General features: G+C 71.9%; 53 protein-coding genes (1 of these 53 only partly in view). 17 read left to right on the plus strand and 36 right to left on the minus strand.

What is annotated here, in order from left to right:
* The 3 genes from BM085_RS44115 to BM085_RS00795 form a co-directional block, all read right to left on the minus strand.
* A partial coding sequence (locus tag BM085_RS44115; protein ID WP_177244906.1) for a hypothetical protein occupies positions 1-228 on the minus strand: 228 nt, incomplete at its 3' end.
* A 794-nt stretch (positions 229-1,022) separates the two neighbouring features.
* Positions 1,023-1,526, minus strand: a complete 504-nt coding sequence (gene purE / locus BM085_RS00790) for a 5-(carboxyamino)imidazole ribonucleotide mutase (protein ID WP_093885124.1) — start codon at positions 1,524-1,526, stop codon at positions 1,023-1,025.
* Positions 1,527-1,593: 67 nt separating this feature from the next.
* A complete protein-coding gene (locus BM085_RS00795; protein ID WP_093885125.1) occupies positions 1,594-2,736 on the minus strand; it encodes a 5-(carboxyamino)imidazole ribonucleotide synthase in 1,143 nt (380 codons plus the stop codon).
* Between the two features lie 454 nt (positions 2,737-3,190).
* Here BM085_RS00795 and BM085_RS00800 point away from each other — a divergent pair, with 454 nt between their 5' ends.
* Complete coding sequence (locus tag BM085_RS00800; protein WP_031170929.1) at positions 3,191-3,670, plus strand: GtrA family protein; 480 nt, start codon at positions 3,191-3,193, stop codon at positions 3,668-3,670.
* Here BM085_RS00800 and BM085_RS00805 read toward each other — a convergent pair.
* From BM085_RS00805 to BM085_RS00845, 9 genes are all read right to left on the minus strand, one after another.
* On the minus strand, positions 3,654-4,931 hold the full coding sequence (locus BM085_RS00805; protein WP_031170927.1) for an ATP-binding protein: 1,278 nt from the start codon (positions 4,929-4,931) through the stop codon (positions 3,654-3,656). The genes BM085_RS00800 and BM085_RS00805 overlap by 17 nt on opposite strands.
* A gap of 3 nt (positions 4,932-4,934) precedes the next feature.
* Complete coding sequence (locus BM085_RS00810) at positions 4,935-5,603, minus strand: response regulator transcription factor (protein WP_012888073.1); 669 nt, start codon at positions 5,601-5,603, stop codon at positions 4,935-4,937.
* A gap of 249 nt (positions 5,604-5,852) precedes the next feature.
* Entirely contained in the window at positions 5,853-6,335 is a 483-nt protein-coding gene (bfr, locus tag BM085_RS00815; protein ID WP_093885127.1) for a bacterioferritin, read from the minus strand.
* Positions 6,336-6,350: 15 nt separating this feature from the next.
* Positions 6,351-6,560 (minus strand): (2Fe-2S)-binding protein, encoded by a 210-nt coding sequence (locus BM085_RS00820; protein WP_342742840.1) that lies wholly within the window; start codon positions 6,558-6,560, stop codon positions 6,351-6,353.
* Positions 6,561-6,679: 119 nt separating this feature from the next.
* On the minus strand, positions 6,680-7,297 hold the full coding sequence (locus BM085_RS00825) for an MBL fold metallo-hydrolase (RefSeq protein WP_093885128.1): 618 nt from the start codon (positions 7,295-7,297) through the stop codon (positions 6,680-6,682).
* Entirely contained in the window at positions 7,294-8,379 is a 1,086-nt protein-coding gene (locus BM085_RS00830; protein WP_012888070.1) for an S-(hydroxymethyl)mycothiol dehydrogenase, read from the minus strand. The genes BM085_RS00825 and BM085_RS00830 overlap by 4 nt, the downstream gene beginning before the upstream one ends.
* A gap of 132 nt (positions 8,380-8,511) precedes the next feature.
* Entirely contained in the window at positions 8,512-9,504 is a 993-nt protein-coding gene (locus BM085_RS00835) for an adenylate/guanylate cyclase domain-containing protein (RefSeq protein WP_093885129.1), read from the minus strand.
* Between the two features lie 61 nt (positions 9,505-9,565).
* Positions 9,566-10,066, minus strand: coding sequence for a PH domain-containing protein (locus BM085_RS00840; RefSeq protein WP_093885130.1), 501 nt, complete (start codon positions 10,064-10,066; stop codon positions 9,566-9,568).
* Between the two features lie 33 nt (positions 10,067-10,099).
* On the minus strand, positions 10,100-10,924 hold the full coding sequence (locus BM085_RS00845; protein WP_093885131.1) for a biotin--[acetyl-CoA-carboxylase] ligase: 825 nt from the start codon (positions 10,922-10,924) through the stop codon (positions 10,100-10,102).
* 234 nt (positions 10,925-11,158) lie between these two features.
* Here BM085_RS00845 and fdhD point away from each other — a divergent pair, with 234 nt between their 5' ends.
* Positions 11,159-12,007: a formate dehydrogenase accessory sulfurtransferase FdhD gene (gene fdhD, locus BM085_RS00850; protein WP_093885132.1), complete on the plus strand. Its 849-nt coding sequence runs from the start codon at positions 11,159-11,161 to the stop codon at positions 12,005-12,007.
* A 112-nt stretch (positions 12,008-12,119) separates the two neighbouring features.
* On the opposite strand, the gene BM085_RS00855 is transcribed toward fdhD, so the two are convergent.
* The 3 genes from BM085_RS00855 to BM085_RS00865 form a co-directional block, all read right to left on the minus strand.
* A complete protein-coding gene (locus tag BM085_RS00855; protein ID WP_093885133.1) occupies positions 12,120-14,759 on the minus strand; it encodes a phosphoenolpyruvate carboxylase in 2,640 nt (879 codons plus the stop codon).
* A 65-nt stretch (positions 14,760-14,824) separates the two neighbouring features.
* Entirely contained in the window at positions 14,825-16,444 is a 1,620-nt protein-coding gene (locus BM085_RS00860; RefSeq protein WP_093885134.1) for a hypothetical protein, read from the minus strand.
* Entirely contained in the window at positions 16,420-17,199 is a 780-nt protein-coding gene (locus BM085_RS00865) for an ABC transporter ATP-binding protein (RefSeq protein ID WP_093885135.1), read from the minus strand. Before BM085_RS00865 ends, BM085_RS00860 begins: the two co-directional genes overlap by 25 nt.
* A gap of 238 nt (positions 17,200-17,437) precedes the next feature.
* Between BM085_RS00865 and BM085_RS00870 the strand changes: the two genes are divergently transcribed.
* From BM085_RS00870 to BM085_RS00890, 5 genes are all read left to right on the plus strand, one after another.
* On the plus strand, positions 17,438-19,030 hold the full coding sequence (locus BM085_RS00870; RefSeq protein ID WP_093885136.1) for an acyl-CoA carboxylase subunit beta: 1,593 nt from the start codon (positions 17,438-17,440) through the stop codon (positions 19,028-19,030).
* Positions 19,027-19,224: an acyl-CoA carboxylase subunit epsilon gene (locus BM085_RS00875; RefSeq protein ID WP_081937825.1), complete on the plus strand. Its 198-nt coding sequence runs from the start codon at positions 19,027-19,029 to the stop codon at positions 19,222-19,224. The genes BM085_RS00870 and BM085_RS00875 overlap by 4 nt, the downstream gene beginning before the upstream one ends.
* 101 nt (positions 19,225-19,325) lie before the next feature.
* Positions 19,326-20,267: an NYN domain-containing protein gene (locus BM085_RS00880; RefSeq protein ID WP_012888061.1), complete on the plus strand. Its 942-nt coding sequence runs from the start codon at positions 19,326-19,328 to the stop codon at positions 20,265-20,267.
* A 68-nt stretch (positions 20,268-20,335) separates the two neighbouring features.
* Positions 20,336-21,739 (plus strand): AlkA N-terminal domain-containing protein, encoded by a 1,404-nt coding sequence (locus tag BM085_RS00885; protein WP_093885137.1) that lies wholly within the window; start codon positions 20,336-20,338, stop codon positions 21,737-21,739.
* Complete coding sequence (locus BM085_RS00890; RefSeq protein ID WP_093885138.1) at positions 21,736-22,251, plus strand: methylated-DNA--[protein]-cysteine S-methyltransferase; 516 nt, start codon at positions 21,736-21,738, stop codon at positions 22,249-22,251. Before BM085_RS00885 ends, BM085_RS00890 begins: the two co-directional genes overlap by 4 nt.
* Positions 22,252-22,292: 41 nt before the next feature.
* On the opposite strand, the gene BM085_RS00895 is transcribed toward BM085_RS00890, so the two are convergent.
* From BM085_RS00895 to BM085_RS00950, 12 genes are all read right to left on the minus strand, one after another.
* Positions 22,293-23,216, minus strand: a complete 924-nt coding sequence (locus BM085_RS00895; RefSeq protein WP_245789045.1) for a hypothetical protein — start codon at positions 23,214-23,216, stop codon at positions 22,293-22,295.
* Positions 23,213-23,836, minus strand: coding sequence for a hypothetical protein (locus BM085_RS00900; RefSeq protein ID WP_143120753.1), 624 nt, complete (start codon positions 23,834-23,836; stop codon positions 23,213-23,215). Before BM085_RS00900 ends, BM085_RS00895 begins: the two co-directional genes overlap by 4 nt.
* 266 nt (positions 23,837-24,102) lie before the next feature.
* Positions 24,103-27,012 (minus strand): AfsR/SARP family transcriptional regulator, encoded by a 2,910-nt coding sequence (locus BM085_RS46690; RefSeq protein WP_093885141.1) that lies wholly within the window; start codon positions 27,010-27,012, stop codon positions 24,103-24,105.
* Between the two features lie 125 nt (positions 27,013-27,137).
* Positions 27,138-27,539, minus strand: coding sequence for a pilus assembly protein TadG-related protein (locus BM085_RS00910; RefSeq protein ID WP_245789047.1), 402 nt, complete (start codon positions 27,537-27,539; stop codon positions 27,138-27,140).
* Positions 27,540-27,607: 68 nt separating this feature from the next.
* A complete protein-coding gene (locus BM085_RS00915) occupies positions 27,608-28,159 on the minus strand; it encodes a TadE/TadG family type IV pilus assembly protein (RefSeq protein WP_093885143.1) in 552 nt (183 codons plus the stop codon).
* Positions 28,150-28,566 carry a TadE/TadG family type IV pilus assembly protein gene (locus BM085_RS00920; protein WP_093885358.1) on the minus strand — a complete coding sequence of 139 codons (417 nt, stop codon included), beginning with the start codon at positions 28,564-28,566 and terminating at the stop codon, positions 28,150-28,152. Before BM085_RS00920 ends, BM085_RS00915 begins: the two co-directional genes overlap by 10 nt.
* Complete coding sequence (locus BM085_RS00925; RefSeq protein WP_031170881.1) at positions 28,550-28,813, minus strand: Flp family type IVb pilin; 264 nt, start codon at positions 28,811-28,813, stop codon at positions 28,550-28,552. Before BM085_RS00925 ends, BM085_RS00920 begins: the two co-directional genes overlap by 17 nt.
* Positions 28,814-28,815: 2 nt before the next feature.
* Positions 28,816-29,751, minus strand: coding sequence for a type II secretion system F family protein (locus BM085_RS00930; protein ID WP_086578917.1), 936 nt, complete (start codon positions 29,749-29,751; stop codon positions 28,816-28,818).
* A complete protein-coding gene (locus BM085_RS00935; protein ID WP_093885144.1) occupies positions 29,744-30,631 on the minus strand; it encodes a type II secretion system F family protein in 888 nt (295 codons plus the stop codon). The genes BM085_RS00930 and BM085_RS00935 overlap by 8 nt, the downstream gene beginning before the upstream one ends.
* 46 nt (positions 30,632-30,677) lie before the next feature.
* Positions 30,678-31,979, minus strand: a complete 1,302-nt coding sequence (locus BM085_RS00940; protein WP_093885145.1) for a TadA family conjugal transfer-associated ATPase — start codon at positions 31,977-31,979, stop codon at positions 30,678-30,680.
* A complete protein-coding gene (locus tag BM085_RS00945; protein ID WP_031170874.1) occupies positions 31,976-32,731 on the minus strand; it encodes a CpaE/TadZ family protein in 756 nt (251 codons plus the stop codon). The genes BM085_RS00940 and BM085_RS00945 overlap by 4 nt, the downstream gene beginning before the upstream one ends.
* 1 nt (position 32,732) lies before the next feature.
* Complete coding sequence (locus BM085_RS00950; protein ID WP_031170872.1) at positions 32,733-33,434, minus strand: hypothetical protein; 702 nt, start codon at positions 33,432-33,434, stop codon at positions 32,733-32,735.
* Positions 33,435-33,769: 335 nt separating this feature from the next.
* Between BM085_RS00950 and BM085_RS00955 the strand changes: the two genes are divergently transcribed.
* Both BM085_RS00955 and BM085_RS00960 read left to right on the plus strand, forming a co-directional pair.
* On the plus strand, positions 33,770-34,036 hold the full coding sequence (locus tag BM085_RS00955) for a hypothetical protein (RefSeq protein WP_093885146.1): 267 nt from the start codon (positions 33,770-33,772) through the stop codon (positions 34,034-34,036).
* A 224-nt stretch (positions 34,037-34,260) separates the two neighbouring features.
* Positions 34,261-38,847 carry an FtsK/SpoIIIE domain-containing protein gene (locus BM085_RS00960; RefSeq protein ID WP_093885147.1) on the plus strand — a complete coding sequence of 1,529 codons (4,587 nt, stop codon included), beginning with the start codon at positions 34,261-34,263 and terminating at the stop codon, positions 38,845-38,847.
* A gap of 76 nt (positions 38,848-38,923) precedes the next feature.
* Here BM085_RS00960 and BM085_RS00965 read toward each other — a convergent pair whose 3' ends face one another.
* Entirely contained in the window at positions 38,924-39,196 is a 273-nt protein-coding gene (locus tag BM085_RS00965; protein WP_012888044.1) for a WXG100 family type VII secretion target, read from the minus strand.
* A 172-nt stretch (positions 39,197-39,368) separates the two neighbouring features.
* On the opposite strand from BM085_RS00965, the gene BM085_RS00970 reads away from it, so the two are divergent.
* From BM085_RS00970 to BM085_RS00980, 3 genes are all read left to right on the plus strand, one after another.
* A complete protein-coding gene (locus tag BM085_RS00970) occupies positions 39,369-40,091 on the plus strand; it encodes an SDR family NAD(P)-dependent oxidoreductase (protein ID WP_093885148.1) in 723 nt (240 codons plus the stop codon).
* A 93-nt stretch (positions 40,092-40,184) separates the two neighbouring features.
* Positions 40,185-41,930: an acetyl/propionyl/methylcrotonyl-CoA carboxylase subunit alpha gene (locus BM085_RS00975; RefSeq protein WP_093885149.1), complete on the plus strand. Its 1,746-nt coding sequence runs from the start codon at positions 40,185-40,187 to the stop codon at positions 41,928-41,930.
* A gap of 144 nt (positions 41,931-42,074) precedes the next feature.
* Positions 42,075-43,433, plus strand: coding sequence for a hypothetical protein (locus BM085_RS00980; protein ID WP_093885150.1), 1,359 nt, complete (start codon positions 42,075-42,077; stop codon positions 43,431-43,433).
* 94 nt (positions 43,434-43,527) lie between these two features.
* On the opposite strand, the gene BM085_RS00985 is transcribed toward BM085_RS00980, so the two are convergent.
* Together BM085_RS00985 and BM085_RS00995 are read right to left on the minus strand one after the other, a co-directional pair.
* Positions 43,528-44,733: an ROK family transcriptional regulator gene (locus tag BM085_RS00985; RefSeq protein WP_093885151.1), complete on the minus strand. Its 1,206-nt coding sequence runs from the start codon at positions 44,731-44,733 to the stop codon at positions 43,528-43,530.
* A gap of 380 nt (positions 44,734-45,113) precedes the next feature.
* A complete protein-coding gene (locus tag BM085_RS00995; RefSeq protein ID WP_093885153.1) occupies positions 45,114-45,530 on the minus strand; it encodes a nuclear transport factor 2 family protein in 417 nt (138 codons plus the stop codon).
* Between the two features lie 262 nt (positions 45,531-45,792).
* On the opposite strand from BM085_RS00995, the gene BM085_RS01000 reads away from it, so the two are divergent.
* Positions 45,793-47,031: a pentapeptide repeat-containing protein gene (locus tag BM085_RS01000; RefSeq protein ID WP_093885154.1), complete on the plus strand. Its 1,239-nt coding sequence runs from the start codon at positions 45,793-45,795 to the stop codon at positions 47,029-47,031.
* Here BM085_RS01000 and BM085_RS01005 read toward each other — a convergent pair.
* Positions 46,979-48,373, minus strand: coding sequence for an NAD(P)H-quinone dehydrogenase (locus tag BM085_RS01005; protein WP_093885359.1), 1,395 nt, complete (start codon positions 48,371-48,373; stop codon positions 46,979-46,981). The two genes, BM085_RS01000 and BM085_RS01005, sit on opposite strands and share 53 nt — an antisense overlap.
* Positions 48,374-48,517: 144 nt before the next feature.
* Here BM085_RS01005 and BM085_RS01010 point away from each other — a divergent pair, with 144 nt between their 5' ends.
* From BM085_RS01010 to BM085_RS01025, 4 genes are all read left to right on the plus strand, one after another.
* The gene (locus BM085_RS01010; protein ID WP_031160818.1) at positions 48,518-48,970 is read left to right on the plus strand and encodes a gamma-glutamylcyclotransferase family protein; all 453 of its coding nucleotides are present in this window, start codon (positions 48,518-48,520) and stop codon (positions 48,968-48,970) included.
* A gap of 166 nt (positions 48,971-49,136) precedes the next feature.
* Positions 49,137-49,940: a purine-nucleoside phosphorylase gene (locus BM085_RS01015; protein ID WP_093885155.1), complete on the plus strand. Its 804-nt coding sequence runs from the start codon at positions 49,137-49,139 to the stop codon at positions 49,938-49,940.
* A gap of 165 nt (positions 49,941-50,105) precedes the next feature.
* Entirely contained in the window at positions 50,106-51,749 is a 1,644-nt protein-coding gene (locus tag BM085_RS01020; RefSeq protein ID WP_093885360.1) for a phospho-sugar mutase, read from the plus strand.
* A 156-nt stretch (positions 51,750-51,905) separates the two neighbouring features.
* Positions 51,906-53,333 (plus strand): ATP-binding protein, encoded by a 1,428-nt coding sequence (locus BM085_RS01025; protein WP_093885156.1) that lies wholly within the window; start codon positions 51,906-51,908, stop codon positions 53,331-53,333.
* 48 nt (positions 53,334-53,381) lie between these two features.
* Here the strand turns inward: BM085_RS01025 and BM085_RS01030 are convergent, their stop codons facing one another.
* The 5 genes from BM085_RS01030 to BM085_RS01050 all read right to left on the minus strand — a co-directional run.
* Complete coding sequence (locus BM085_RS01030; RefSeq protein WP_093885157.1) at positions 53,382-54,059, minus strand: hypothetical protein; 678 nt, start codon at positions 54,057-54,059, stop codon at positions 53,382-53,384.
* 28 nt (positions 54,060-54,087) lie between these two features.
* Complete coding sequence (locus BM085_RS01035; RefSeq protein ID WP_093885158.1) at positions 54,088-55,167, minus strand: adenosine deaminase; 1,080 nt, start codon at positions 55,165-55,167, stop codon at positions 54,088-54,090.
* A gap of 289 nt (positions 55,168-55,456) precedes the next feature.
* Positions 55,457-55,810 (minus strand): cupin domain-containing protein, encoded by a 354-nt coding sequence (locus BM085_RS01040; RefSeq protein WP_093885159.1) that lies wholly within the window; start codon positions 55,808-55,810, stop codon positions 55,457-55,459.
* A 21-nt stretch (positions 55,811-55,831) separates the two neighbouring features.
* Positions 55,832-56,437, minus strand: a complete 606-nt coding sequence (locus BM085_RS01045) for an AMIN-like domain-containing (lipo)protein (protein WP_093885160.1) — start codon at positions 56,435-56,437, stop codon at positions 55,832-55,834.
* A gap of 226 nt (positions 56,438-56,663) precedes the next feature.
* Positions 56,664-57,671, minus strand: partial view of an MFS transporter gene (locus BM085_RS01050; protein ID WP_093885161.1) — the 3' portion only. The gene runs 444 nt beyond the window's last position; the window shows 1,008 of its 1,452 coding nt (coding positions 445-1,452); its start codon lies beyond the right edge, outside the window — the gene reads right to left on this strand; its stop codon occupies positions 56,664-56,666.

The following is a 57,671-nucleotide window of genomic DNA, read 5'->3' on the forward strand; positions in this document are numbered from 1 at the left end:
CAGCATGGCGAGCAGCAGCGGATGCTCGATCCCACTGCCCTCCTCGCCCCCCTCGCCGCGACGGGCCAGAGCCGCCAGCAGCAGCGGATGCTCGACGATGTCTTCTTCGCCCTCCTCCTGGCGGGCCGCGAGCGCGGCCAGCAGGAGTGCTTCGAGCGCCCTGCCCCCGCCTTCGCCCTCGCGCTCGGGTGCCTCGGCGGGAGCAGCGCGCTCAGCAGTCGTCGTCATAGAGTTTCCCTTTCGGATGCGGCGGTGCACACACCGGTTTCGTCAGACAAATGCGCCTTACCCATGCCCGGCAGGCCGCATTCGCGAAGAGGTATCCACCACATGATTACCGCCCCGAAGCTTTGTCGTATTCCTTCATCTCTCCGGTGCGCGTACGAAAATCGCAAAGAACAACTAAATCCCGGCGGCGGATGTTTCGTTTACGTCGAATAAAAATCGCGCACGGACCGGCGTTCAGTGGGGTCGCGTCCGAGTCGTCGCGCTACCGCACCGGCGATCTTTGAAGGCCGCCCGGCAAGGCCCGTGCCGGTCACGGCGTTCGCCACGATGAGCCCGGCGGCCTGGTCACCAGAGCAAGGAGACCGTCCGACCGGCCGGCCGGGGAGCCGAAGACGGCAGAGCGAGCAGAACGGGGTAACCGCGCCGGAGGCGAGGCTTGAGGAACATCGAAACGACATGAAATCCAAGGGGCGCGTCGCGGCCATCCGGGCAGGCGGCTGTCGGATGCCCGGTGAAAACCTCACACGTTCTTTTCTCCTCAAGCCACGGACCCGGGCGGCGAAGAACGGCCCGGGCTTCTGGCACCACCGGCACGCCCCACTGTTCCTGAGAAACCCGGACCGACCTCTTTACTTCCCGCAAAAGGCCGATCGGCAAACCGGCACATGAAGTCGCGACGATCGTTGTCCGGGGTTGTCAAGCGAACTGGCCGGTCAGCCTGCCGCCGGCTCGCCGGGCGTCTCCACCGCCGCCCGGCGGGCCCTGGAGGTCCCGCCGCTCGGAGGTCGTACGGCTCAGCCGCCGAGCCGGCCGGCCTCGGCGCGGAGCTTGGCGCCCTTGGCGTGGGCCTGCTCCTTGAGGGCCACCTGGAACTCCTCCATCTTGGCCCGCAGGCTCTCGTCGGCGGCGGCGAGGATGCGCACGGCCAGCAGGCCCGCGTTGCGGGCGCCGCCGACGGCGACGGTCGCGACCGGGACTCCGGCGGGCATCTGGACGATCGAGAGCAGGGAGTCCATGCCGTCGAGATACTTCAGCGGGACCGGGACGCCGATCACCGGCAGGGGGGTCACCGAGGCGAGCATGCCGGGCAGGTGGGCGGCTCCCCCGGCCCCCGCGATGATCACCTTGAGGCCCCGCCCGGCCGCCTGCGCGCCGTAGGCGATCATCTCCTCGGGCATGCGGTGCGCCGAGACCACGTCCGCCTCGAACGCGACGCCGAACTCGGCCAGCGCCTCGGCGGCGAGCCTCATCACCGGCCAGTCGGAGTCGCTGCCCATGACGATGCCGACGGTGGTCATGTGTTCTCCTCGTATCGCGGCCCGTGGACCGTGTTCGCAGTGCTGCCGTGCCCGCCGGTCGGGCGGCTCACGTGTAGACGCCCTCGGTGAGGTAGACGGCGGCGTGCCGGGCCCGGGCCCGGACCTCGTCCAGGTCGGTGCCGAGGGCGGTGACGTGGCCGATCTTGCGGCCGGGCCGTACTTCCTTGCCGTAGAAGTGGATCTTGATCCCCGGGTCGTGCGCCATCACGTGCTCGTAGCGGGAGAAGATGCCGGGGTCGTCGCCGCCCAGGAGGTTGGCCATCACCACGACCGGAGCGGTCAGCGAGGGCGAGCCGAGCGGGAGGTCGAGCACGGCGCGCAGGTGCTGCTCGAACTGGGAGGTGCGCGCGCCGTCGATGGTCCAGTGACCGCTGTTGTGCGGGCGCATGGCCAGCTCGTTCACCACCAGACCGGAGGCGGTGGCGAACATCTCCACCGCCAGCAGCCCGCTCACCCCCAGCTCATGGGCGATCGTCAGGGCGATCCGCTGGGCCACCGCGGCCTGCTCGGGGTCGAGTCGCGGGGCGGGGGCGAGCACCTCGACGCAGATGCCGTCGCGCTGGACGGTCTCCACGACCGGGTAGCTGACGCCCTGCCCGTGCGGCGAGCGGGCGACCAGGACGGCCAGCTCGCGCTCGAAGGGCACGAACGCCTCGGCCATCAGCGGCACCCCGCTCGCCAGGACCTCCGCCGCGTCCTCGGCGGATCGGCAGATCCAGACGCCGCGCCCGTCGTAGCCGCCGCGCACGGCCTTGAGCACGACCGGCCAGCCGTTCTCCGCGGCGAACTCCTCGACGTCGGCGGCCGTGGCGATCCGCCGCCAGGGCGGGCACGGGACGCCGATCGCGGTCAGCCGCTCGCGCATCACGGCCTTGTCCTGGGCGTGCACGAGGGCGTCGGCGCCGGGGTGTACGGCGGAGCCGTCCCCGGCCAGCGCGCGGATGTGCTCGGTGGGCACGTGCTCGTGGTCGAAGGTGAGCGCGTCACACCCCTTGGCGAAGTCACGCAGGTCCGCCAGGTCGCGGTAGTCGCCCAGGCGGACGTCGACGATCACCCGGGCGGCGCTCTCGTCCGGCGCGTTGGCTAGCACCCGCAACTCGACGCCGAGGGCGATGGCCGCCTGCTGCATCATCCGGGCCAGCTGGCCCGCTCCGATCACGCCGACGACGGGTCCGATGGGACTTGCCAAAGAAGGGCTGCTCACGGCGGTCGAGTTTACCGGGCCCCGGCCTGTGGGAGGTCAGCCGGTGGTGAGGGCGCGGGCTCACGGGGGGCGTCCTGTCCGGCGGCCCGCGCGCCGCAGCCGGCCGTCACGGACAGGCCGAGGAGCAGGGCGAGGAGTCGGCGGGGCAAGGAGTGGTCCCGTGGTCGTGGCCGTCGCGTGCGGCGATCCGTCTGACCGATCGCAGGGGACGGACTCCCCGAAGCCTCCCTGCGATCTACCGGATCAGGGTAACGTCAGATGCCCGGATTTATCCGGCAAGGCATGACATTTGTTGAAATATTATTAGCCGGCTGTTATGCACAACACCTGGTCAACCGTCGGGCGGAACCCGGGGCCACCCCGGTAACCTGGCAGAAGAATGTCCGAGGTCCTCCCGAGTGGCGGATCCAGCCAACCTGGAAAGGACCGTGCAGGAGACGTGCAGTTTCTGCGAGGCGCCTACGAACGGCTCTCCGGTCTGATCCGCGAGCTGGCGAAGTTCGGGACCATCGGGGCGATCGCCTTCGTCATCGACGTGGGCGGCCTCAACTTCCTCCAGTACGGCCTGCACTGGGGCACTCTGACCTCCAAGGTCATCGCCACGGGGGTCGCGACCACCTTCGCCTACTTCGGCAACCGCTTCTGGACCTACCGGCACCGGGAGCAGAGCGGGCTCGCGCGGGAGTATTTCCTGTTCTTCCTGCTCAACGGGGTCGCCCTGCTGATCGGGCTGCTCTGCATCGGCTTCACCCGCTACACCCTGGAGCTGACCGACCCGCTGAGCATCAACGTGGCCAACCTGATCGGCATCGGCCTGGGCACGCTGTTCCGCTTCTGGTCCTACAAGAAGTGGGTCTTCCTGGCCGCCACCGAAGAGGTGCCGAAGGAGCTCCCCGACGAGGTCACGCGGGCCCGCTGACCACCCGTTTCCTGCCGGGGTCGCCGACCTGCCGCAGGAACAGCGCGAAGGCCGCGGGGCGCGGCCGTACCAGCTCCAGGCGTCCGCCGTCGGCGGCGGCCAGCGCCCGCGCGAGGGTCAGCCCCAGCCCGGTGCCTCCCGCGCCGCTCACGTTGCGTTCGAAGACCCGGGGGGCGAGGTCCTCGGGGATGCCGTCCCCCTCGTCCGCGACCTCGACGAGGACGGACCTGTCCTTGTCGCTGGTGGTCACCGTCACCGTGCCGTCGCCGTGCTCCAGCGAGTTCTCCAGGAGGGTGGAGACCACCTGGCTGATGCCGCCGCCGGTGCCCACCGCCTGGAGGCCGCGCGTGCCGGACAGCTTGAGCTGCCGGCCGACCCGGCGGAACGCCGGACCCCATTCGATGAACTGCTGGTCCAGCAGGTCGTCGAGCTCGACCACCTCGGTCTGGGCGTGCCGCTGCCGTCTGGCGGCGGCCAGCAGCTCGTCGATCACGGCGGTGAGCCGCTCGGCCTGCACGATGGCGGCCTCGCCCTCCTCCTTGACGATGCCGGGCTCGTGCGCGGCCGCCACGATCTCCTCCAACCGCATGGTCAGCCCGGTGAGCGGCGTGCGGAGCTGGTGCGAGGCGTCGGTCGCGAACTCCCGCTCCCTGGCCAGCAGGTCGGAGATCCGGGTCGCGCTGCGGTCCAGCACCTCGGCCACCCGGTCGAGCTCCTGGATGCCGTAACGGTGCTTGCTCGGTCTGGCGTCCCCGGAGCCGAGCCGCTCAGCGATCATCGCCAGGTCGCTGAGCGGGAGCGTCAGACGGCGCGACTGCACGATGGCGAGCCCGACCGCGACCGCGAGCGCCGCCGCGGCGAGCGCCAGGATGAGCAGGAGCCACGCCCGGACCTCGCGCTCCACCTCCGTCTTGTCTCGGCTGACCGCGACGTACACCCCGTTCTCCGACTGGGCGTCCTGGGTCATCTTGTGATTCTCGGGGGGCTCGGCGCCCACCGTCGTCACCTGCGGCGGCGTCCCCTTCGCATAGATCTGGATGTAGCGGTCGGGATATTTGCGCTTGAGCTGTTCGGGATCGATGGGCTGATCCTGGATCCGGGCATACTCCACTTCCCCCAGCAGACTCTTGGCCTGGGAGGAGAGTTCCTGGGTCGCCTCTTCCTCGATCAGCCGGTTGACCGCCACACCCAGAGGGATGCCGAGCAGGAGCACCCCGATGACCGCGACGAGCAGAGTGGAGGAGAGCAGTCGACGACGCATCCCCTACTCGCGCTCGAACCGGAAGCCGACCCCTCGGACCGTCGTGATGTAACGGGGCTTGGCGGCGTCGTCACCCAGCTTGCGGCGCAGCCACGAGATGTGCATGTCCAGAGTCTTGGTGGAGCCCCACCAGTTGGTGTCCCACACCTCGCGCATGATCTGCTCGCGGGTGACCACCTTGCCGGCGTCGCGGACGAGGACGCGCAGCAGGTCGAACTCCTTGGTCGTCAGGTGCAGCTCCTTGTCGCCCATCCACGCGCGACGGGAGTCGGCGTCGATGCGCACGCCCTGCACCACGGGCGTCTCGGACGTGCCGCGCCGCAGGAGGGCGCGGACCCGAGCCAGGAGCTCCGCCAGGCGGAACGGTTTGGTGACGTAGTCGTCGGCCCCGGCGTCGAGGCCCACCACGGTGTCCACCTCGTCGACACGGGCTGTGAGGATGAGCACGGGCGTGCCGTGCCCTTCCGCGCGGATACGCCGGGCTACCTCGAGACCGTCCATCTCGGGTAGGCCCAGGTCAAGAACTATCAAGTCGATGCCACCCGACAGAGCCCGCTCCAGGGCCTGCGGGCCGTCGGGGCTCACCTCGACTTGGTAGCCCTCGCGGCGCAGTGCACGCGCCAGCGGTTCGGAGATCGAGGTGTCATCCTCGGCGAGAAGTACACAGGTCATGTTGCGATCGTAGGACCTTAGGCGATCGTTTCCCGGCTGCAGCGCGCGGTTTGACTCGTCATTGACCTATCCATTGACCTGGGCAAACACTGATAAATCCCGGATAGTCGTCCCGCAACGGTTCAGGGCCGCGGGGTACGACTCCCGCCTCGTAAGAGCCTGGAAAGGACAGGCTCACCAATGACCTCACCGACAAAGCAGAACACGCCCGTCCGTAAGGGATGCGGCGGGCGTGTTCGGGCGATCGGCTCAGGAAGCCGACGGCGGCTCGGCGTAGCGAGCCAGGTAGAGCTGCTCGCCGAGGCTCTCGATGAGCCCCAGCTCGGTCTCCAGGTAGTCGATGTGGTGCTCCTCGTCTTCGAGGATCTCCTCGAAGATGCGGGCCGAGGTGGTGTCGCCCTTCTCCCGCATCAGGATGATGGCGGGCCGCAGCCGCGTGACGACCTCAAGCTCGACATCCAGGTCGGCGCGGAGCTGCTCCTGGACGGTCTGGCCGATGTGCAGGATGCCCAGCTTCTGATAATTGGGCAGGCCCTCGAGGAAAAGGATGCGGTCGGTCAGCTTCTCCGCGTGGCGCATCTCGTCGAAGGACTCTTCGCGGGTGTACTTCGCAAGCCTGGTGTAACCCCAGTTCTCCTGCATCTTGGAGTGCAGGAAATACTGGTTGATCGCTGTCAGCTCGGCCGTGAGCTGTTCGTTGAGCAGTTCGATGATTTTCTTGTCGCCCTGCATGACGGGCTCCTCGTGCTACGCGGTCGGCAACAAATCTTCAGACCGCTTCAGGATTGCACAGATCTTGCGCACGCAAGAAGCGCAATCGCCCCCGGCGCCGGTGATGTCGCGGACCTGGCGCGCGCTCTTCGCACCGCCCGCGATGCAGTCATGCACCTCGTTCTCGGTAACCGCGCGGCAGACACATACATACATGGCGGGGGAGGAGCCTCTCTCATGGAGCATCGCGTAGGTAAGGCACACCTAATCTAGCTCATTCGGTAAGGCTTGCCTATGTGTGGTGGGACACACAAGGCCGGCTCCCCCGCCACCTCATTGAGGACCGGGCGACGTCATAGCGGCTGTCAGTGCCCTCTGAGCAGCCACTCCTCCAGGTGTGGCGCCTCCGCGCCGATCGTGGTGGAGTCGCCGTGACCGGTGTGCACGGCCGTCTCCCCCGGCAGGGTCAGCAGGCGCCCGCGGATCGAGTCGATGATCGTCTCGAAGGAGGAGAAGGACCTGCCCGTCGCGCCGGGGCCGCCCTTGAACAGCGTGTCGCCGGTGAAGACCGCCCCGATCTCCGGCGCGTGCAGGCAGACCGCGCCCGGCGCGTGGCCGGGCGTGTGCAGCGCGGTCAGCTCGACCCCGCCCGCCGAGATCACCTGGCCGTCCCGCAGCGGCGTGTACGGCATGTCGCCGTAGACCATCTCCCACAGGACCTGGTCGGCCGGGTGCAGCAGGATCGGCGCGCCCACCCGCGCGGCGAGGTCGGCCGCGGCGTTGATGTGGTCGTTGTGCCCGTGGGTGCAGACGATCGCCCTGACCTCACGGCCGCCGATCCCGGCGACGATGGCGTCGGCGTCGTGCGCGGCGTCGATGACGACGACCTCGCTGTCGGAGCCGACCAGCCAGACGTTGTTGTCGACCTCCCACGTCCCGCCGTCCAGCGAGAACGTCCCCGAGGTGACGACCTTGCCGATCACAGGACCACCACCGAACGGAGAACCTCGCCGCGGTGCATCTTGGCGAAGGCCTCCTCGACGTCGCCGAGGCCGATCGTCTCGGAGACGAAGCCCTCCAGGTTCAGCCGCCCCCCGAGGTAGAGGTCGATGAGCATCGGGAAGTCACGGGTGGGCAGGCAGTCGCCGTACCAGGACGACTTCAGCGCCCCGCCCCGGCCGAAGACGTCCAGCAGCGGAAGCTCCAGCGTCATCTCCGGGGTGGGCACGCCCACCAGGACCACGGTCCCGGCCAGGTCGCGGGCGTAGAAGGCCTGCTTGTAGGTCTCCGGACGGCCGACCGCCTCGATCACCACGTCCGCGCCGTTGCCGCCGGTGATCTCCCGGATCGCCTCCACCGGGTCGGTGGTGCGGGAGTTGACCGTGTGGGTGGCGCCGAAGTCCTTGGCCCAGGCGAGCTTGCGGTCGTCCACGTCCACCGCGATGATCTTCGTGGCGCCCGCCAGCCAGGAGCCGTGGACGGCCGCGCCGCCGACGCCGCCGCAGCCGATGACGGCCACGCTGTCGCCGCGGGTCACGCCACCGGTGTTGATGGCCGCGCCGATGCCCGCCATCACGCCGCAGCCCAGCAGGCCCGCCACCGTCGCCGGCGCCGCCGGGTCGACCTTGGTGCACTGCCCGGCCGCGACCAGGGTCTTCTCGATGAAGGCGCCGATGCCCAGGGCCGGGCTGAGCGGCGTGCCATCCGCCAGGGTCATCTTCTGGGTCGCGTTGTGGGTGTTGAAGCAGTACCACGGACGTCCGCGCCGGCAGGCGCGGCAGTCGCCGCAGACCGCCCGCCAGTTCAGGATCACGTAGTCGCCGGGGGCCACGTCGGTGACCCCCTCGCCGACGGCCTCGACCACGCCGGCGGCCTCGTGGCCGAGCAGGAACGGGAACTCGTCGTTGATCCCTCCCTCGCGGTAGTGCAGGTCGGTATGGCAGACGCCACAGGCCTGGACGGTCACCACCGCCTCGCCGGGACCGGGGTCCGGTACGTGGACCGTCTCCAGCGAGACGGGCTCACCCTTGCCACGCGCGACCACGCCTTGCACGGTGTACGGCATGTCCTGCACCTCATCTTTGAGATCTTCGAACTCGGTTACCGGTGAAGCGGCGTTCGCTTGAACGCGCCTCCACGTCCATGCCTATCAGGCTCCGCGGAGCGCTGACGGCTCAGGCTCCTCCGGAGGACGGGCTCAGGCTCTGCGGAGGACGTACGGCTGGACCACCCCGAGACCCCGGGCGGGCCGGCGCCGGATGCGGTGCGCCTCGACGCCGGGCGTCTCCCCGACGGCCTCGGCGAGCTCGCCGTCGACGATGATCGTGCCGGGACGGGCGATGGCCGTCAGCCGGGCCGCCAGGTTGACGGTGGTGCCGAAGACGTCGCCCATCACCGGCAGGACCGGCCCGTAGGCCAGCCCGATCCGCACCTCTGGCCCGTCGCGCCGGATCGCGTCGACGAGCTCCAGCGCGATCAGGGCGGCCGTGCGCGGATCGGCCACGGTGAACAGCACCTCGTCGCCGAGGGTCTTGACCATCCGGCCGCCGTGCGCGGCGACCACGTCGGAGGCCCGGGACTCGAACCCCTCGACCAGCTCGGCCAGGGCGCGCTCGTCCAGCTCGCGGGAGACCTGGGTGAAGGAGACGAGGTCGGCGAAGCCCACCGCGAGGGTCAGCCGGGTGGGCACGATCTCCTCGGTGAGGTCGGTGATGGCCAGCAGCCTGGTCCCGGCGGCGGCGAGCTGGGCGCGCCAGACGTGGACCAGCACCTGCTCGAAGTCCGGGAGCAGCCGGTGGGCGGTGTCCAGGATCGCGGCCAGCGCGGCGTCGGTGGGCTGCTGGTCCGGCTCCAGCATGGCGCCGATCATGATCTCGGCCTGCCACTGCGCGAGCCTGGCGGTCGTCTGGCCCAGCGCCCTGGCCATCCGGACGACCGTCTGGTCGTTCAGCAGGCCGCCCTCCATCATCGCCCGGACCCGTTCGAGCGCGGCCACGTCGGCGTCGGTGAAGGCCACCGCGTCGTCGGCCAGCGTGGCGAACCCGAGGGCCCGCCAGATCCGCTCGGTGAGATCCTGCGGCACCCCGGCGAGCTCGGCCACCCGGACCCGGGTGTGGCGGGGCGAGGCGCCGACGAAGAGACGTTCGATCTCCTCGGCCGTCGGACGTCCCGTCACTTCCCCTCCGCCCATCTTCCTTCCCCAATCCAGGAGATTACGCCACGTGACGGTAGGCCACGTGGCCGCCGGTCCCTCACGGATCGCCGTCGGACGCGTCGTCGAGCGCGCGGAACAGCTCGGCCCGCACGTCCTGGATCCGGGGGATGTCGCGCAGCGTGATGTGCCCCTGCTCCCCCGCCGACTCGACGTTGAGCGTGCCGCAGCCGAGTATCCGCTCCATCAGCGTCTGGTCGGCGCTGACCGTGTTGACCTTGCTCATCGGGATGTCGTCGTTGGACTTGTTCAGCACGCCCGTGCTGATCGTCAACCGGTGCGAGGTGAGCACGTACGAGGTGTTCTTCCACTGCACGTACGGGACGAACGACCACACGGTCAGCAGCCCCACCGCGATCACGGCCACCGCGATGCGCGCGTAGGAGTCGTATTCGAAGGCGGGCATGAAGAAGATCGCCGCACTGGACCCGGCGATGATGAGGACCAGCGCGAGCAGCGGGATGACGAGACGCTTCCAGTGGGGGCGGAACGCGCGGATGCGCTGCTCGCCCTCCGTCAGGTGGTGATCCGGGAGACCCATGGGGCAAATCGTGGCACGCCTAGCCGCCCCGCGTCATGATGTGTGCGGCCGGACGTGCACGACGTCGCCGGCGCTCAGCGTGTGCTCCCCGCCCTTGGACCTGACGAGCAGGTGCCCGGACTCGTCGACGCCGGTGGCCGGGCCGGTGAGCACCCGCTCTCCCGGCAGCTCCACCCTGACCTCGCGGCCGACCGTCGCGCTGATCCCGAGGTAGGCGGCCCGCAGCCCGCACGCGTCGGCGTCGCCGTCCGCCTGCGACCATTCGCGGTAGTGGATCTCGATCTCCCGCAGCACCGCCCGGATGAGCGGGTCGCGATCGACGCAGGCGGCCTCCGCCAGGGCCAGCGAGGTGGCGGTCTCCACGGGCAGCTCGTCGGCGCGGACGCTCACGTTGAGCCCGACCCCCACGATCACCGCGCTGTCCACCCGCTCGGCGAGCACCCCGGCGAGCTTGCGCTCCCCGATCAGCAGGTCGTTGGGCCACTTCAGGCGGGCGTCCACCTCGGCGACCTTGCGCACGGCCGACGCGACGGCCAGGCCCACGAGCAGCGGCAGCCAGCCCTGCCTGGCGGGCGGCGGCTCGGGCCGCAGGAGCACCGAGAACGTCAGGCCGGAGCGCGGCGGCGCGTTCCAGACGCGGCCGAGCCTGCCACGGCCGGCGAACTGCGCCTCGGCGATGAGCACGGCCCCCTGCCGCACGCCGTCACGGACGGCCTGGGCGAGGTCGGCGTTCGTCGAGCCGGTCCTGTCGACGACGGTGATGTCGGACCACAGGCCGCCGGGGCGGACCAGGGCACGGGTGAGCGCCGCCTGGGAGAGCGGCGGGCGGTCGAGATCGGTGAAGGGCGAGTCGAGCACTTAGCCATCTTCCCTCCCTTACCGACCGCCTGTTACCCAATTACGTCAATGACCAGGGAATACCGCGACCACCCGAGGAAGGAGGGCCGGACACGCGACTATCCGCACAGGTGGGAGCGCGAGAGGATGGCGATATGCGCAGACGCCTCACCCCGCACGACCAGGCCCGCCGGGACGCCTCCGTGACCGGAGAGCGCGGACCGGACCTCCGCCCGGAGCCCCGGCGGACCACCCGTGGATAGCGTCACGAGACCGGGGCCGACCACGCGGGCCCGGGTCCGGCAGGTGTCGGCCGGGGTCGTCAGGGAGCACCGCGACGACCTGGCCACCGAGGAGCCGCTGGAGATCCGGATCCAGGCGGGCGAGTCCCGCCGTACGGTCGCGATCACCATGCGGACCCCGGGCGCGGACTTCGAGCTGGCGGCCGGGTTCCTGTACGGCGAGGGCGTCATCGCCCCGGGGGACCTCTCCTCCATCGCCTACTGCACCGATACGGACGTGGCGCCCGAGGCCCGCTACAACACGGTGACGGTACGGCTGCGCGGCGGGCGGCTGCCCGACCTGCCCGCCCTCGACCGGCACTTCGTGACGTCGAGCGCCTGCGGCGTCTGCGGCACCGCCAGCCTCGACGCGCTGCGCGGCCGCTGCTCCCCGCTGCCCGGCCAGGAGGACCTGCGGGTCTCCCCCGAGATCCTGTACGGCCTGCCGCACCGGCTGCGGGAGGGCCAGGGCGTGTTCGGCAAGACCGGCGGGCTGCACGCGGCCGGGCTGTTCACCGTCGCGGGGGAGCTCCTGGCGATCCGCGAGGACGTGGGGCGGCACAACGCGGTGGACAAACTGGTCGGCTGGGCCCTGATGAACGGGAGGCTGCCGCTGGGCGGGCACATCCTGATGGTCAGCGGGCGCAGCAGCTACGAGATCATGCAGAAGGCCCTCGCGGCGGGCGTGCCGGTCGTCTGCGCGGTCTCCGCACCCTCCTCCCTGGCCGTCGACCTGGCCAGGGAGTTCGGGATGACGCTGGTCGGCTTCCTCCGCGACGAGCGCTTCAACCTCTACTCGTCCCCGGAACGGGTCGTTCCCTGAGATCCTCACCGAAATACCGGCGTTCCGACGCGGTGGTGGGGAGGGGGCGGGCCCTTTCAGCGTGGTGGGCCCGGCCCCGACCGGATGAGAATCCCCTCTGGGGGGGGGGAGGTCAGCCGGTGTTCTGCAGGCCGGCGGCGACGCCGTTGACCGACAGCAGCAGCAGCGTGGACAGGCGCTCGCGCTCCTCCTCCGACAGTCCGTCGTCGGCGCGGAGCGTCGACAGCGCGCGGAGCTGGAGATGGGAGAGCGCGTCCACGTAGGGGTCGCGGAGCTGGACCGCGCGCGAGAGCACCCGGCGGTTCTCCAGCAGGCGGCTGTGGCCGGTGATCTCCAGGACCAGGCGGCGGGTGAGGTCGTACTGGCGCAGGACCTGCTCGACGAAGTCGTCCCGGCCGCCCAGCGCGAGATAGCGGGCCGCGATGTCGCGGTCGGTCTTGGCCAGCGACATCTCCACGTTGTCCAGCAACGAGGCGAACAGCGGCCACTCGCGGTAGGCGGCGCGCAGCTCGTCCAGGCCGGACTCGGAGATCACCGCCTCCAGGCCGCTGCCCAGGCCGTACCAGCCGGGCAGGTTGACCCGGGTCTGGGCCCAGGCGAACACCCACGGGATGGCCCGCAGGTCGTCCAGCGACCGGGGCGCGCCGAGGCCGCGCCTGGCGGGGCGGGAGCCGAGGCGGAGCGAGCCGATCTCCTCCAACGGGCTGACCAGGGAGAACCACTCGGGGAAGCCGGGCGCCTCGGTCAGCGACCGGTAGGCCTTCTCCGAGGCGGAGGCGACCTGCTCGGCCATGCCCCGGAAGCGTCCGGCGGCCTCGGCCGTACGGGCCTCGATCGACGGGGTGGAGGCGAGCAGCACCGCCGAGGTGACCTGCTCCATGTGGCGGCGGGCGATGGCGGCGTGGCCGTAGCGGGCGAAGATGACCTCGCCCTGCTCGGTGACCTTGAACCTGCCGCCGACCGAGCCGGGCGCCTGGGCGAGCACGGCCCGGTTGGCCGGTCCGCCGCCCCGGCCCAGGGCGCCGCCCCGGCCGTGGAACAGCGTCAGCCGCACGTCGTGCTCGGCGGCCCACGCGGCCAGGGCCTCCTGGGCCTCGTACAGCTTCAGGGTCGCGGCGGCCGGGCCGAGCTCCTTGGCGGAGTCGGAGTAGCCGAGCATGACCTCCAGGCGGCGGCCGTTGGCGGCGAGACGCTCCTGGATGCCCGGGATCTCCAGCATCCCCGACAGCACTCCGGGAGCGTTGGCCAGGTCGGCGCCCGACTCGAACAGCGGGACCACGTCGAGCTGCGGGGCCTTGTCGCCGAGCGCGTGCCCGGCCAGCGCGTAGACCGCGGCGATGTCGTCGGCCGAGCGGGTGAAGGAGACGACGTAGCGGGAGCAGGCGGTCACGCCGTACCGCTCCTGGATCCAGCCGATCGTCCGGATGGTGGCCAGGACCTCGTCGGTGCGCTCGGAGGGCCGCCCGGCGGCGAGCTCGGCCAGCGCGGCGGCGTGGACCTGCGAGTGCTGGCGCACCTCAAGCTCGGCCAGGTGGAAGCCGAACGTCTCCACCTGCCAGATCAGGTGCTGCAGCTCGCCGTACGCCTGCCGCTTCGCCCCGGCCGCGACCAGCGACTCCTGGGCGGTCCGCAGGTCGCCCAGGAGTTCTTCGGGCGAGCGGTAGGCCAGGTCGAGGCCGCGCTGCCGGGTGGCCACGATCCGGGCGGCGACGAACAGCAGCCACTGCCGGTGCGGCTCCTGCGGGGAGCGGGTGGCCATCTCCGAGACCAGCTCGGGGTGGTCGTTCTCGGCGGCGGCGAGCGCGGCCCGCAGCTGCGGCGAGGCGGGGGTGTAACCGGCGGTCAGGGTGAGGGTGCGGGCGATCCTGTGGGTGGCGTTCTCCAGGGCGATCAGCACGTGCTCGGCCTGGATGAGCACGGCGTCCCTGGTCACCTTGGCGGTGACGTTGGGGTTGCCGTCCCGGTCACCGCCGATCCAGCTGCCGTAGCGGATGAAGGGGCGGGCCAGCGGCTCGCGGGTGCCGGTGCCCGCGCCGAGCGCGGCGTCCAGCGAGCGGTAGACCAGCGGCACCACCCGGAACAGGGTCTCGTCGAAGGCCGCCATGGCGGTGCGGACCTCGTCCAGCGGGTCGATCTTGGTGGACCTGAGCTGGGAGGTCCGCCAGAGCAGGTCGATCTCCTCCAGCAGCCGCCGCCGGGTCTCGGCCCGCTCGGCGGCGCCCCGCTCGGGGCTGTTGTAGGCGGCGAGCTGGCCGCTGATCCGCTGGATGGCGGTGACCACCGCGCGCCTGCGGGCCTCGGTCGGGTGCGCGGTCAGCACCGGGTGCAGCCGCAGCCCCTCCACCAGCTCGGCGACGCGCTCGCCGCCGAGCTCCTGCACGGCCTGCGCCAGGGACTCGGGCAGCGGCTCCTCACCGGTGTCGCGGACCCGGAGTGTGCGGATGCGGAAGTGTTCCTCGGCCAGGTTGGCCAGGTGGAAGTAGCAGGTGAACGCCCGGGCGATCTGCACCGCCCGCTCGACGGGCCACTCGGCGACCATCGCGGTGATCTCGTCGACCGAGACCTTCCCGCGACGGGCCGCGATGACGGCCTTGCGAAGACGTTCGACATCGGCGAGCAGATCGTCGCCTCCGTACTCGGCGATGACCTGCCCCAGGAGCTCGCCGAGCAGCCGCACGTCCGCGCGCAGCTCGTCGGGCATCTCGGTGACGGCGGAAGAACGTTCTGCCTGGTGGTGCGCGATGGCGGACATGCTTGCCAGCGTAGTCAGTCCGTTTTCTCCGGCGGAGACTGGTCTCACCTATTGGACTAGACCACTCAGCCCGGCTGGGAGGTCCCGGCCAGGATCTCGGGATACCTCCTGAACCCGAGGTCACCGGCGATCCGGCGGCCGCCCCAGGAGATCAGCAGGCCGTACGGCACAGCCAGCACGCTGACCCAGGTGAGGCCGAGGAGGACCGGCAGCGCGACCGGCAGCGCCAGCACGCTGCTGCCGATCATCGCGCCGAAGGAGGCCGCGAAGGCGACTCCGCCCTGCCCGGGAGCGGCGCCGGTGAAGGCGTTGAGCCGCTCGGGCACGGTGTACGGCAGCAGCACGCTCGTCAGGGCGCCCACGCCGAGGCCGACGCCGAGGATGCCCCAGGCGGTGAGCGCGGCCGGGACGGCCCAGACCAGGTTCCCGGCGAGGAGGGCGGCGACCACGGACAGCGCGGCCAGCAGCGGGGCCGCGATCGTCATGACGGCCAGGTGCCGTCCGGCGAGGTCGGTCCGCCAGTCCCGGCCCGTGCCGTAGACCACGGAGTTCATCCACAGCGAGCGGCCGTCGATGCCGAAGGAGTTGGACGACTGCAGGCCGATCATCACCCCGCCGATGCACGCCGGGGCGATCGCCAGGGCGACGCCTCCGGCCCCCGTCCCGTCACGGCTCAGGGAGAAGGCCATCACGCCGGTGACCGCGACGGCCGCGAACCAGCCGACCCGGCCCCTGGGATCGCGGCGGGCGTACTTGAGCTCCTTGGTGGCGACCGCGGCGAGCGGCCCGTCGGGCAGGACGCGCGCCAGCAGGCCCTTGGAGTTGCGGACGGAGGCTCCCTCGGTGGAGGCGTCCGTGGAGACCAGCGCCCGGCGGAGCGCCACGATCCAGAGCCATCCCAGCACGACGGTCAGGACGGCGAGGAAGGCCAGCTCGGCGACCGCCACGGCGCCGCCGTCGGCGATGGCGTGCGCGGCCATGCCCGGCGGGGTCCAGCGCAGCACCGAGGCGACGCCGCGCAGCGTCCCGGCCAGGTCGCCCGCCAGGCCGCCGTTGAGCAGCAGGTTGGGGAGCTGTGCCGCCAGGATGAAGAAGATCACCGAGACGGCGAGCACGTCCCGGCCCCTGCGGGTGCGCAGGACGCCGGACAGGGAGGTGGTGACCAGCCGCGAGGTGACGATGCAGAGCGCGAACTGCACCAGCACCGCGACGACGCCCAGGAGGACCCCGCCGATTCCGGTGGCCAGGCCCGCGACGGCCCCGGCCGTGATGATCAGAGTGGCGATCGGCCAGACGCCGGTGACCGAGGCGGCGAACATGCCGGCGGCGAGCTGGCCGGTCCGCAGCGGGAAAAGCGACAGCCGGGACGGGTCGAGCGTGTCGTCCAGGCCGAACGCCAGCAGCGGGACGATCGCCCAGCTCACCAGGAAAGTGGTGAACAGCACGATCACGACGTCCGTCGCGATGTCGGCGGGCGCGAGCCGGAGCATGGTCATCGCGAGGAACCCGAGGCTCGCCACGACGACCGCGGCGATCACGGTGAAGACGAACCCGAGCAGGCGCTGGGTGCTGCCGCGCAGGTTCCCGGCGATCAGGCGGAGCTTGAGCCGGACGAAGACCGAGGGCCCCACCCGGACCGCGCCGTCCCCGCCCGCCGCGCTCATGCCGAGGTCGCGCCCAGCCATGACAGCCCCTCCTCTCCGTTCCCGTCACCCCGGACGCCGACCAGGCCGAGGAAGGCCTCGTTGAGGCTGCGCCCCGCGCGGACCCGGTCCAGCGGCCCCTGGGCGACGATCTGGCCGCGGTTCATCACCGAGACCCAGTCGCACAGGCGCTCGACGAGCTCCATGACGTGGCTGGAGAAGACGACGGTCGAGCCGGATGCCGTGTAGCGCTGGAGCACCTCGACCAGCGTGTTGGCGCTGACCGGGTCCACGCCCTCGAACGGCTCGTCCAGGAAGAGCACCTTGGGGTTGTGCAGCAGCGCGGCGGCCAGGCCGATTTTCTTGCGCATGCCGGTGGAGTAGTCGACGACGAGCTTGTCCGCCGACTCCGCCAGGTCCATGACCTTGAGCAGCCCCTCGGCCCGCTGCTCCACCTCGGCCCTGGGGATGCCCCGGAGCTGGCCGTTGTAGGACAGCAGCTCCCGCCCGGACAGCCGCTCGAACAGGCGCAGCCCCTCGGGGAGCACGCCGATGCGGCCCTTGACCGGGAGCGGGTCGCGCCAGACGTCGAGGCCGTCGATGTGGACGGCGCCGCCGTCCGGTCGGAGCAGGCCGGTGACCATGCTGAGCGTGGTGGTCTTGCCGGCGCCGTTCGGGCCCACCAGCCCGGCGAAACTGCCACGCGGCACGACGAGGTCGACACCGCCCACGGCCACCTGATGCCCGAATCTCTTGAAGAGCTGGTGTGTGCGTACCGCGTCAGCGATGTCCGTCATGTCCCCTACTTTGGCAGGATTTCTGGTTTTGAGGGTCAGGCGCTCCTCGCGGGTAACGAACGACCGCCCCCGATAGTTCGTGATGTCAGAAGACGGTTACCCTGCTGAGGATGGGCAGGAGCCGGAACGGGCCCGGCACATCCAGCGGGGTGAGGCGCCGCGACGACGCGCCGAACCCGCCGGGACCGTGCCGGGACCACGCGGAGACCGCGTGGAGCGGACAGGAGTGGAAGGGCCGATGAGCGCTGAGCCGGTAGCCGACGGGATCGACATTCACACCACGGCGGGCAAGCTCGCCGACCTGGAGCGCCGCCTGGACGAGGCGGCCCACGCCGGCTCCGCGCGCGCGGTGGAGAAGCAGCACTCCAGGGGCAAGATGACCGCCCGGGAGCGGGTCCTGGAGCTGCTGGACGACGGCAGCTTCGTGGAGTTCGACGAGCTGGCCAGGCACCGGTCCACGAGTTTCGGCCTGGAGCACGAGCGCCCCTACGGCGACGGCGTGGTGACCGGCTACGGCACGGTGGACGACCGGCCGGTGGCGGTGTTCGCCCAGGACTTCACGGTGTTCGGCGGATCGCTGGGCGAGGTCTTCGGCGAGAAGATCGTCAAGGTCATGGACCACGCGCTGAAGACCGGCTGCCCGGTGATCGGCATCAACGACTCCGGCGGGGCGCGCATCCAGGAGGGCGTCGTCTCCCTGGGCCTGTACGCCGAGATCTTCAAGAGGAACGTGCACGCCTCCGGGGTGATCCCGCAGATCTCACTGATCATGGGTCCGTGCGCGGGCGGCGCGGTCTACTCCCCCGCGCTCACCGACTTCGTACTGATGGTGTCGGAGAAGTCGCACATGTTCATCACCGGCCCCGACGTCATCAAGACGGTCACCGGCGAGGAGGTGACGTTCGAGGAGCTCGGCGGCGCGCACACGCACAACTCCAGGTCGGGCGTCGCGCACTACGAGGCCGCCGACGAGGCCGACTGCCTGGAGTTCGCCAGGGCGCTGCTGTCCTACCTGCCGTCCAACAACCTGGACGAGGCTCCGGCCCTCGACGTCGACCCGGTCCTGGAGACCACCGGCGAGGACCGCGAGCTCGACACGCTGATCCCGGATTCGGCGAACCAGCCGTACGACATGCACACGGTCATCGAGCATGTTCTCGACGACGGCGAATTCCTTGAGGTGCACGCGCAATTCGCGCCCAACATCGTCGTGGGCTTCGGCAGGGTCGAAGGACGCTCGGTGGGGATCGTGGCCAACCAGCCGATGAGTTTCGCGGGCACCCTGGACATCGCGGCCTCGGAGAAAGCGGCGAGATTCGTCCGAACATGCGATGCGTTTAACATTCCGGTCCTGACATTTGTGGATGTGCCGGGATTCCTGCCGGGCACCGACCAGGAATGGAACGGGATCATCCGTCGCGGCGCCAAGCTGCTCTACGCCTACGCGGAGGCGACCGTGCCACTGGTCACGGTGATCACCCGCAAGGCGTACGGCGGCGCCTACGACGTCATGGGCTCCAAGCACCTGGGCGCGGACGTCAACCTGGCCTGGCCGACCGCGCAGATCGCGGTGATGGGCGCGCAGGGCGCGGTCAACGTCCTCTACCGGCGCGAGCTCGCCTCGGCCGACGATCCCGACGCCCGGCGGGCCCAGCTCGTCACCGAGTACGAGGACACTCTCGCCAACCCCTACCTCGCCGCCGAACGCGGTTATGTGGACGCGGTGATCCGCCCCTCCGAGACCCGCGTGCGGATCGTCAGGGCGCTGCGCGCCCTGCGCAACAAGCGCGCGACCCTGCCCCCGAAGAAGCATGGGAACATCCCGCTATGACGCACCTGAAGATCGTTCACGGCGACGCGACCCAGGAGGAGATCGCCGCTCTGGTGATCGCGCTCGCATCGCGGGCCGTTCCGGCAGCGAAAGCCGTACGGAAACCAGAAATCTGGCGTAACCCCGCACATCGCATGCGAAAACCTCTCCCGGTTGGACAAGGTGCATGGAGATCGAGCGCCCTGCCGAGATAGATCCGAAGAACAGGGTGTCAAGTTGCGCGAGAGTTGGGACTATCTAAGAAATGGGCGCATATAGTCAGCCGATCAGCTAGTTCCGAGGCCTGGAGGACGACATGACCATCCTGGACCTCACCTCCCATCCCGTTGCCGCGAAGTACGCAGTCTTGGTGGACGTGGGGTATCTGTACGCGGCAGCGGGGGAAGTGCTTCTTGGTGCCAAAGAACGCAAGGAATACCGCGTCTCGGCTGACGAGCTGATCCAGGCGCTGCAGAAACACGCGGAAACCCGCATTCACGGCGAGCTGCTGCGGATCTACTGGTACGACGCCGCCCGTGACCGCGTGCCGACCGTGGACCAGCGCGTCATCGCCCAGCTCCCCTGGGTGAAGGTGCGCCTGGGCAACCTCAACGCCCGGGGCCAGCAGAAGGGCGTGGACGCGCAGATCAGGAGCGACCTGGAGGCGCTGGCCAGGCACCACGCGGTGAGCGACACGATCCTGCTCGCCGGGGACGAGGACATGGTCCCGGCAGTCGAGGCCGCCCAGGCCTACGGCGTGCGGATCCACCTGTGGGGCGTCGAGCCGCCCTACGGCACCAACCAGGCCGAGCGCCTCGTCTGGGAGTCCGACACCGTCGAGATCATCAGCGCCGACTTCCTCCGCTCCTACTTCAGCCGCGCCCCCGTCCCCGTCCCGGCCGCCCCGGCCGCGCCCTCCCCCGCCCAGGTCTTCGCCGCCCGCACCCCGGCCGCGATCAAACCCAAGGCCCCCGTCGGCCAGATCACCAAACTCGGCCCCAGCCGCCCACGGGTCGAGGAGGTCGGCGAGCACGTGGCCCAGAAATGGATACTCACCCGCGGCCGCGACAACATCCGCGACCTGCTCCCCGGCCCGATCCTCCCCACCGTCATCGACACCGAGCTGCTGATCGAGGCGGAGAAGGAGCTCGGCCACTCCCTGCGCCCCTACCCCGAGGCCCGCGTCTGGCTCCGCGACGGCTTCTGGGCCCGCGTCTACCGGGAGTTCGAGATCGGAGTCGGCGTCTCCTCCAAGTGACGGCCGCCTGACGCTCGCGTCCGATTCCCGCCAGCCGCATGTTCTGCGCTGCGGATAACGTCGTTGCTGTGTCCGTGAAAGAGCTTGACTTCGATTCCTGTTACCGAGCGGTGAGCGCCCGGGACGCCCGGTTCGACGGGCGGTTCTACACAGCGGTCACCTCCACGCACATCTACTGCCGTCCCATCTGCCCGGCGCGCACGCCCGCCTCCCGCAACGTGCGCTTCTACCGGCACGCGGCCTCCGCCGAGGCGGCCGGTTTCCGTCCCTGCAAGCGGTGCCGGCCTGAGCTCAGCCCCGGAGACCCCGGCTGGGACCACCGCGGCGAGCTGATCGGCCGGGCGCTCCGGCTGATCGACGAGGGCGTGGCCGACGACGGCGGGGTGGCGAGACTGGCCGGGCGGCTGCACATCACCGAGCGGCACCTGCACCGGTTGTTCACCGCCGAGATCGGCGTCGGACCGCTCGCCGTGGCCAGGACCAAGCGGCTGCTGCTGGCCAAACAACTGCTGACCGAGACCGGACTGTCGATCACCGACGTGGCGTTCGCCTCGGGGTTCGGGAGCGTGCGGCAGTTCAACGCGACCATGAAGGAGACCTACGGCTTCACCCCCGGCGAGCTGCGGGCCACCGCGGGCCGGGCCGTCACCGACAAGTCGCTGACGCTCCGGCTGCACCGGCGCGAGCCGTACGAGGCTCAGACGCTGCTGCGGTTCCTGCGGGGGCGGGCGATCCCCGGGCTGGAGCGCGTCGACGAGACGGGCTACAGCCGGGCCGTCCCGGGCGGCACGGTCACCCTCACCCCGGGACCCGGCGACGTCCGGCTGGAGGTGAGCCTCGACGACACCCGCCACCTGGCCCGCGTCGTCGCCCGTTGCCGCCGCCTCCTCGACCTCGACGCCGACCCCGGGGCCATCGCACACGCCCTCGGGGAGACCTCCCTGGCCCCCCTCGTCGCCGCCCGCCCCGGACTGCGGGTCCCCGGCGCGTGGGACGGCTTCGAGGTGGCCGTCCGCGCCGTGGTCGGCCAGCAGATCTCCGTCGCCGGCGCCCGCACCATCCTCGGCCGCATCGTGGACCGCGCCGGCCGCCCCGTCGAGGCGGAGGGGTTCACCCACCTGTTCCCCACCCCCGGGGAGCTCCTGGAGGCCGACCTCGACGGTCTCGGGCTGACCGGGCGGCGGGTGGTCACGCTGAAGGCGCTCGCCGCGAAGGCCGCGGACGGCGAGATCGACCTGGACGGTGCGCAGGAGCCCGGAGAGGCCGTGGCCCGGCTGCTGGAGGTGCCGGGCATCGGGCCGTGGACGGCCAGCTACATCGCGCTGCGGGCGCTGCGCGACCCGGACGCGTGGCCCGCGGGAGACCTCGTGCTGCGGCGGGCCATGGCGTGCCTGGGCATCCCCGACGACCACATCGAGCGGTGGCGGCCCTGGCGGGCCTACGCCGCGCTGCACCTATGGAGTTCACAGTGATCGAGGCACAGGTCCTCCCCACGCCCACCGGCCCGCTGGCGCTGCTCTCGCACGAGGGGCTCGTCGTCGCCGCGGGTTTCACCGCCGACCCGCACCAGATGTTCCTGCGGCTCCCGCCCCGCCTCCAGGCGTACGGCCTGCGCCGGGTGGAGGATCTGGGCCACCCGGCGCAGGCCGTACGGGACTATCTGGACGGGGAGCTGACGGCCCTCGACGGCGTCGCGCTGACCCAGCCGGGCACGCCCACCCGGCAGCGGCTCCTGACGGCCCTGCGGGAGGTCCCGGCGGGGACCACGATCGGCTACGCCGAGCTGGCCGAGCGTGCGGGGCTGCCCAGGACGGCCGCCAGGGCGGCGGGCGCGGCGTGCGCACAGAACCTGATCGCGCCGTTCGTCCCGTGCCACCGCATCCTGCCGTCCGCCGGCGGCTTCGGCGGCTACTACTACGGCACGCCGGTCAAGCAGTGGCTGCTCACCCACGAGAAGGCCCTCGCCCAGACCAGCGTGCTGTAGTCACCGGCGGGCCCGGCGCCGGCCCGTCCGGGCGGCGACGCTCACGGCGTCCCCTTCCTGACGGTGCTCTGCACCTCGCCCACCTCGACGTCGCGGGTGGCGCCGACCTGGATCGGGTCGTAGGCGAAGGGCACCACGTCGGCCTGCACCCCGACCTCCCAGACGGAGGTGACGGTCAGGGTGTAGACGTCGCGCGGCTGGTCCGCCGAGGCACGCAGGTAGGTGACGCCGCAGGTGAACTCCCCGCCCTTGGCGTACGGCCTGCCCGTCGGACCGCATTCCTCCTTGACCTCGGCGCGGTCCTTGTCCGTTCCCGAGTCGATCTTTATGTTCTTCAGGACGGCGGTCACGGTCGCGCTCATGACCCCGGGCAGCGTCGCGGTCACCGACCGGGTGGTCTCGCCGGCGCCGTCCAGCCAGACCCAGGTCGGCAGGTTGACGTAGCTCCTGGCGTCGGGGCTGAGCTTGATCTTCGGCTCGGGCACGGTGAGCGCGGCACGGGCGATGTCGACGAGTTCCTGGAGGGTGATCCCGCCGGGCGGGGTCGTGTTGGGCGGCACGAACACATAGCTGTCCATCGCCAGCTGGCAGCTCAGCCCGTTGGGGTCGGATGAGTCGTGGGCGATCGTCCACCAGCGCCCCTTCTCACCGAGTTTCTCCTGGAACTTCTTGAGGGTCTCCGAGCGGGTCTTCGGTTCATACCGGTCGACGCGTGTCACCCACCGCTGGAAGTCCATCATTTCCTCGGCGTTCTGGGCCGGCTCGTACCAGCAGGGACGCTTGAGGCGATAGCCGTCGCTCTTCCCCCCGCGGCCGTTCCCGCTGAGGACGATCCGGGAGTTCTTCAGCTCGACCGCACGGTAGTTCTTTCCCTGGCTGGTCCGGACTTCGACGCCCCCGCCGCCACCGCCCGGATCCGCCGAGGCGAGCAGCATCAGCCCCGCAACAACCACCTTCATGATCATCGAAGACATCCCTTCGCGGCCTCACTGGGAAGTTCGGCGTGTTGGAGCAGCTTGATCCGCCAGACCCCGTCGTCGCCCCGCCGGAGCCCGGCGACCTGGAGGAAGGGCTTTCTGGTCCAGCCGGGCTGCCTGCGGACCGCCTTCCCGGTCTCCGCGTCCAGCAGCCGCATCCCCGTCTCGTCGATGCATCCGTGGAGCTCCGCCCCGCGCCCGGTGACCGAGACGACGTTCAGCGCGTACAGCCGGGAGGTGCCGCGCACCGACCGGCGCTGGTCCAGGAACTCCTTGACCCACCGGTAGGCGTCCGAGCTCGCGTCGTCCTGGACCGTCTCCAGATAGGCGGTGTCCTGACCGCCGGTGACGACCGACGTGAACGATCCGGCGCGGTAGTCGCGGAGGGCGTTGATCATCCCGGTGGTGTCCCGGTCGGCCACGGCGGGCCACTCGACCACCACCCGGACGCCGGGCGCGACCTCGACCGTCTCCACCTTCGGAGTGGGGACGGCCTGCTGTGCGGAGCTCGGGTCGCCGGCCGGGAGGTCGTCGGGGGTGAACGGCCGGGGTGCCGGCGAGGAACAGCCCACCGGCACGAGCAGGGCCAGCGCGATCACCGCACGCACGCCGATCACGCTGGGAGCGCCCCGCGACCACCGATACGTGTGGATCGGCGTGGCCGCGCGCGCCCCACCGGGCCTCCGGTCCACCGTCGCCTCGGACACACCGCTCGACCGCCGGTCCGCCGTCTCCCCAGGCACGCCGCTCGGCCTCCGGTCCGCCGTCTCCCCAGGCACGCCGCTCGGTCTCCGGCCCGCCGTCGCCTCGGACGCACCACTCGCCCTCCGACCCGCTACGGCGTCCGCCCCGGGCTCCGGGCCCACTGACCCGGTCATGCCGACGGCGCCGAACGCATCCGCCACGAGGGCAGCAGCTCGTCGATGAGCGCCTCCGTCTCCGGCGCCATCCCGCCGCCGTCGGGGTGGGAGCCGGCCCGCCGGTTCAGGGCCTCGGCCACAGCCCGCAGGCGGCCCGGGTCGCCGGTCAGATGGGTGGCCCGCAGCAGGTCCCGCCAGAGTCCCTCGTCGTCGGCGGCCAGCAGCAGCCCGGCCCGCGCCGCCATGACGGCCTGGGCGGCCTCGCCGTTCGCCAGCCGTATCTCGCAGAGCCGGTGGGCGGCGTCCGCGACACCGGCGGTCACGTCGTACTCCAGGTCGTCGGCGGCCAGCCAGGAGTATCGGCCGCGCGGACGCCCGTTCAGCAGCGGACCGCGCACCAGGTTCAGAGCCCTCTCCAGGAGCACGGCGCGCACGGCGGGGTCGGCGTGCGAGCGGCGGACGAACTCGCGGAAGAGCATCCAGTCGGTCCTCACCTCGGGCCCGAGACGGAGCCGCCCCGACTCGTCGGCGTAGAGGTTGGGCCGCCCGGCGCTGTCGACGCCCAGCCAGTCGACGACCCGGGCGATCGTGGCGTCCCGGACCACCGACTGCACGCCCCTCGGCCAGAGGATCCCGCCGAGCACGACCGGGTGGACGCCCCCCGGGTGGGTCGCCAGGTAGACGACGAGCTCGACGGCGAGCACGGCCCGGCCCTCCTCCATCGGCGGCGGGCCGGTGATCTCGACCGGGCCGAGGACCCGCACCTCGATCGAGGGCGTCTGCGGGACCGGCTCCCGCTCGTCGGGCAGCGGCTCCCCGTCGAGCCGCCCGGCCGTGCGGAACAGGTCGATCAGAGCCCGGTAGTGGCGGCGGGGCAGGAGCTGCGCGGCCACCTCGAACCCGAGCGCGTCCACCGTGGCCCGGCCGTCCTCGGTGATCTCCCAGTTCCAGGTGGCGTGCGGGACGTCACCCGCGACGACGTATCCGGCGGCCGTCCGGACGCCCTTCCTGGCGAGCACCGCCAGACGGCGGCCCTCCTCGGCGCTCGGGACCACCGCGGACAGCACGTAGTGCGGCGGCCAGATCGGGTCGGCCGCGCGGCCGTGGATCCGGCCGGTGAGCACCTCGCCGCCGGGGTCGCGCTCCTCGGCCGTGGCCTCCAGCTCGGGCAGGAGCTCGGCGAGGCCGCCCACGCAGCGGACGCGGTCGGGGGCGATCACGGCGAGCTCCTCCCCGAAACCGACGAGCGTGATGAGCATCCGGTCCGACCAGCGGTTGGTGGCCAGCTCCACCGCGAGCGCGGCGAGGGCGGCGGTGCTCTGGGTGCCCCTGAGGCTGATCAGCCCATGGGCCGCCTCAAGGTCGACCAGGACCCGGCCCTCGCCGTTGGACCCCAGCGAGACCAGGCCCGGGTACGGCGCGGGCGCCCCGGCGAGCGCCTGCTCGTCGAGCATCCGGCCCTCGTGGGCCGGCAGCCGCCACACCTGGCCGCCGTCGTGGGCGGCCCAGGGCGCGGGGGCGTCGAGGTCGGGCGGGTGGATCCACAGGTCGAGGGTGTGCGGGGACAGGTGCGCGGCGTAGATCGTGGGCGGGACCCGGTTCTGGACCGCGAGGGACCTGCCCAGGAGCCGCAGCCCGATGTCCAGCATCCGGCTGCCCGGCGCGTCGGCGCCCAGCCGGAGCGCGAGCTCGGCCTGGGCCGCGTCGCCCCTCGGCCGGGCGATCCGGTGCCCGAACGCCCGGTACCACAGCTGCCGCCGGCGCCGGCGGCCGAGCGCCGCCAGCAGTCCGGCCGCCGCCAGCGAGGCCACCGCCAGGTAGTCGAGCATCTCCAGCCCGGACTCCTGCCCGGCCTGCCCGGCCCGGCCGCCGGGGTCGGCGGCCACGGACGGGTCGCGCCCGGTGCCGCCCTCCGAGGTCTGCCGCCCGGTGCGTCCGGAGTCGTCGGCCGCGTGGGACTCCCGCCCGGTGGCGGTCTCCTTCGGGGACCGCCGGGAGGTGTCCGAGGGAGTCCGGCGCGTCTCGGCGGGGTCGGTCCTGCCGTCGCCGGGGACGACGGAGGTGTCCGAGGGCCGGGAGACCTCCGGCCGGGACTCCGTCGGGAGATCCGCGCGGCCCGGGGTGAAGGTCCGGGTGCGGCCGTCGAGCTCCGCCGGCTTGCCGGGGTGCTCCTTGAGGGTGGCGTCGCGGGGCTGGGCGGCCGGGACGAGGTGGATGTTCCTGGCGTCGGCCGGCATGTCCAGCACCCAGCCGGGCCTGATCAGGTCGGCCATGTGGAGACGGCTGCCGTCGGGCTGCTCCTTGTGCTGGTTGAGCCGGTAGATCTCCGGATAGCGCCGCCCGTCGCCGAGGCACTTCTCCGCGATCTCCCACAGGCTCTCGTGGTGGCGCCCGTGCGGCGGCTGCACCACGTAGACCTTCTTGGCCTTCTCCACCGGCACCAGCGGCGCCCGCTCCTCGGCGACCGGCGCGGACAGCGCCACGGAGGCGACGGCGGGGCCCGCGGCCGGCGCGCCCCCCGCCTTCGCGATCGGCACGACCACCGCCGACATGGTGAACAGCACCAGCACCGCCGAGACCAGCCGGTTGGCCAGGACCTGGGTGCCCCCGGAGAGCGGGACCCTGGCCGGCATGCCGACCCGCCGCAGCCCGGCGTAGATCTCGACGATCACGCAGACGGTCAGCTGCAGCCACGCCAGCCAGACCAGCAGCACGAGGATCGCCACGATCGTGCCCGTGCCGACCGGGCTGGACAGCAGATCGATGTCGAGCAGCTCGGGCGGGAGCGGCGGCCCGGCCAGCCGGAGCAGGGCGTAGGGGACCCCGCCCAGGAGCGCGGCCAGCACGACCAGCGCGCCGAGTCCGGCGAACAGGTCACCCGCGGTGCGCCTGGGCCTGATGCGCATGGGCTGTCGCGTGGGCATGCGTCTCCCTCCCCGTTCAGATTCGTCGTCCGTCACCCGCTCAGCCAGTGGTTCGCGGCAATTGGTCTAGGGCATTCGGCGCGGCCCTTCCCGGCCGCCGGGGCCGCCCCGGCCGTACCGGGCCATCAGACGTCCTCCCCCGTGTCGGGACCGGCGGTGGCCTCGGCCTCCGTCTCGGAGCCGGGGAAGCCGAAGGCGGCCAGGAAGAACGCCTCCCACGACACCGAGACCCGCACGGTGACCTGGGCCTGTCCGCCACCGGCCGTGCACTCGGCGAGCTGGACGTCGTCGGTGGCGTGGGCGGAGACGACCTCCTCGGCCTTGGCGCAGATCGTGCCCTCCTCCAGCAGGCGGGCCTGGCCGGTGGCGCGGAGGTGTTCGACGTCGATCTGGTCGGCGGCCGCCCGAGCCGCCTGCTCGGCGATGTCGGCGGCCCGCAGCCGGGAGTTGATGGCGGCCCCGCCGTCGACCAGGAGCCCGGCCAGCAGGAAGACCGCCACCGAGAAGATCACCGTGAAGACCGACATCGACCCCCGCTCCCCGTCCGCGGAGCCACGGGAAACCCGCGAGGTCGCCTCCCCACCGCCGGAAGGGCTCATTCGACCCTCCGGAACTGCTCCAGCGGGACCACCGAGTCGCCCTTCATCTCCTTGGCGGCGCCGAAGCCGAGGAAGTCCAGGTCCAGCGAGCAGGTCACCTCGACCCTGACCAGCGCGCCCTCCTTCCAGTCCGTGCCGGCCAGGCTCACCTCGGGCTCGCACTCACCCGACAGCGACTCCTTCGCCGCCCTGTCGGCGGCGTCCTCGGCGTCGGACAGGGTGCGCTCGACCGAGGCCGCCCTGGCCGCGTCCCTGGCCGCGCCGTTGACCTCGCCCTGGGCCTCCACCACCCGTCCCGCGCCGACCAGGAAGAGCATGAACAGCAGGAAGACCGGGGCCAGCAGTACCGTCTCGGCCGTCAGCGACCCACGCTCGCCGCCGCGCCTGCCGCCGCCGCGCCCGTGTCCGGGTGCGCCGCCGCCGCCATGTCCGGGTACGGGTTCGCCACCGCCACGTCCCTGTCCGGGTCCGGGTCCGGGGCCGCCGCCGCACCGCGCGCACCCGCGTCCTCGTCCGGGGCGGGGCGGGGCCGGGAAGATCACGGGCATCCTTCACTCCCGTCGTCGGGTCGGAAGCACTCGACAGGTCCGCCGAAGCGCGAGGTGATGGTGAACGTCGTGGACGGCAGCAGCGGGACGACCTGGACCGCCGTGGCGGTGATCTCGACGCCTCGCTGGTCGCCCTCCTCCCAGGCCGTGACGGTGGCGCCGTCGAGAAGCTTCGGGCCGACGGCCTTGAGCACCTCGTCGGCCCGCTCCTTGGCGTCGCTCTCCCAGGAGTCGGTGTCGACCCGGGCGAGGCGGGCCCCTTCCCGGGCGGCGGCGTCGGCCACCTGGCGGCCGTGGAACCACAGGGCGAACTGCACGACGAGCAGCATGACGGCCAGCACCACCGGCATGATCATCGCGAGTTCGATGACGGCGGCGCCCCGCTCCCGGTCACGGCTCCCCGCCACCGCCGCCCCCACCCCCGCCACCCCCGCCGTCGCCGCCGCTGTTGCCGAACTGGGTGGAGATGTCGTCCTGCTTCTGCGTGACCAGGGTCTGGATGAGCGTGGCGAGCCCCAGGGCGACCCCGGCGATGATGGCCGTGATGATGACCCACTCGACGGCCGAGGCCCCCCGGGTCGGGGCGTTGCGTGCCCTGTCGATCCGCACGCTCAGGAAGGCGGTCGTATAGACGATCCACGGATGGTTCAGCATGGTCAGGACCCCAACATCTTCATAGCGGCCGGAAAACTCAGGAAGATCACGAAGCCCGCGCAGAGCAGGAGCTGGGCGACGAGCATCGACTGGGACCGCTCACCCGCCTGCCCCTCCACCTCGGCGAGCTCACGGCGCCGCAGGGTCGCGGCGCGGGCGGTCAGGGACGCGCGGACCTTGGCGCCGTCGTCGGCGACCAGCCCGAGCGCGGCGGACAGGTCGCGCAGCTCGTCGACGTTGATCTCGTCGCCGAGCTGCCCGAGGGCCTGCCAGGGGGTGATGCCGACGATCCTGGCGTTGCCGAGCGCCTCGCGGATCCGGTTCATCGCCCAGTTGGCCCCCTCGTCGTCGGCGCCCGGACTGCCCACCGAGACCGCCATCATCAGCGCCTCGGGCACGCCGCGCCCGCCCGCCAGGTTCATCGCGACCAGGTCCAGGAAGGCCCCGACGACGTGCCGGAAGTCACGGCGCATCCGGGCCGCGTCCCGTTTGATCTGCAGGTCGGGCAGGATGAAGAAGACTCCGGCGGCGGCGAGGGCAGCCCACAGCGGGATGGTGGGCGAGACGCCCCACCCCATCACCGCCAGCCAGCCGAGCAGCAGCGGGAACGCCAGCAGCCCGGACACCGCCAGCAGCATCTTGGTGGCCAGGAACCCCTCGAACGACTTGCCGAGCAGGGCCAGGTCCGCCTTGGCCGAGCGGGCCTCCCATCCCCGGGCCGCGTAGAAGCGCGCCAGCCGTACGCCCAGGCCGCGCCGGAAGGCGCTGACCTCCTCGTCCGGCAGGACGAGCTGCATGCGCGGGACGGTCGTGCCCTCCCGGGCGGCGTCCAGCGCCAGCAACCGCGTCACCAGCCCCGGCCGGGCGGGGAACAGCGCCCGGATGAGCAGGAAGAGGCCCAGTCCGAGCACCGATCCCACGAGCAGCGGTTCAGTCATCGCGCACCTCTCCTCCCGAGGGCAGGCCGAGCAGACGGGCGGGCTTGTCGAAGTGGGCCAGGCGGCGCATCCAGGCGAAACCGGCGCCGAAGAACCCGGCGACCACCACGAGCACGGCCTGGCCGAGGGTGTTGTCGTACTCCTCGACGTAGGAGGGGTTGAACACCACCAGCGCGACGGCGAAGGCGACGGCCGTACCGACCACGATCTGCACGCTGCGCCGGGTGGAGCGGCGCTCGGCCTCGACCCGGCGGCGCATGTCGAGCTCCTCCCGGGCCGAGACGGCGAGCGCGCCGAGCACATCGCGCAGGCCGGGGCCGCGCAGCTTGGAGTTGAGGATCAGCGCGGCCACGACCAGGTCGGCCGAGGGGTCGTCGAGCTCGTCGGCGAACAGCCGGAGCGCGTCGGGCAGCGGCATCCGGGTGTGCAGGCGGTCCACCAGGGCGCGCAGGTGCGGGCGGAGCATGGGGGCCGCGGCCCGGATCGAGGAGGGGATGGCCTGCTCCAGGCCGGCGGCTCCGGCGATGGTGTCGCGGAGCGACTCGGTCCAGGCGGCCAGTCCCTCCAGCCTCCGCATCGCGGTGCGCTCCTCGGCCGCGCCGCCGGACAGTCCCCGCCAGCCCAGGGCGAGGAGCACCGCTCCCACGGCCATGACCGGCCAGCCGGTCACCACGAGCACGAGCACGCCGGCGATGGCGCCCACGGCGGAGCGGGTGGACAGGGCCTTGAGGAGCTCGCGCCTGCCGGCCTTCTTCCCCGGCCTGGAGGGCCGCGGGCGCGTGCCGTACAGGGCGAGGCCGAGCAGGAACAGCCCCGCGCCGACCGCCGCCCCGGCCAGCAGCGCCAGCGGGTCGAGCAGACCGGGCGGCAGCGGGATCACGGCCGGCCTCCCGGATGGCGGGCGGGCTGCCCCGCCGGGACGGCGATCATGCCCAGCCTCCCGGGTCGTAGCCGTGGTGGGCGAGCTCCTCCAGGCAGGACAGGGGGGCGTGCGGCAGCACCCGCCCGTCGGCGGACAGGGCGAACACCTCCGAGGAGAGCACCCTGCCGTCCACCCCGGCCACCTCGCGCACGCTCGACACGAAGCGGCGCAGCCTCCCGCCGGAGGCGTAGTCGTTGCGCTTCTCGATGAAGACCACGAAGTCGATCGCGCCCGCGATGAGCATGTGGGTCGCCTCGATCGGCAGGCGTTCGGCGGCCTGGAGCGCGTAGGTGGCGATGCGGTTGAAGACCTCCATCGAGGAGTTGGCGTGGATGGTGGACAGCGAGCCGTCGTTGCCCTGGGTCATCGCGTTGAGCATCGTGACGATCTCGTCGCCGAGCACCTCGCCGACGATCACCCGGGACGGGTTCATCCGCAGCGAGCGGCGGACCAGCTCCGCCATGGTGATCTCACCCTGGCCCTCGGAGTTGGGCAGCCGCTGCTCGAAGGCCACCACGTTGGGGTGGAGCTCGGAGAACTGGTCGAGGCCGAGCTCCAGCGCGCGTTCCACGGTGATCAGCCGTTCGGCCGGCGGGATCTCGTTGGCCAGCGCGCGCAGCAGGGTCGTCTTCCCGGCGTTGGTGGAGCCGGAGATCATGATGTTCTTCCTGGCCGCCACGGCGGCCGAGAGGAAGCGGCCCACTTCCGGGGTGAGCGTGCCGTTTCCCACGAGGTCGCTCAGGAAGACCTTGCCCAGCCGGGAGCGGCGGATGGAGATCGACGGGCGGACCGTCACGTCCATGACCGCCGAGAGCCGGGAGCCGTCCGGCAGGCGCAGGTCGAGCTGGGGGTTGGCGGTGTCGAACGGCCTGCTGGACAGGCCGCTGTAGGCGGCGAGGATCTGGATCAGCTCGACCAGCTCGTCGTCCGACTCGGCCACCGGCTCACGCATGATCTCCTGGCCGTCGGCGTAGCCGACGAAGACCCGGTCGCAGCCGTTGATGTCGATGTTCTCGACCTCGGGGTCGTCCAGCAGCGGCTGCAGGCGGCCGACGCCGAACAGCGCGGCGTGGATCCCGGCGGCGAGCGCCTCCTCCTCCTCGGCCGTGGGCGGGGTCCTGCCGACGCCGATCTCGCCGCGCGCGAACTCCTCCAGGACCTGCGCGATCAGCGCGCGGGCGAACTGGCGCTCGTCCTCGCCGGTCATCGGCACCAGGCCGCTGGCCTGGTCCAGGCGGCGCTGGTGGGCCAGCCGGTCGCCGACCTCCTGCCGGAAACGCTTCACCAGCGTGTGGTCGATGGTCATGCGGCGGGCTCCGGGGCACGGACCTGGGAGGCCAGGCGCCCGGCGAGCTCCCGGGCGGTGCGGATCAGCAGGGAGCGGTCCAGGCGGCCGCCCCACTGGCCGCGCAGCAGCTCCGCGCCCTTGGGGTCGTGGGCGAGCCCGCTGACGAAGGCGACCTCCCTGCCGGTGGCGGTGACGATCCGGCGGACCTCGTCGATCGTCGTGCGGTACTGCCGGGGGTCGGCGATCACCACCACTCCGAGCTGCGGGTCACGGGGCATCACCTGGAGGCGTTCGCGCAGGTGGGCGACGTGGTCCAGGCTCGCCCTGGTGAACAGCACCACCATCGCGGCCTCGGCCGTCAGCTCGGCCGTCTCGGGGTGGCCGCCGAGGCGCCCGCAGTCGGCCAGCACGTCGGCGTGGGGCATCGCGGCCAGCGCCCGGCCGAGCGGGCCCCAGAGCCAGGTCAGCCCGGCGGCCTGCTCGCCGTGGGTCAGCCCGGCCAGGACGTCCAGGCCGCCGACGATCTTCTGGGTGTGCTCGTGGATCTGGTCGGGCTGCAGGCCGCGGCGGGCCATCGCGCCCAGGGTGAGCAGGCCCCGGCCGGGGTTGAGCACGCCGCCGTCGGCGGCGGGGAGGCGGTAGGCGAGATCCCCGCCGGCGGGGTCGCACTCGGCGAGCAGCACCGGGCGCGGCCAGACCGCGCCGAGGGCGGTGGCCGCCGTGGTCACGCCCGGCGCTCCCTTGTCCGCGGCCAGCACGATGAGGGCCACGTCAGCGCGCTCCCGGCAGCTCGGCCAGGGCGATCTCGCCGTTGGAGGCGTAGGCGGCGATCGTCGGGGAGACCGTGGCGTCCACGATGATCGTCACCTGGCCGGACACGCCGTTCCTGCCGGAGGTCCCGACGCTGTGGACGAGCGCGGCCTGCGCGAGCACGCGGCTCTGGGTGCCCGTTCCCTCGCCCCGCCCCGACACGTGGATGACCTGGACCCGGTCGCCCTGCAGCAGGGTCGAGGGGAGCTGGCCGGGTTTGAGGGCCAGGCCCACCTGCGCCTTGCCCGGGCCCAGCTCCGCGCTCGACGAGACGACCATCTTCCCGGTCAGCAGGGTGCCGGGCAGCAGGGTGACGCGGGCGTAGTTCTCGGAGACGCGGACCCTGTCGGCGTAGGCCACGTAGTCGATGCCGGTGTCGGCGATCTGGACCTCCCGCATCGCGGTCTGGGGGATGCGCTGGCCGGTGCCGACCTGCTGGACGATCTGGATCGCGGTGACCCGGTCGCCGCTGCGCAGGACCAGCAGGGTGGTGGCGAGCGCGCCGCCCAGGATGAGCAGCAGGGCGAGGGCCGCGAGCGCGGGTCTGCGCTCGCGCGGGGGAACGGGGAGTTTGCGCGACGCCGGCCCCGAAAGGGCGCCCGCCGGGCTCTGCCGCTCGGCGTTCACCCCGGGACGGTTCGTTGGCTTCTCACTGGTCCTCATGGGCAGGGGGACTCCCAGAGTGATCGCAAATAGGGGGACTACCGGTTGAATTTACGCCATTATGCGCACCATGCCGATGAACTGCCGGACAAAAGCCAGGACCCATGCTCGTTTGATAGGAACGGGTCTGTCAACGCCGATCCGGAAGAAACTGGCGGTTTGGTTAGATGACAGATGACTTATCCAGGTGATAAGGATCTGGATTAACCCTCGCAACAACCACCCCAGTATTTACACCGGCATTCCGGCGAAAGCCCGCTCCCTTCACTCCGCGGCCGGACGACCGTGCGCTTCCCGTCACCCTGAACCCGTTCAAAATGTGCCATCCTTACGCCATGGCCAACTGGTTCAGGCGTGGCACACCGGGCTCGGGTCGTATCCGGCTCCTGCGGGCGGCGATCGGGCGGCTGCGCCGTCGCGGGGCCGAACGCATCGCGGGCGCCCCGGCGACGGGAAGGGTCGTCGAAGGCCTGCACCGCGCGGCGACCGGGCTGGCCGAGGTCGCCTCCGAGGTCAGCGCGTACGCCGGGCTGCTGGAGGAGAAGACCGGCGAGCTCCACGCCAGGACCCGGGCCCGGCGGGATCCCGCAGGTTCCGGGTGAGTTTTCCACAGCTCCGTACGGGGAATCCCCAGCCTCTCCCCGCCGCCAAATCCACAAAAGCCCATTAAGAACGGCATAACCGGCCAACACCGCCCGACAGTTGTCCACAGGCCAGCATGTTTTCCACATACCGGGCCGTGCCCCACGGCATTGCCGCAAACAGCTCCTCCCGGGCCGTCGCCACTCTGTACCTTGGACCGGGGGCCGACCCGAGGAGAGCGGCGATGCGGATCATGCTCACCGTGCTCAGCGAGCACGCCGACCGCGATGTCGTGGTCGAGGGCGACGAGACGACCACGGTGGCGCGGCTCGCCGAGTCGCTGGCCGGGCAGGGCGGCGAGCGTCCGACCAACGTGGTCCGGCTGACCCGCAGCAAGGCGCCCTACGGGCTGGACCACGACTCCCCCGGCGCCGAACCCCCGACGCTCTGGCGGGACGGCCGGCCCCTCGACCCCGCCGCCCCCGCGCTCGGCCTGCTCCGCGACGGCGACCTCGTCACCCTCGACCGCGACCTGGCCGGCGCGACGGTGGCCGAGGAGCCCGGCGGCATCGTGGAGATCCGGGTGATCGGCGGGCCCGCCGCCGGGTCCGTGCACCGCCTCGGCCTGGGCGTCCACATCGTCGGATCCGCCCCCGCCTGCACGGTGGCCGTCTCCGACCCGGGGCTGGCCGCCGAGGCCGCCGTGGTCAGGCTCACCCCCGACGCCATCACCGTGGAACCCGGGGCGGGAGCCGTTCCGCTGCTGGACCACGAGCCCCTCGACGGCGCGACGCCGTGGCCCGAGCACGCCCTGCTGACCTGCGGCTCGACCGTGCTGACCCTCAAGGCGGTGGAGCCCCCCGACGCCCACCTGGACGCCCAGCCCGACGGGGGCCTCGCCTACAACCGTCCGCCCCGGCTCCGTCCCCGGACCGGCGAGCGGCGGTTCGAGGTCCCGACGGAGCCGAAACGCGCCGAGACCATGCGGCTGCAACTGCTGACCGCCTTCCTGCCCGCCGGGCTGGGACTGGCCATGGCCTTGGCGTTCAAGATGTGGTATTTCCTGCTGTTCGCGCTGTTGACCCCGCTGATCATGATCGGCCAGTGGTGGAGCGACCGGCGGCACGGCCGCAAGCAGTACCGCCAGCGGGTCAAGCAGTACAAGGAGCGGATGAAGGCCTTCGAGGCCGCCGTGGAGGAGGCCCGCGCCGCCGACGAGGCCGAGCGCCGGGCCGCCGCGCCCGACCCCGCGGAGGTGCTGCTCACCGCGACCGGCCCCCGGCGGCGGCTCTGGGAGCGCCGCGACCACGACCCCGACGCGCTCCGCCTCCGGGTCGGCCTCGCCGACCTCCCCGCCGGCCTGGAGTTCGCCGCCGAACGCTCCGCCCCGCTCGACTCCCCGCTGCCCGCCCCTCCCACCTGTCACGCGGTGCCGGTGGCGCTGGTCATGCGCCGGCTGGGCGTCGCCGGCCTGACCGGGCCGCGGCGGCCCGCGGCCGGACTGGCCCGCTGGCTGGTCGGCCAGGCCGCCGCCCTGCACAGCCCGCGCGACCTGGCGATCGTGGTGCTCTCCGCGCACGGTGACGGGGGCGAGCGGTGGAACTGGGTGCGCTGGCTGCCGCACTGCGCCCCGCACGGCGGCGAGGACTGCGTGGCACTGGTCGGCGCCGACCCGGAGGCCGCGGCCCGCCGCGTGAGCGAGCTGACCACGCTGATCGACGAGCGTCTCGGCGAGGAGGAGAGCCCGTCGATCAAGCTCGGCCGCGTCCCGTCCGGCTGGGGCGACCTCGGCGGCGGCCCGGGGACGCCGGAGGCCGCCCCGGTCTACGACGAGCGCCCCTACGACGTGCTGGTCGTCCTGGACGGCGCCCAGGTCCTGCGCGCGCTGCCCGGCATGCCGCAGGTGCTCCGCCAGGGCCCCCGGGCGGGTGTCTACACCCTGGCCATCGACGACGACCAGCGGCTGCTGCCCGAGGAGTGCGCCACCGTCGCCGCCGTGACCGCGGACGGCCTGGTACGGCTGCGCGGCGGCGGCCTGGACGACCTCGGCGACATCCTGGCCGACCAGGTCTCGGCCTCCTGGTGCGACCGGCTCGGCCGTTCCCTGGCCCCGATCCGCGACGTCAGCCGCGACGACGCGAGCCTGGCGCTGCCCGGCTCCGCGCGGCTGCTGGACCTGCTGGCGCTGCCCTCGGTGTCGGGCACGGCCCTGGCCGGCCGGTGGGGCCGGACCACCGAGGCCGTGATCGGGGTCGGCCCCGACGGGCCGTTCTCCGTCGACCTGCGCGTGGACGGGCCGCACGCGCTCATCGCGGGCACCACGGGCGCGGGCAAGTCCGAGCTGCTGCAGACCCTGATCTGCTCGCTCGCGGTGGCCAACCGGCCCGACGAGATGACGTTCGTGCTGATCGACTACAAGGGCGGGGCCGCCTTCAAGGAGTGCGTACGGCTCCCGCACACGGTCGGCATGGTCAGCGACCTGGACGGCCACCTGACCCAGCGGGCCCTGGCGTCCCTGGCCGCCGAGATCCGCCGCCGGGAACGGCTGCTGCTGGCCGCCGGGGCGAAGGACATCGAGGACTACCACGAGCTCCGCGACGCGCAGGCGGCCCGCGCCTCCCGCGACCTGCTCGTCGCCGGAGGCAGGACGCCGGCCAGGCCGCTGCGCGGGCGCACCGGCCCGCCGGCCGCGCTGCCCCGGCTCGTGCTGGTCATCGACGAGTTCGCGGCCATGGTCAGCGAGCTGCCCGACTTCATGACCGGGCTGGTCGACATCGCCAGGCGGGGCCGCTCGCTCGGCATCCACCTCATCCTGGCCACCCAGCGGCCCGGCGGCGTGGTCACCGCCGACATCCAGGCCAACACCTCGCTTCGGATCGCGCTACGGGTGACGGAGGCCTCCGAGTCCGCCGACGTCATCGACCGGGCGGACGCCGCGCACATCCCCAAGTCCGCCCCCGGCCGCTGCTACGTCAAGTCGGGCGCGGGCGCGGCGGCGGCCGTGCAGACGGCCAGGATCGGCGGCCGGAGCCCCGGCGGATCCACCGAGGTGCGGGCGCGGGTGACGGAGGTCGGCTGGCAGGCCCTGGGGCAGCCGCTGTCCGCGCCCGAGGCGGCCGTCGAGGGCTCACCGGTCACCGACCTGTCCATACTCGCCGACGCCCTGGTCGACGCCGCCCGCATCGCGGGCGTGCCGCGGCAGCCCAGCCCCTGGCTCGCACCGCTCGGCGACCTCGTGGTCGCCCCCGGGCTCTCCGACCCCTCCGGCGGCGCGCCGCCGTACCGGGCCGGGATCGAGGAGGTGCCGCCGCTGGTGTTCGGGGTGACGGACCTGCCGTGGGCGCAGGACCGGCGGGCGCTGGCCCTGGACCTCGCGCACGGGGGGCACCTGCTGCTGGCGGGCGCCTCGCGGAGCGGGCGCTCCACCGCGCTGCGCACCCTGGCGGGGGCGATCGCGGCGGGGGCCTCCCCGCAGGACGTGCACGTGCACGCGATCGACTGCGGCTCGGGGGCGCTGCTGCCGCTGATGGCGCTGCCGCACTGCGGGGCGGTGGTGACCCGCGACCAGCTCGACCGGGTGGAGCGGCTGCTCACCCGGCTGCGCGCGGAGGTCGGGCGGCGCCAGCAGCTTCTCGCCGAGGCCGGATACGCGTCGCTGGCCGAGCTGCGCGCCGTCGCCGGAACGGAGCGGCTGCCCTGGCTGGTGCTGATGCTCGACCGCTGGGAGGGGTTCGTCGCCGCGTTCGAGGGCTACGACTACGGACGGCTGATCGAATCGGTGATGCAACTGCTCCGGGAGGGTCCGGCGGTCGGGCTGCGCGCCGTGGTGACCGGCGACCGGTCGGCGCTGATCGGGCAGATCTCCACGGTCTTCGACGACCGGCTGATCCTGCGGCTGGCCGACTCGGCCGACTACGGCCTGGCCGGGCTGCCCGTCAAGGACCTGCCGGCCACGCTCGCCCCCGGCCGCGCCCTGGCCACCGGCGAGAACGGCATCGCGGAGAGCCAGATCGCCCTGCTCTGCGACGACCCCTCCGGGCCGGCCCAGGTCGGCGCGTTGCAGGCGCTGGCCCGCGCGGTGCCCGCCCGCTTCGCCGGGAGCGCGGCGCGGACGGAGCCCGGCGGATGGCATTGGGACTGCGAGCCGCCCCTGCGGGTGGACGCGCTGCCCATGCGGATCACCGCGGCACAGGTCCTGGATCTGGCGCCGTCCTTCGATCCCCCCTCGCCCCTGTGGGCGCTGCTCGGCGCCGGAGGCGACTCGCTGGCCCCGCTCGGCGTCGACCTGCTGGCCCACGGGCCCGGCGCGCTCATCGCGGGCCCGTCCAGGTCCGGCCGCTCCTCGGCCCTGCTGACCGCCGCCCGCTCCCTGCTGGCGCGGGGCACTCCGGTGGTCCTGGTCACCCCCCGGCGCAGCCCGCTCAGCACGCTGGTGGACGCTCCGGGGGTGCTGGCCGTGCTCGGTGCGGACGGCGATCCGACCGAGGCCGTGGCGGGGCAGGAGCGCTACGTGGTGATCGTCGACGACGCGGAGCTGATCTCCGCCGACAGCCCCCTCGGCGCCGCCCTGGAACAGGTCCTGCGGACCGGCCGCGACGGCGAGCACGGCCTGATCGCCGGCGGTACCACCGGCGACCTGACGACCGCCTACCGCGGCTTCGTCGCCGAGGCCCGCAAGTCCCGCACGGGACTGCTGCTGTCGGTCCAGAGCCCCGCCGACGGCGACCTCTTCACGATCCGGCTGCCCCGCGGCGCGGTCGGCGGCCCGCCCGGCCGGGGACTGCTGGTCACCCTGGGGTCGGTGACCCCCATCCAGGCCGCCGTCACATGACGGGTCTCCATGTGACGGGTCCCCATATGGAGAAACGCCCCGGCCCGTGGCGGGCGGGGGCGTTCCGGTGGTCCGGCTAACGCGTGGCGGACTCGATGTTGCCGCGATAGGTGTTGATGACCCGGGAAGCCTCCGCGAGTTCTTCGGACATACGCTGGAAGGCCGCGCGGTAGTTCTGCCAGGCCTCGGTGAAACGCTGTGCGCCGGGGCCGGTCCAGGCGGTGCCGACCTTTCCGGCCTCCCGGTCGAGGGCGGCCATCGTGGCCCTCACCTGGTCCGCCTGCTGGGTGAACTGGGTGGCCATCTGCTGCATTTCCGCGGGATTGCCGCCGAGCAAGTTCTGGCTCATGCCAGTCTCCTTCGGGATCGGTGTCGGGGGGCTCACCAAACGAAATCACGATAGGCGAGTGGATCATAGTGATACCGGCATTATGCCGAGCGGCTATGGACCTTCCCGGGCACTCGGACGAGCTAACGTTCCTTTCCATCTTGATTTTTCGCCGGTTAAGGAGTTAAGGGCGATGCGTGAGATTGTGGTGACGGGCGGAGGCACCGGGATCGGGGCCGCCGTCGCGGCGGCGTTCGCCGCGCACGGGGACCGGGTGACCATCACCGGGCGGCGGGAGCAGGTGCTCAAGGAGACCGCCGGCAGGCTGGGCGTGTCCCATGTGGCGTTCAACGCGGCCAACCCGGTCGCGGTGGGCGAGGCCCTGGAACGGCTGCCGGACCGGGTGGACGTGCTCGTCAACAACGCGGGCGGCAACACCAACCTGGACCGCGCACCGGACGGCGACGACCTGATGGACGTGGCCGAGAGCTGGTGGGCCAACCTCAACGCCAACCTGATGTCGGCCGTGCTGGTCACGAGCGCGCTGACCCCCCGGCTGGCCGACGGCGGCCGGATCGTCACGATCGGCTCGATCGCGGCCCGGGGCACCGGCTCCGGCTCGTACGGCGCCGCCAAGGCCGCGGTGGAGGCGTGGACCGCCGACCTGGCCGCCGAGCTCGGCCCGCGCGGCGTCACCGCCAACGTGGTCTCCCCCGGACTGGTCGTGGACACCGAGTTCTTCCGCGGCCGCCTCACCGAGGAGGGGGTGCGGCGCCGCGTGGAGAGCACCAGGAACGGGCGCCCCGGCGCGCCCGACGACGTCGCGGCCACGGTGAGATTCCTGGCCTCCCCCGAGGCCCGGCACATCACCGGTCAGGTCGTCCATGTGAACGGCGGCGCGTACCTCGGCAGGTAGGACCCGCCGGGCCCTTTCGATCAGGAGGCGCTTACACTCCCTTGGAGGCCCGCCAGCCCCTTGTTCGCATATGTACGGAAGGGAACGACGTCGGTGCAGAAGGTCTTGATCGCCAATCGTGGTGAGATCGCCGTGCGGATCGCCCGCGCATGCAAGGACGCCGGGCTGGCCAGCGTCGCCGTCTACGCCGACCAGGACCTCGACGCCCTGCACGTCCGCCTGGCCGACGAAGCCCACGCCCTGACCGGCACCACCCCCGCCGACACCTACCTCAACATCGACAAACTCCTCACCATCGCCCACACCACCGGCGCCGACGCCATCCACCCCGGCTACGGCTTCCTCGCCGAGAACGCCACCTTCGCCCAAGCCGTCATCGACGCCGGCCTCACCTGGATCGGCCCACCCCCCGCCGCGATCACCGCCCTCGGCGACAAAGTCGCCGCCCGCCACATCGCCCACCGCGTCGGCGCCCCCCTCGTCGCCGGCACCCCCGACCCCGTCACCGACGCCGACCAAGCCATCGCCTTCGCCCACCGACACGGCCTGCCCATCGCCATCAAAGCCGCCTACGGCGGCGGCGGCCGCGGCCTCAAAGTCGCCCGCACCATCGCCGACATCCCCCACGCCTACGACAGCGCCGTCCGCGAGGCCACCGCCGCCTTCGGCCGCGGCGAATGCTTCGTCGAACGCTACCTCGACCGGCCCCGCCACGTGGAAACCCAATGCCTGGCCGACACCCACGGCCACATCGTCGTCATCTCCACCCGCGACTGCTCCCTGCAACGCCGCCACCAAAAACTCGTCGAAGAAGCCCCCGCCCCCTTCCTCACCCCCCAGCAGGAGACCCTGCTGCGCGACAGCTCCAAGGCCATCTTGCGCGAAGCCGGCTACACCGGCGCCGGCACCTGCGAATTCCTCATCGGCCAAGACGGCACCGTCTCCTTCCTCGAAGTCAACACCCGCCTGCAGGTCGAACACCCCGTCACCGAAGAGGTCACCGGCATCGACCTGGTCACCGAGATGCTCCGCATCGCCGACGGCCACCCCCTCGGCTACGACGACCCACCCGCCCGCGGCCACGCCATCGAATTCCGCATCAACGCCGAAGACGCCGGCCGAAACTTCCTGCCCGCCCCCGGCACCATCACCGCGATGCGCACCCCCACCGGCCCCGGCGTCCGCCTGGATGCCGGCTACGAGACCGGCATGACCGTCCCCGGCGCCTTCGACTCCCTCATCGCCAAACTCATCATCACCGGCGCCACCCGCGACCAGGCCCTGGCCCGCGCCCGCCGCGCCCTGGCCGAGTTCACCATCGACGGCATGCCCACCGTGCTGGCCTTCCACCGCGCCATCGTCGACGAAGCCGCCTTCACCGCCGAACCGTTCACCATCCACACCCGCTGGATCGAAACCGAGTTCACCACCCCCATCCCCCCCTACGACGGACCCACCGACACCACCGAACCGGCCGGCCGCGAACGCCTCACCGTCGAAGTCGGCGGCAAACGCCTGGAAGTGGTGCTCCCGGCCGGCTTCGCCACCCCCACCCGCCCCACCACCACCGCAGGGGCCGGGCGCGGCCCGCGCCGCACCACGACCGCCACCCCCCCGGCCGGCGGCGACGACCTGATCAGCCCGATGCAGGGCACGATCGTCAAAGTCGTGGCCACCGACGGCGACACCGTCACCACCGGCGACGTGATCGTGGTGCTGGAGGCGATGAAGATGGAACAGCCCCTGACCGCGCACAAGAGCGGCACCGTCACCGGCCTGGCCGCCACCGCCGGGCAGAGCGTCACCGCCGGCGCCCCCATCTGCGCCATCAAGGACTGACTCCCACGCCGCGGACCCCGGGCCGCGATCCACGGCATACCGGCGATCTCGCTGCGACACGTGGCCCGGGACGGGATACGGTCAAGAGGTAGGGAACTCTGACGTCCACTCATTCGTCTTTCAGGACGAAGGAGGCTTTCTGCCGTGATCACCACAAAATCCGCGCCAGGTCGTTTCGGTGCCGCGATCGTCGCGCTACTCGCCGGGCTGCTGGCCATCTTCATGATCGCGCCGGCGGCGAACGCCGCGGCGCCCGACCCCAGCACGATCTCCGCGGGACTGAAGGACGGAGATCACTTCTACGTCGATCCGGCCGCGGGGATCCCCACCGACGCGGCCGACGCCATGCGCGGCGCCGTCGAGCAGACCTCCTCGGTCTATGTGGGGCTGCTGCCCAAGGGCTCGATCACCAGTCAGTCCCAGGCGAGGACCCTGCTGACCTCGGTCCGCAAGGACATCGGCGGCAAGTCCACCGTCCTGCTGATGAGCGGCAACGAACCGTTCGGTGTCTCCAACATCAAGGGCATCGACGTCGACGAGCTGCTGGGCCGCGCCAAGACGGCCACCAGCCCGACGGACAACGTGATCAACTTCGTCAAGCTGGCCGATGACGCGGCGTCCGGCGCGGGTGTCGGCTCCAGCTCCAGCTCGTCCGGCTCCTCCGGCGGTTCCAGCCTGGGCGTGCTGGTCGGCATCCTGGTGCTGGCCCTGGCCGGTGGCGCGGGCATCTTCTTCTACTCCCGCAAGAAGAAGCAGCAGCGCGAGGCCCGCGAGGCCGCCGAGCTGGCCGCGGTCAAGCAGACCGTGGACGAGGACGTCACCAAGTTCGGCGAGGAGATCACCGACCTCGACACCGACGTCAAGCTGCTCGGCGACGGCGCCGACCACCAGCAGGACTGGCAGCGCGCGCTCGACTCCTACGAGCGGGCCAAGCTGGAGCTCTCGGCGGTCAGCCGCCCCGACGAGCTCCGCGGCGTGACCACCGCGCTGGAGGAGGGCCGCTACGCCCTCGCCTGTGTGAAGGCGCGGGTGAACAACCAGCCGCTCCCCGAGCGGCGCTCGCCCTGCTTCTTCAACCCGCAGCACGGCCCTTCGTTCCGTGACGTCCGCTGGGCGCCGCCCGGTGGCGCGGTGCGCGAGGTGCCCGCCTGCGCGGCCGACGCGGAGGCGATCGAGCGCGGCTTCGAGCCGCAGACGCGCGAGGTCATGGTCAACGGCCAGCGCCGCCCCTACTACGACGCGGGCCCGGCCTACCAGCCCTACGCCTACGGCTACTACGGCGGTTTCGGCGACGTCATGACCGGCATGCTCGTCGGCACGATGCTCGGCAGCATGATGGGCGGCGGCTGGGGCATGGGCGGCTACGGCGCCGGCTACGCGGACGGCGCGGCCGAGAGCGGCGGTGACTTCGGCGGCGGAGGCGACTTCGGCGGCGGGGGCTGGGGCGACTTCGGCGGCGGAGGCGACTTCGGCGGTGGTGACTTCGGCGGCGGCGACTGGTAGTCACCGCTGACAGCCGATACGGGCGCGTTCCCCTGGAGGGGAGCGCGCCCGTCGTCATGTGAGGCCCCGCCGGCGCGTGCCCGTGTGGTTCGGGTCAGGAGACGCGCGGCAGACGGCCCGAATCCACCGAGTCGAGCACCCGCGCGGCGCCGCCCAGCGCCGCCGCGCCGTACCCCAGCGTGGAGGCCACGACCTGGCATCCTCCGGCGTCCGGCGCGATCGTGCGCCCGCGCAGCTCGGCCTCCACCGCGGGGAGCAGCCAGGGCGCGAGCGGCACGTAGTAGCCGCCCAGGATGACCACCTCGGGGTTGAGCAGGTTGGCGATCATCGCCACTCCCTTGCCCAGGTTGTGCCCCACCGTGGCGAGGGTGGAGAGCGTGCGGGAGTCGGCCGCGCGGGCCAGCCGCACCACCTCGTCCAGCTCGATCTCCACCTCCGCCGGCGAGAGGGCGGGGTGCTCCAGTACGGCGCCGATCCCCGCGACGGCCTCCAGGCAGCCCAGGCGGCCGCAGCGGCACTCGGCGCCGAGCGGATCGAGTTGGATGTGCCCGATCTCCCCGACATACCCCTGACCGCCGCGGCGCAGGCGCCCGTCGAGGACGACCCCGGCGCCCACGCCGATCTCACCGGTGAGGTAGACCAGGTTGGCCGTCCCCGCCCGTGGGCCGAAGCGGTGCTCGGCCAGGGCCGCGAGGTTGGCGTCGTTGTCCACCCGCACGGGGAAGCCCGGGTCACGGAGGGCCTTGGTGAGGTCGCCGCACACGTCGGCGTCGCGCCAGCCGAGGTTGGGCGCGACGCGCACGGTGCCGTCGGCGCCGACCAGGCCGGGCACGCCCACGGCCAGGCCGAGGACCTGCCGTTCCTCCCTGGCCATCCGGTTCACCACGCGGCGGACGATCGCCGCGACGGCGGCCACGGCCTGGGCCGCCGTGGTGGTCGCACCGGGGAAGGATCGCCGCCACGACAGCAGCCTCTCCCCCGACAGGTCCACCGCGACGGCGATGACGTGGTCGACGTTGATCTCGACGCCGATCGCGGCGTACGGCGAGCCGTCGAGCACGAGCATCGTGGCCGGACGGCCGACCCGGTTCTCGGTCAGCCCCGTCTCCCGGACCAGGCGGCGGTCGATCAGGTCGGCGACCAGGCTCGACACCGTCGCCTTGTTGAGGCCGGTGGAGAGCGCGATGTCCGCCCGCGAGCAGGGCGCGTGCTCGCGCACGGACCTCAGCACGACGGCGAGGTTGGTGGCCCGGACGTCGGCGAAGTCCGCCGGCTGCGGGTCCGTCGTAGATGTGATCAAGGTCAGTCCCGTTTCCGCTCGGCCAGGCCGGTCCCCTCATGCCCCATCGTTCACCGGTCTGTGGCCGCTGCTCGCCGGTCCGCGGTCGGCGGCCCCTGTGGCGAAGGTCACCCTGAACTAGTTTGTTTGGCCAACGGACTAACTAATTCTACCTCGGAGCCATCCTCCACCGACGTCCTCGATCCGACCGGCACCAACGAAGGGAGCGCGCCGTGACATCTCTCCCCCCAAGGCGCGATGACCAGCCGCCGCGGATTCCTCGGCCTGGTGGGGCTCAGTGCCGCAGCGGTCGTCGGCGGCCTGCTCGGCGGGTGCGCCGCCCCGAGCGGGCCCGAGAGGAGAGCTCCCCGCAGAACGGGGCGGTCCCTCCGCGATCGCGCTCAGGCGCTGAGGGCCCGCGCGACCGTAAGGCTGTCCTCGTAGATGTGGTAGCGGGTGACGAGCCCGTCCTCGACGGTGAGGTGCAGCGCGAACGGCGAGGTGTAGGCGGTGCCGCCGTCCCGCACTGTCTGCACGATCTCCCCGAGCACGACGGCGTGCGCCCCGTCGATCAGGATCCGCGTCACCGATGTGCCGTTCAGCTCGGGCACGTGATGGGCCTCCAGCGACCGGAAATGGTCGGCCACATCGGCCCGGCTGGACCGGGGCCGGATCCACGGCACCGCCGGATGCCCCTCGGCGGGCCAGTTGAGCTGCCAGTCGATCGGCTCGGCGAACAACTCCGCCAGCCGGTCGTGATCGCCTTCGGCAATCCGGCGCAGCAATTCTTCCACGGTGTCACGAGTGTCGTTACTCATGGCACAAGCCTGTCAGGTGCGGACATAGACCGTCGATTACCGTCGAGGTAATGCGGGCCACTACCACCGAGGTAAGGCAGGGCCCGCGAAATCCGGGGCGGGTGGCTGTTCAGGATCAACCACGGCGACGAGGAGCACAGGAGGGAACCGGCGGCCTGCGGTTGTCCCCCGGCGGTTACGCTGGACAAAAGGTGCAACCAGCCGTCTAGCGAGGTGCAATGATCCACTGACACGATCGGGGCTGCTTTTCGAGGAGGCTCTCGTGCGTCGTTCCGTTCCTCTGGCACTCACCGCTGCGATCTTCGCGCTGTCAGGGACCATGCTCTCCCCCGCCCAGGCCGCGGCCGGACCCTGCAGACCCGGCCAGGGCGCCGACCTGCGAGGCAAGGACTTCACCAGGGGCGCCTCGCTCCCCGCCGACCTGCGCTGCGCCGACCTGACGAAGGCCAAGCTGAAGGGCGTGGAGCTCGTCCAGAAGGACCTGACCGGGGCGATCCTGCGCGGCGCCGACCTCAGGCAGGCCAACCTGACCCAGGCCGTGCTGAAATACGCCGACCTGCGCGGCGCCGACCTCCGCGAGGCCGACCTGGGCCAGATGCACGCCGACCACGCCGACGCGCGCGGGGCGAACCTGATCGACGCCGAGGCCGGGCAGGCGCAGTTCCCGCACGCCGACCTGACCGGGGCGACCCTGACCCGGGCCGAGCTGACCCAGGTGAACTTCACCAACGCCAAGCTGATCGACGCCGACCTCAACGAGAGCACCCCGGGCCAGATCAAGGCGCGCAAGGCCGACTTCACCCGGGCCAAGCTCCGCGAGGCCAAGATGAGCCAGGCCAACCTGCGCAACGCGACGTTCAAGGACGCCGACCTGAGCGAGGCCGAGCTGACCCAGGCCGAGCTGGACGGCGCCGTCTTCACCGGCGCGCTGGTGGAGGAGGCGTCCTTCGTGCAGGCCGACGACGCGGACCTGACCGGCGCCAAGGGCACCCCGAAGGGCCTCAGCCTGCCGGGCACCGACCTGCCCTTCCCCGATGGGGTGTTCACCCCGGAGAAGGAGACCGACCGGCTCGCCGAGCCGGCCGGGACCGGCGGCGCCCCGTCCGTGGGGCTCCTCATGGTGGTGGTCAGCGCGGTCGGCCTGGCCGTCACCGTGGTGGCCTGGGGGATCAGCGCCCAGCGGCGGAGCCGTCGGAACTCCCGTTTCGCGCTCATGCGGCGCGGCGCCGAGGAGGACATCACCCGGCTGGGCGAGGAGATCGACCAGCTCGACTACGAGTTCCAGGTCAGCGGGCACGGCGACATCACCGGCGACCAGGACTGGCGGCACGCGATCGACGCCTACGAGGCGGCCAAGAACGCGCTGTCCCTGGCCAGGCGGGAGGAGGAGCTGCACTTCGTGGCGGACGCCGTACAGGGCGGCAGGAACGCCCTGGGGCGGCTGCGGGTCAGATCCCGCTGGGGGTCGTCGGCTGCATCAGACGGCGGGCCGCCTCGGTGATGGAGCCCGACAGCGCGGGATAGACCGCGAAGGTGTGGGCGAGCTGGTCCACGGTGAGCCGCTGCTGGACCGCCACCGAGACCGCCAGGATCAGCTCGGACGCGCCGGGGGCGACCACGACGCCGCCGAGGATGATGCCGGTGTGCGGGCGGCAGAACAGCTTGACGAAGCCGTCGTTGAAGCCCTGCATCTTGGCGCGGGCGTTGGTGGCCAGCGGCAGCTTGACCACGTTGGCCTCGATCTCACCGGCCTCGATCGCCTTCTGCGCGACGCCCACGGCCGCGATCTCGGGGTCGGTGAAGATGTTGGAGGCCACGGTGGCCAGGCGGAGCGGTTGTACGGCCTCGCCGAGCGCGTGCCAGACCGCGATCCGGCCCTGCATGGCGGCGACCGAGGCGAGCATCAGCACCCCGGTGCAGTCGCCGGCCGCGTAGACGCCGGGCGCGGAGGTGCGGGAGACCTTGTCCACCTGGATGAAGCCGCCCCGGTCGAGGGTGACCCCGGCCTCCTCCAGGCCGAGCCCCGCGGTGTTGGGGATCATGCCGACCGTCATCAGGCAGTGGCTGCCCTCGGCGGTCCTGCCGTCCTCCAGCGTGACGACCACGCCGTCGGCGGTGCGTTTGACGGACTCGGCCCGGGAACGGCCCATGACGTTCATCCCGCGGCGCCGGTAGACCTCTTCGAGGACCTCGGCGGCGTCGGCGTCCTCGTTGGGCATCATCCGGTCGCGCGAGGACACGAGCGTGACCTCGGAGCCCAGGGAGCGGTAGGCGCCCGCGAACTCCGCGCCGGTGACGCCGGAGCCGACCACGATGAGGTGCTCGGGCAGCTCCTCCAGGTCGTACATCTGGCGCCAGGTGAGGATGCGCTCGCCGTCCGGCTCGGAGCTGGGCAGGATGCGCGGGGTCGCGCCGGTCGCCACGATGACGACGTCGGCGCGGATCGTCCGGTCTCCGGCCCTGACCACCTGCGGGTCGACCAGCCGCCCGGCTGCCCGGACCACCTCGACCCCCTCGGCTGCCAGCCGCGCGGCGATGTCGGCGGACTGCGCCTGGGCCAGCTCCTTCACCCGCCTGTTGACCAGCGGCATGTCGGCGATGACGCCGCCGGCGTCGCCGTCGGGGCCGCCGGTGTGGTGCACACCCAGCATGCTGGCGTCCAGCAGCGCCTGCTTGCGCACGGAGGTGGCGATCAGCGTCTTGGACGGCACGCAGTCCGTCAGCACACAGGCCCCGCCGGGACCGTCCTGTTCGACCACGGTGACCTGCGCCCCAAGTTGCGCGGCCACCAGCGCCGCCTCGTAGCCGCCGGGCCCGCCACCGATGATCACGATCCTTGTCACGTACCCCATTCTCCCGCATCCTCGGACCAACCGTCTCTCCGGTACCCCTCCGAAACCGCGAAAGACGTTGCGGGCACAGAGGAAATCAACGGGACGCCGAGGCGGAGTGAGCGTCTGGCAGATCTTGGATTAGTGTTGGACACCGTGCCTGTCTACGCCGCCTACGGCAGCAACATGGACCCGAAGCAGATGGCCCAGCGGGCCCCGCACTCGCCGATGCGGGGGTCGGGCTGGCTTCAGGGCTGGCGCCTGACGTTCGGCGGAAACGACCTCGGCTGGGAGGGCGCGCTCGCCTCCATCGTCGAGGACCCCGACGAGCACGTCTTCGTCGTCCTCTACGACGTGCCCGAATGGGACGAGACCTCTCTCGACCAGTGGGAGGGCGCGGCACGCGGCCTCTACCACAAGGTCAGGCTCCGGGTGCAGACCCTGGAGGGCGAGGTGGTGGCCTGGTTCTACGTGCTCGACGGTTATGAGGGCGGCCTGCCCTCCGCCCGCTACCTCGGCATCCTCGCCGAAGCGGCCGAGCACGCCGGCGCCCCCGACGACTACGTCAAGGACCTGCGCAGCCGTCCCTGCACGTCCCTGGGAAGCTGACCGGGCGCCTGGCGGCCACCCCACGGCACAGGCCCCGCGCCGTGCCCGGCTCCCTCACGCCCTCCGCTCCGCTCCGCGCCCCCGCGCCGCCGGCCGGTTCACCGCGTCTCCGTGTCGGGATGCCGTCAGGCCCGATCCGGGAAGAACGGCGAGTACGCTCTGCAACGTGAGCAATGACCCTTATGCACTCGCCACGGAAGCCGCGACCGCGCTGAAGAGCGCCACGGGAGTCGATTCGTTCGACGTCGCGCTGGTGATGGGTTCGGGCTGGGTGCCGGCCGCCGACGCGATCGGCGAGACGATCTCCGAGATCCCGGTGACCGACCTGCCCGGTTTCGCGCCGCCCGCCGTGGCCGGCCACGCGGGCAGGGTCCGCGCGGTCCGGACCGGGTCGGGCAAGGTCGCGCTGATCTTCCTGGGCCGCACCCACCTCTACGAGGGCCGAGGCGTGGACCCGGTCGTGCACGGGGTGCGGACCGCGATCAAGGCCGGCGTCGGCACGATCGTGCTGACCAACGCCGCCGGCGGCCTGCGCCCGGAGACCCAGGAGGTCGGCGAGGCGGTGCTGATCAGTGACCACATCAACCTGACCGGCGCCAACCCGATCACCGGGGCCACCTTCGTCGACCTCACCGACGTCTACACCCCGCGCCTGCGCGACCTGGTCCGCGAGATCGAGCCGTCGATGGCCGAGGGCGTCTACGTGGCCTTCCGCGGCCCGACCTACGAGACCCCGGCCGAGGTCCGCATGTGCAGGATCCTCGGCGGCGACATGGTCGGCATGTCCACCGCGCTGGAGGCCGTCGCGGCCCGCGAGGGCGGTGCCGACGTGCTCGGCATCTCGCTGGTCACCAACCCGGGCGCCGGGCTGGTGGGCGAGCCGCTGAACCACGAGGAAGTGCTGGAGGTCGGCCGCGCCACCGCCGCACGCATGGGCGGTCTGCTGGCCGAGGTCGTCGGCAAGCTGTAGTCGGAGAGCCGCGCCCGGCCCGGCGGAACGGCCGGTGAGCGGGACGGCGGGTCCGGCGGAGCGACCGACAGGTCGGCGGAACAGCCGGTGAGTCGGCGGATGGCGCGGCGGGACGGCGGAACGGCCGGTGGGCGGACAGGTCCCGGCCCGGAGCGTGAGGTGACGATGAGCAGCGATCTTGTACGGCATGCGCGGTCCTGGCTGGCCCAGGACCCGGACCCGGAGACCCGCGCCGAGCTCACGGCGCTGCTGGACGGCGGCGACGCGGACGCGCTGCGCGCGCGGTTCGGGACCAAACTGGAGTTCGGCACCGCCGGTCTCCGCGGCGAGCTGGGCGCCGGGCCCAACCGGATGAACCGGGTCACCGTCATGCGCGCCGCCGCCGGTCTCGCCCGGGTCCTCGGCCCGGGGCGGCACGTCGTGATCGGCTACGACGCCCGGCACAAGTCCGACGTCTTCGCCCACGACACCGCCGCCGTGCTCACCGGTGCCGGGCTGCGCGCCTCCGTCCTTCCCCGGCCGCTGCCCACCCCGGTGCTGGCCTTCGCCGTCCGCCACCTCGGCGCCGACGCGGGCGTGACCGTCACCGCCAGCCACAACCCGCCCCGGGACAACGGCTACAAGGTCTACTGGAACGACGGCTCCCAGATCGTGCCGCCGGTCGACTCGGAGATCTCCGCCGCCATCGACGCCGTCGGCCCGGTCTCCGGCCTGCCCCTCGGCTCCCCCGCCGACCCCGCCTGGACCACGCTGGGCGACGACGTCGTGGCCGCCTACCTGGAGGCGGTGACCGCGCTCCCGCTCGGCGCCGCCCGCGAGCTGCGGGTGGCCTACACCCCGCTGCACGGGGTGGGCGGCGCCACGCTGGACGACGCCTTCCGGACCGCGGGCTTCGAGGTCCCCGCGACCGTCGAGGCCCAGGCCGCCCCGGACCCGGACTTCCCCACCGTCGCCTTCCCCAACCCGGAGGAGCCGGGCGCGATGGACCTGGCGCTGGAGCTCGCCCGGAGCGTCGGCGCGGACATCGTGCTGGCCAACGACCCCGACGCGGACCGCTGCGCGGTGGGCGTTCCCCTGCCGGACGGCGGCTACCGGATGCTGACCGGCGACGAGGTGGGCGCCCTCCTGGGCGAGCACGTGATCAGGCAGACCTCCGGCGACGGGCGTCTCGTGGCCACCACCGTCGTCTCCTCCTCCCTGCTCGGCAAGATCGCCTCCGGGCACGGCGTGCGGTACGCCGAGACCCTCACCGGTTTCAAGTGGATCATGAAGGCCGGGGACGGGCTGGTCTTCGGTTACGAGGAGGCCCTGGGATACAGCGTCGGCGCGGACTCGGGCCTGCCCGTCCACGACAAGGACGGCATCGGCGCGGCGCTGACCGTCGCCGGCCTGGCCGCCCAGGCCAAGCTCGACGGCCGCACCCTGCTCGACCTCCTCGACGACCAGGCCCGCCGCTACGGCCTGCACGCCACGTCCCAGCTCTCGGTCCGGGTGGACGACCTGTCCATGATCACCGGCGCGATGGCCCGCCTGCGCGCCAACCCTCCGGTGAAGCTGGGGGGCCGCGAGGTCGAGTCCGCCGACGACCTGAGCGAGGGCTCCGCCGACCTGCCGCCCACCGACGGCCTGCGCTACCGCCTGTCCGGCGGCGCCCGCGTCGTCGTCCGCCCGTCGGGCACCGAGCCCAAGCTCAAGTGCTACCTGGAGGTCGTCGTCCCCGTCACCGGCGAGGTCGCCGACGCCCGGACGCAGGCCGTACAGGACCTCGACGCCCTGAAGGCCGACCTCTCCGCCGCCCTCGGCCTGTGACACCGGCCGGCCCCGGGACGGGTCTCCTCTTCACTGGACAGCGCTGACGCCGGAGCCTTCACCCTCAAGACGTCCCGGTGAGACTCTCACGCCTGATGGTCTCATCTGTGAGAGTCTCAAATTTGAGACTCTCACAGATGAGACCATTGGAGAGCGATGGACGGGTTCATCGGACGAGACCACGAGCTGGGCAAACTGCGGCGGCTGCTGGACAAGGTCGAGGCGGGGGGCCACGTCGGAAGGCCGGGACGAGCGATCCTGGTGCGAGGTCGCCGACGCGTCGGCAAGTCACGCCTGGCCGAAGAGTTCATCCGGCGCTCGGGCGTCCCCCACCTCTTCTATTCCGCCGCCAGAGGGCCGGAAAGCCAGCAGCTTCAGAGGTTCCTCAGCGCCGGCGCCGCATCCGACCTTCCCGGAGCCCGGCTCATGGCCGGGCAGTCGCCGGACTCCTGGGATGCCGCGCTACGCCTTATGGTGGCCGCTCTTCCCCAGGAATCGCCGAGCATCGTGGTTCTCGACGAACTCCCCTACCTGATCGCAAGCAGCCCTGACCTCGAAAGTGTCCTGCAGGTGCTGTTCGACCGGGAGTTCTCCCACCGTCCGGTGCTGCTCATCCTCATCGGCTCGGACCTGTCGATGATGGAGGCGATCAACCAGTACGACAGACCCTTCTACATGCGGGCCACCGAGATGGTGGTCAGGCCGCTCACACCGGCGGACGTGGCCAGAAAGCTGGAGTTGACCGCGGCGGACGCCTTCGACGCCCATCTGGTGTCCGGCGGCCTGCCGATGATCTGCGAGGAATGGCAGCCGGGGCTCTCCGTTCAGGAATATCTACAGGAGGCCCTGACGGATTCCACATCGTCTCTGGTGATCAGCGGTGAACGTGCTCTTGCCGCCGAACTGCCGCCCGATGCCCAGGCCCGGACCGTGTTGAGTGCCATCGGCTCGGGCCAGCGCACTCACGCTTCGATAGACCGCGCGACCCCGGGCATTCCCAGAGCCTCACTCAATCGCGCGTTGCAGTTCTTGGTCGAGAAACGACTGGTCGTCCCCGAACTCCCGCTGGCCACCCGGCCCTCACGTGAGACCAGGTATCACATCGCGGACACGCATCTGCGTTTCTGGCTCACTTTTGTCGGCCCCTGGCTCCCTGAGATCGAACGGGACCGGGGCGACCTGGTGCTCGCCCGGTTTCACCGATCATGGACCTCATGGCGGGGAGCGGCCGTCGAACCGGTGATCCGGGAATCGCTGCGACGTATGGACGGGCTGCCGGAGGGGACCTGCGCCATCGGCGGCTACTGGACCCGCACGAACGATCCGGAGATCGACATCGTAGGGGCGGATCGCGAGCCGGTCGCCAAGAAGATCACCATGGTCGGCTCGATCAAATGGCTGGAGAACCGGCCGTTCGACCGGCATGACCTGAGCGAGCTCATCGTCCACCGGTCCAAACTGCCGGGCGCCGACACCTCGACCCCGCTGTTCGCCGTCTCGCGGAGCGGTGTCACGGCTGAGGGCGTCGAAGCGATCACCCCGGAGCGGTTGCTCGACGCCTGGCGCCCTCTGTCGGGCGCGTGAGGACCGGCCCCGGCCGATGAGGCCGGTCCCGGAGGCCGGGCACCGTGATCAGGCGAGGATCGCGGCGATCACCAGGACGGCCGCGGCCAGCAGGGCGGCCAGGGCACTCGGCGCCCAGGTGACCTTCATGGCCCCGGCCCCGGTGACGTCTGGCTCGGTGGCCCGCGCACCCGCGCCGTCGGCGGGCGCGGCGGTCACCCGCCCGGCGTTCCGGACGGCCGCCCGCTTCGCGGCCTCGGCCCGCTCGGTGATCTGCTCGGCGACCCAGTCGGCGTGGGTCCTGCCCGCCAGCGCCTCGGCCGCCGCCTGCTCCCCCTTCGAGCGCGTCGGCTCGGTCTTGTAGCGGCCACCGGTGTTCGCGGAGGTTCCCCTCCGTACGGCCGCCGCCCGCTCGCGGGCCGAGGTCTGCGGCGTCCAGCAGCGGACGCTCTCCCCACCGGATGTGATCTTGATCGCGTGGGAGACCGCGACCTCGTCCACCCCGGCCAACGGCACGGAGGCGTTCCTCAGCGGGTTGCGGACCAGCACGCCGTCCTCGGTCAGGACGACCGCCGGACGCAGGCAGGCGACGAAGACCAGCGCGGTCAGCACCCCCAGCACCGCGGCGGCGACCAGCGAGGACGGCCCGCTGTAGCGGACGATCAGATCCACCGCGTTGAACGCGGCGAACGCCATCCAGATCCAGCCGAGGACCAGGGCGGTCCTCGACCGGAACACCTGCTTCATCGCGTTCACTCCACTCGTGCGGACCCGTTCACGACTGCCATTTGAGGCGCGCGAATCCGGGCTTGATGACACCGTTGATGAGCGCCAGACGCTCGTCGAACGGCAGGAACGCCGACTTCATGGCGTTGATCGTGAACCACTGCATGTCGTCCCAGCCGTAGCCGAAGGCCTCCGACAGCTTGGCGAACTCCTCCGAGACGGAGGTCGCGCTCATCAGCCGGTTGTCGGTGTTGACCGTGACCCGGAAGTTCAGTCGGCGGAGCAGGCCGATCGGGTGCTCGGCGATGGAGGTCGCGGCACCGGTCTGCAGGTTGGAGGTCGGGCACATCTCCAGCGGGATGCGCTTGTCGCGGACGTAGGCCGCGAGGCGGCCGAGCTTGGCCTCCCCCTCGCCGGACACCGTGATGTCGTCGATGATCCGGACACCGTGGCCGAGACGGTCGGCGCCGCACCACTGGATCGCCTGCCAGATCGACGGCAGGCCGAAGGCCTCGCCGGCGTGGATGGTGAAGTGGGCGTTCTCGCGCTGGAGGTATTCGAAGGCGTCGAGGTGGCGCGTGGGAGGGTAGCCCGCCTCCGCCCCGGCGATGTCGAAGCCCGCCACGCCGACGTCGCGGTAGCGGACCGCCAGCTCGGCGATCTCCCTGGACCTGGCCTGGTGGCGCATCGCGGTGAGCAGCGTGCCCACCCGGATGCCACGGCCCTCGGAGCCGGCCCTGAACCCCTCCTGCACGGCCTCGATGACCTCTTCGAGGCTGAGACCCGCGGAGGTGTGCTGCTCGGGCGCGTAGCGCACCTCCGCGTAGACGACGCCGTCGGCGGCCAGGTCCTCGGCGCACTCGGCGGCGACCCGGACCAGCGACTCGCGGGTCTGCATGACGCCGACCGTGTGGTCGAAGGTCTCCAGGTAGCGCTCCAGCGAGCCGGAGTCGGAGGCCTCCTGGAACCAGGTCCGCAGGCCGTCCGTGTCGGTCGTGGGCAGCCGGTCGTAACCCGACTCGGCGGCCAGCTCGATGATGGTCTCGGGCCGCAGGCCACCGTCAAGGTGATCGTGGAGCAACACCTTCGGAGCCCGGCGTATCTCCTCAAGGGTGGGAAGCTGACTCATCTCATCACCTTACCGTCGGGTGCCTAATCACAGATCTTGCGAGCATGTGCGGCCGTGTGCAGGTCGCGCGATGTACGGCGCGGCCTCCCCCGGCGCCGATGAGGGCCTCGGTGGAAACGGGAGGCCCCGCGTTCACGGCGGTGCGGGGACCGCGCGGCCACACGGCCGCAGGGCCGTCCGCCGCGGTTGACGGAACCGGCGGTCATCCGTCGCGGTTGACGGAACCGGCGGTCATCCGTCGCGGTTGACGGAACCGGCGGTCATCCGTCGCGGTTGACGGAATCGGCGGTCATCCGTCGCGGTTGACGGACTCGGGAGAGAAGGCGGGGACGCAGACGGCGACATACTCGGCGCCCTCGGGGCCGCAGCTGTAGCGGATCTTCTCCCCCGGCTCGCTCACGAACGCCTGCCCGGCGTTGACCTCGGTCGTGCCGCCCTCGTGCTCCACGATGACCGTCCCCTTGAGCACCAGCGTGTATTCGCCGAACTCCGGCGTCTGGGCCGGCTCGTCCCACCCGGCCGGGGCCTTCATGTGCGCGATCGAGATCCGGCTGTCGTCGCTGTTGACCCTGCCGACGTACTCGTCGATGGTCTTGCCGCCGGGGACCGGGATCCGCGTCGCGCTGTCGATTTTGCGTACCATCAGGCCAGTCTGTCATCGCTCTCAGTGCGCGACGTCGATGACCAGCCGGTCCGGTTTCTTCTGTTCGGTCACCCGGAAGGCCGCCTTGCGGTCGAGGACGATGCCCACGCCGACCACGGCCTCGAAGTCACCCGTCTTGACCACGTTCCGCACGTTGCCCAGCGCGGCCTGGAAGATCGGCCCGCCCGCCCAGGTCGGGCTGCCCGACTGGGTGTGCGCGCCGGCCGGGTGCATCGACACCTGGAGGTAGGCCCCGCCCTGGACGTCGATCGGCTCGCCCGACCCGTCCTGGACGAGCTCGGGCACCCACCGCACGCTGTATCCCGGCAGGCCGCCCTTCAGGTCGATCACCACCCGGTCGAATCCTCCGTGCTCGGCGAAGCGCACCCCGGTGACGGTCGGCGGCTCGTCGACGGCGTGCTTGACCTCGACCTCCTTGGTGCTCGTCGGCGGCTTGGGCCCGGCCTTCGAGGGGGCGGCGGGCGAGGAGGGCGGCGGAGTCGGAGCCGCCGTGGGAGCGGGCGAGGACGAGGACACCGACGCGGCCTCCGGTGGCGCGGCGGCGCCGCATCCGGCGGCGAACAGGACGAGCGGGACGAGGGCGAGTGCGACGCTGGTGCGCTTCATGGTGGGCCTCCTGGCTCGTTAGATGCCCCGGACCCGGGAGTGGTTCACCCCACGGGCCGGATCAGCCGCGGCCGGATCGTGACAGCGGGTCGAGGAAGGAGTCATGGATCCCGCCGGCGGCCGGGACGGCGACACGCGACAGGCCGCCGCCGGCCCCCCCGTCCCCGGCGGCGGCCGTCCCGCGCTCCGCGCCGGGCCGTGTGCCCCGGGCGGCGCGCGAGTGCCGTCAGACGGTCTCCAGCACCCTCTCGTCCTCGACGGGGGCGGCCGTACGGGGACGGCGGAGACCGGTGAGGGCGATCACCAGGCCGACCAGCCCGAGGATGCCGGAGACCGCGATCGCGGCGCGGAAGCCGTCGATCGGGTCGGCGCTCGTGTTCGAGGTGAGCACCGCCGTCACGATGGCCAGCACGACCGCGCCGCCGACCTGCCCGGAGGTGTTGAGCAGGCCGGAGGCCAGCCCCTGCTCGTCGTCCGCGACGCCGTTGGTGGCCTGGATGTTCAGCGAGGGGAAGGACAGGGCGAAGGCGATGCCCAGCAGGACCATGCCGGGGATGATGAGGGTGGCCAGGCTGGGGGCGCCGTCCACCCGCAGGAAGAAGGCGTATCCGGCGGCCAGCGCGGCCGAGCCGATCACGATCAGCCGGGCGGTGCCGAACCGGTCGGCCAGGCTGCCCATCTTGGTGGACGTCACGGCCACCAGCAGTCCGGCGGGCAGGAACGCCAGGGCGGTCTCCAGCGCCGACCAGTGCAGGAAGTTCTGGAAGTACTGCATGGCCACGAACTGGAAGCCGACGTAGGAGCCGAACAGGATCACCAGGCCGAGGTTGGCCCGGACGATCGGCCCCGAGCGCAGGATGCCGAGCCGTACCAGCGGGTGCCTGACCCGCTGCTCGGCCAGCACGAACACGACCAGCAGGGCCACGGCGGCGGCGAGGGTGGCGATCGTGCGGACCGAGCCCCAGCCCACCTCGGGGGCCTCCACCACGGCGAACACCAGCAGCAGCATCGAGGCGGTGATGGTCGTCGCGCCGATGAGGTCGTAGCCGCCCTCGGCCCTCTCCTCGCGGTGCTTGGGCAGGAACCTCAGGGCCGCGACCAGGGCGATGATCGCGACGGGGACCGGCATGAGGAAGGTCCAGCGCCAGCCGAGCTCGGTCAGGAATCCCGAGATGACCAGGCCCAGGGAGAAGCCGCTGGCGCCGGAGGCGGTGAAGATGCTGAGGGCCCTGTT

The organism is Streptosporangium canum, from assembly GCF_900113865.1.
Classification (GTDB): domain Bacteria; phylum Actinomycetota; class Actinomycetes; order Streptosporangiales; family Streptosporangiaceae; genus Streptosporangium; species Streptosporangium canum.

Bases quoted from the DNA above. Each gene is read 5' to 3' on its own strand.
- purE (WP_093885124.1), bottom strand. From the start codon at position 1,526: ATGACCACCGTCGGCATCGTCATGGGCAGCGACTCCGACTGGCCGGTG.
- BM085_RS00805 (WP_031170927.1), bottom strand. From the start codon at position 4,931: ATGCGTCGTCGACTGCTCTCCTCCACTCTGCTCGTCGCGGTCATCGGG.
- BM085_RS00810 (WP_012888073.1), bottom strand. From the start codon at position 5,603: ATGACCTGTGTACTTCTCGCCGAGGATGACACCTCGATCTCCGAACCG.
- bfr (WP_093885127.1), bottom strand. From the start codon at position 6,335: ATGCAGGGCGACAAGAAAATCATCGAACTGCTCAACGAACAGCTCACG.
- BM085_RS00820 (WP_342742840.1), bottom strand. From the start codon at position 6,560: ATGCTCCATGAGAGAGGCTCCTCCCCCGCCATGTATGTATGTGTCTGC.
- BM085_RS00830 (WP_012888070.1), bottom strand. From the start codon at position 8,379: ATGCCGTACACCGTGCAAGGCGTGGTCGCGCGTGGCAAGGGTGAGCCC.
- BM085_RS00835 (WP_093885129.1), bottom strand. From the start codon at position 9,504: ATGGGCGGAGGGGAAGTGACGGGACGTCCGACGGCCGAGGAGATCGAA.
- BM085_RS00840 (WP_093885130.1), bottom strand. From the start codon at position 10,066: ATGGGTCTCCCGGATCACCACCTGACGGAGGGCGAGCAGCGCATCCGC.
- BM085_RS00855 (WP_093885133.1), bottom strand. From the start codon at position 14,759: ATGTCCGCCATCGCGCACCACCAGGCAGAACGTTCTTCCGCCGTCACC.
- BM085_RS00860 (WP_093885134.1), bottom strand. From the start codon at position 16,444: ATGGCTGGGCGCGACCTCGGCATGAGCGCGGCGGGCGGGGACGGCGCG.
- BM085_RS00865 (WP_093885135.1), bottom strand. From the start codon at position 17,199: ATGACGGACATCGCTGACGCGGTACGCACACACCAGCTCTTCAAGAGA.
- BM085_RS00870 (WP_093885136.1), top strand. From the start codon at position 17,438: ATGAGCGCTGAGCCGGTAGCCGACGGGATCGACATTCACACCACGGCG.
- BM085_RS00875 (WP_081937825.1), top strand. From the start codon at position 19,027: ATGACGCACCTGAAGATCGTTCACGGCGACGCGACCCAGGAGGAGATC.
- BM085_RS00880 (WP_012888061.1), top strand. From the start codon at position 19,326: ATGACCATCCTGGACCTCACCTCCCATCCCGTTGCCGCGAAGTACGCA.
- BM085_RS00895 (WP_245789045.1), bottom strand. From the start codon at position 23,216: ATGATCATGAAGGTGGTTGTTGCGGGGCTGATGCTGCTCGCCTCGGCG.
- BM085_RS46690 (WP_093885141.1), bottom strand. From the start codon at position 27,012: ATGCCCACGCGACAGCCCATGCGCATCAGGCCCAGGCGCACCGCGGGT.
- BM085_RS00910 (WP_245789047.1), bottom strand. From the start codon at position 27,539: ATGTCGGTCTTCACGGTGATCTTCTCGGTGGCGGTCTTCCTGCTGGCC.
- BM085_RS00915 (WP_093885143.1), bottom strand. From the start codon at position 28,159: ATGCCCGTGATCTTCCCGGCCCCGCCCCGCCCCGGACGAGGACGCGGG.
- BM085_RS00925 (WP_031170881.1), bottom strand. From the start codon at position 28,813: ATGCTGAACCATCCGTGGATCGTCTATACGACCGCCTTCCTGAGCGTG.
- BM085_RS00930 (WP_086578917.1), bottom strand. From the start codon at position 29,751: ATGACTGAACCGCTGCTCGTGGGATCGGTGCTCGGACTGGGCCTCTTC.
- BM085_RS00940 (WP_093885145.1), bottom strand. From the start codon at position 31,979: ATGACCATCGACCACACGCTGGTGAAGCGTTTCCGGCAGGAGGTCGGC.
- BM085_RS00950 (WP_031170872.1), bottom strand. From the start codon at position 33,434: ATGAGGACCAGTGAGAAGCCAACGAACCGTCCCGGGGTGAACGCCGAG.
- BM085_RS00955 (WP_093885146.1), top strand. From the start codon at position 33,770: ATGGCCAACTGGTTCAGGCGTGGCACACCGGGCTCGGGTCGTATCCGG.
- BM085_RS00960 (WP_093885147.1), top strand. From the start codon at position 34,261: ATGCGGATCATGCTCACCGTGCTCAGCGAGCACGCCGACCGCGATGTC.
- BM085_RS00965 (WP_012888044.1), bottom strand. From the start codon at position 39,196: ATGAGCCAGAACTTGCTCGGCGGCAATCCCGCGGAAATGCAGCAGATG.
- BM085_RS00970 (WP_093885148.1), top strand. From the start codon at position 39,369: ATGCGTGAGATTGTGGTGACGGGCGGAGGCACCGGGATCGGGGCCGCC.
- BM085_RS00995 (WP_093885153.1), bottom strand. From the start codon at position 45,530: ATGAGTAACGACACTCGTGACACCGTGGAAGAATTGCTGCGCCGGATT.
- BM085_RS01020 (WP_093885360.1), top strand. From the start codon at position 50,106: ATGAGCAGCGATCTTGTACGGCATGCGCGGTCCTGGCTGGCCCAGGAC.
- BM085_RS01025 (WP_093885156.1), top strand. From the start codon at position 51,906: ATGGACGGGTTCATCGGACGAGACCACGAGCTGGGCAAACTGCGGCGG.
- BM085_RS01030 (WP_093885157.1), bottom strand. From the start codon at position 54,059: ATGAAGCAGGTGTTCCGGTCGAGGACCGCCCTGGTCCTCGGCTGGATC.
- BM085_RS01035 (WP_093885158.1), bottom strand. From the start codon at position 55,167: ATGAGTCAGCTTCCCACCCTTGAGGAGATACGCCGGGCTCCGAAGGTG.
- BM085_RS01040 (WP_093885159.1), bottom strand. From the start codon at position 55,810: ATGGTACGCAAAATCGACAGCGCGACGCGGATCCCGGTCCCCGGCGGC.
- BM085_RS01045 (WP_093885160.1), bottom strand. From the start codon at position 56,437: ATGAAGCGCACCAGCGTCGCACTCGCCCTCGTCCCGCTCGTCCTGTTC.